Source organism: Pseudomonas sp. UC 17F4, from assembly GCF_900101695.1.
In the GTDB taxonomy this organism is placed as follows: Bacteria; Pseudomonadota; Gammaproteobacteria; order Pseudomonadales; family Pseudomonadaceae; genus Aquipseudomonas.
The window spans coordinates 2,700,312-2,756,461 of sequence record NZ_FNKV01000001.1 but is presented as its reverse complement, the minus strand read 5'-3'; the positions used below and the strand labels follow the sequence as shown (position 1 = coordinate 2,756,461).

General features: G+C 62.1%; 56 protein-coding genes (2 of these 56 cut by a window edge). 27 read left to right on the top strand and 29 right to left on the bottom strand.

The window, feature by feature from the left end:
* Positions 1-379: the beginning of a suppressor of fused domain protein gene (locus BLR26_RS12820; RefSeq protein ID WP_093381047.1), read on the bottom strand. Its footprint begins 410 nt before the window's first position; the window shows 379 of its 789 coding nt (coding positions 1-379); its start codon is at positions 377-379; its stop codon lies off the left edge, out of view.
* A gap of 82 nt (positions 380-461) precedes the next feature.
* Between BLR26_RS12820 and BLR26_RS12815 the strand changes: the two genes are divergently transcribed.
* Positions 462-1,127 (top strand): hypothetical protein, encoded by a 666-nt coding sequence (locus BLR26_RS12815; protein WP_256326713.1) that lies wholly within the window; start codon positions 462-464, stop codon positions 1,125-1,127.
* Positions 1,128-1,275: 148 nt separating this feature from the next.
* Here the strand turns inward: BLR26_RS12815 and BLR26_RS12810 are convergent, their stop codons facing one another.
* The 3 genes from BLR26_RS12810 to BLR26_RS12800 are packed head-to-tail and all read right to left on the bottom strand — an operon-like array spanning position 1,276 to position 3,036.
* Positions 1,276-1,743 carry a GNAT family N-acetyltransferase gene (locus BLR26_RS12810; RefSeq protein WP_093381044.1) on the bottom strand — a complete coding sequence of 156 codons (468 nt, stop codon included), beginning with the start codon at positions 1,741-1,743 and terminating at the stop codon, positions 1,276-1,278.
* A 25-nt stretch (positions 1,744-1,768) separates the two neighbouring features.
* Positions 1,769-2,479: an NrtR DNA-binding winged helix domain-containing protein gene (locus tag BLR26_RS12805; RefSeq protein ID WP_093381042.1), complete on the bottom strand. Its 711-nt coding sequence runs from the start codon at positions 2,477-2,479 to the stop codon at positions 1,769-1,771.
* Entirely contained in the window at positions 2,476-3,036 is a 561-nt protein-coding gene (locus BLR26_RS12800) for an adenylyltransferase/cytidyltransferase family protein (RefSeq protein WP_093381040.1), read from the bottom strand. The genes BLR26_RS12805 and BLR26_RS12800 overlap by 4 nt, the downstream gene beginning before the upstream one ends.
* Before the next feature lie 98 nt (positions 3,037-3,134).
* On the opposite strand from BLR26_RS12800, the gene BLR26_RS12795 reads away from it, so the two are divergent.
* The 13 genes from BLR26_RS12795 (at position 3,135) to BLR26_RS12730 (ending at position 12,322) form a co-directional block, all read left to right on the top strand.
* On the top strand, positions 3,135-3,779 hold the full coding sequence (locus tag BLR26_RS12795) for a nicotinamidase (protein WP_093381037.1): 645 nt from the start codon (positions 3,135-3,137) through the stop codon (positions 3,777-3,779).
* 2 nt (positions 3,780-3,781) lie between these two features.
* Positions 3,782-4,987 carry a nicotinate phosphoribosyltransferase gene (gene pncB, locus BLR26_RS12790; RefSeq protein ID WP_093381035.1) on the top strand — a complete coding sequence of 402 codons (1,206 nt, stop codon included), beginning with the start codon at positions 3,782-3,784 and terminating at the stop codon, positions 4,985-4,987.
* An 11-nt stretch (positions 4,988-4,998) separates the two neighbouring features.
* On the top strand, positions 4,999-5,856 hold the full coding sequence (nadE, locus tag BLR26_RS12785) for an ammonia-dependent NAD(+) synthetase (RefSeq protein ID WP_045194663.1): 858 nt from the start codon (positions 4,999-5,001) through the stop codon (positions 5,854-5,856).
* 21 nt (positions 5,857-5,877) lie between these two features.
* Positions 5,878-7,266: a hypothetical protein gene (locus BLR26_RS12780; RefSeq protein WP_093381032.1), complete on the top strand. Its 1,389-nt coding sequence runs from the start codon at positions 5,878-5,880 to the stop codon at positions 7,264-7,266.
* Positions 7,267-7,384: 118 nt separating this feature from the next.
* The gene (locus BLR26_RS12775; protein ID WP_045194668.1) at positions 7,385-7,864 is read left to right on the top strand and encodes a hypothetical protein; all 480 of its coding nucleotides are present in this window, start codon (positions 7,385-7,387) and stop codon (positions 7,862-7,864) included.
* Between the two features lie 12 nt (positions 7,865-7,876).
* On the top strand, positions 7,877-8,119 hold the full coding sequence (locus tag BLR26_RS12770) for a hypothetical protein (protein WP_093381029.1): 243 nt from the start codon (positions 7,877-7,879) through the stop codon (positions 8,117-8,119).
* Between the two features lie 148 nt (positions 8,120-8,267).
* Positions 8,268-8,759, top strand: a complete 492-nt coding sequence (locus BLR26_RS12765; RefSeq protein WP_093381027.1) for a hypothetical protein — start codon at positions 8,268-8,270, stop codon at positions 8,757-8,759.
* A complete protein-coding gene (locus BLR26_RS12760) occupies positions 8,756-8,995 on the top strand; it encodes a hypothetical protein (protein ID WP_093381024.1) in 240 nt (79 codons plus the stop codon). Before BLR26_RS12765 ends, BLR26_RS12760 begins: the two co-directional genes overlap by 4 nt.
* 69 nt (positions 8,996-9,064) lie before the next feature.
* Positions 9,065-9,310 carry a hypothetical protein gene (locus BLR26_RS12755; RefSeq protein ID WP_093381022.1) on the top strand — a complete coding sequence of 82 codons (246 nt, stop codon included), beginning with the start codon at positions 9,065-9,067 and terminating at the stop codon, positions 9,308-9,310.
* A 14-nt stretch (positions 9,311-9,324) separates the two neighbouring features.
* The gene (locus tag BLR26_RS12750; protein WP_093381020.1) at positions 9,325-9,567 is read left to right on the top strand and encodes a hypothetical protein; all 243 of its coding nucleotides are present in this window, start codon (positions 9,325-9,327) and stop codon (positions 9,565-9,567) included.
* Positions 9,568-9,743: 176 nt separating this feature from the next.
* On the top strand, positions 9,744-9,986 hold the full coding sequence (locus BLR26_RS12745; RefSeq protein WP_093381018.1) for a hypothetical protein: 243 nt from the start codon (positions 9,744-9,746) through the stop codon (positions 9,984-9,986).
* 67 nt (positions 9,987-10,053) lie between these two features.
* Positions 10,054-10,302, top strand: a complete 249-nt coding sequence (locus BLR26_RS12740) for a hypothetical protein (RefSeq protein ID WP_093381016.1) — start codon at positions 10,054-10,056, stop codon at positions 10,300-10,302.
* A 412-nt stretch (positions 10,303-10,714) separates the two neighbouring features.
* Positions 10,715-12,322: an ABC-F family ATP-binding cassette domain-containing protein gene (locus BLR26_RS12730; protein WP_093381012.1), complete on the top strand. Its 1,608-nt coding sequence runs from the start codon at positions 10,715-10,717 to the stop codon at positions 12,320-12,322.
* Here the strand turns inward: BLR26_RS12730 and BLR26_RS12725 are convergent.
* Entirely contained in the window at positions 12,299-12,829 is a 531-nt protein-coding gene (locus tag BLR26_RS12725) for a cysteine hydrolase family protein (RefSeq protein WP_093387444.1), read from the bottom strand. The genes BLR26_RS12730 and BLR26_RS12725 overlap by 24 nt on opposite strands.
* A gap of 194 nt (positions 12,830-13,023) precedes the next feature.
* Complete coding sequence (locus BLR26_RS12720) at positions 13,024-13,524, bottom strand: Lrp/AsnC family transcriptional regulator (RefSeq protein ID WP_045194685.1); 501 nt, start codon at positions 13,522-13,524, stop codon at positions 13,024-13,026.
* Between the two features lie 133 nt (positions 13,525-13,657).
* On the opposite strand from BLR26_RS12720, the gene BLR26_RS12715 reads away from it, so the two are divergent.
* Both BLR26_RS12715 and BLR26_RS12710 read left to right on the top strand, forming a co-directional pair.
* Positions 13,658-14,293, top strand: a complete 636-nt coding sequence (locus BLR26_RS12715) for a LysE family translocator (protein WP_045194687.1) — start codon at positions 13,658-13,660, stop codon at positions 14,291-14,293.
* Positions 14,294-14,424: 131 nt separating this feature from the next.
* Complete coding sequence (locus tag BLR26_RS12710; RefSeq protein ID WP_093381010.1) at positions 14,425-15,444, top strand: branched-chain amino acid aminotransferase; 1,020 nt, start codon at positions 14,425-14,427, stop codon at positions 15,442-15,444.
* Between the two features lie 83 nt (positions 15,445-15,527).
* Here BLR26_RS12710 and BLR26_RS12705 read toward each other — a convergent pair whose 3' ends face one another.
* Both BLR26_RS12705 and BLR26_RS27475 read right to left on the bottom strand, forming a co-directional pair.
* Complete coding sequence (locus BLR26_RS12705) at positions 15,528-16,358, bottom strand: IS3 family transposase (protein WP_256326769.1); 831 nt, start codon at positions 16,356-16,358, stop codon at positions 15,528-15,530.
* A gap of 8 nt (positions 16,359-16,366) precedes the next feature.
* Complete coding sequence (locus tag BLR26_RS27475; protein ID WP_256326695.1) at positions 16,367-16,675, bottom strand: transposase; 309 nt, start codon at positions 16,673-16,675, stop codon at positions 16,367-16,369.
* Positions 16,676-16,898: 223 nt separating this feature from the next.
* On the opposite strand from BLR26_RS27475, the gene BLR26_RS12700 reads away from it, so the two are divergent.
* Positions 16,899-17,579: a response regulator transcription factor gene (locus BLR26_RS12700; protein ID WP_045194691.1), complete on the top strand. Its 681-nt coding sequence runs from the start codon at positions 16,899-16,901 to the stop codon at positions 17,577-17,579.
* Positions 17,557-18,945, top strand: coding sequence for a sensor histidine kinase (locus tag BLR26_RS12695; RefSeq protein ID WP_045194693.1), 1,389 nt, complete (start codon positions 17,557-17,559; stop codon positions 18,943-18,945). Before BLR26_RS12700 ends, BLR26_RS12695 begins: the two co-directional genes overlap by 23 nt.
* 55 nt (positions 18,946-19,000) lie before the next feature.
* On the opposite strand, the gene cysS is transcribed toward BLR26_RS12695, so the two are convergent.
* Together cysS and BLR26_RS12685 are read right to left on the bottom strand one after the other, a co-directional pair.
* Positions 19,001-20,383, bottom strand: coding sequence for a cysteine--tRNA ligase (gene cysS, locus BLR26_RS12690; RefSeq protein WP_093381008.1), 1,383 nt, complete (start codon positions 20,381-20,383; stop codon positions 19,001-19,003).
* A gap of 9 nt (positions 20,384-20,392) precedes the next feature.
* Positions 20,393-22,096: a glutamine--tRNA ligase/YqeY domain fusion protein gene (locus BLR26_RS12685; protein ID WP_045194697.1), complete on the bottom strand. Its 1,704-nt coding sequence runs from the start codon at positions 22,094-22,096 to the stop codon at positions 20,393-20,395.
* Positions 22,097-22,312: 216 nt separating this feature from the next.
* Here BLR26_RS12685 and BLR26_RS12680 point away from each other — a divergent pair, with 216 nt between their 5' ends.
* A complete protein-coding gene (locus BLR26_RS12680; RefSeq protein ID WP_045194699.1) occupies positions 22,313-22,816 on the top strand; it encodes a peptidylprolyl isomerase in 504 nt (167 codons plus the stop codon).
* Positions 22,813-23,535 (top strand): UDP-2,3-diacylglucosamine diphosphatase, encoded by a 723-nt coding sequence (lpxH, locus tag BLR26_RS12675; protein ID WP_045194702.1) that lies wholly within the window; start codon positions 22,813-22,815, stop codon positions 23,533-23,535. Before BLR26_RS12680 ends, lpxH begins: the two co-directional genes overlap by 4 nt.
* Before the next feature lie 63 nt (positions 23,536-23,598).
* On the opposite strand, the gene BLR26_RS12670 is transcribed toward lpxH, so the two are convergent.
* The 4 genes from BLR26_RS12670 to BLR26_RS12655 form a co-directional block, all read right to left on the bottom strand.
* Entirely contained in the window at positions 23,599-25,131 is a 1,533-nt protein-coding gene (locus BLR26_RS12670) for a DHA2 family efflux MFS transporter permease subunit (protein WP_045194704.1), read from the bottom strand.
* Positions 25,128-26,324, bottom strand: coding sequence for an HlyD/EmrA/EmrK family protein (locus BLR26_RS12665; protein WP_093381006.1), 1,197 nt, complete (start codon positions 26,322-26,324; stop codon positions 25,128-25,130). The genes BLR26_RS12670 and BLR26_RS12665 overlap by 4 nt, the downstream gene beginning before the upstream one ends.
* Positions 26,325-26,363: 39 nt before the next feature.
* Positions 26,364-26,837 (bottom strand): MarR family winged helix-turn-helix transcriptional regulator, encoded by a 474-nt coding sequence (locus BLR26_RS12660; RefSeq protein WP_093381004.1) that lies wholly within the window; start codon positions 26,835-26,837, stop codon positions 26,364-26,366.
* 161 nt (positions 26,838-26,998) lie between these two features.
* Positions 26,999-27,604, bottom strand: coding sequence for a MiaE family protein (locus tag BLR26_RS12655; RefSeq protein WP_045194710.1), 606 nt, complete (start codon positions 27,602-27,604; stop codon positions 26,999-27,001).
* Between the two features lie 158 nt (positions 27,605-27,762).
* On the opposite strand from BLR26_RS12655, the gene BLR26_RS12650 reads away from it, so the two are divergent.
* Positions 27,763-28,626: a universal stress protein gene (locus tag BLR26_RS12650; protein WP_045194712.1), complete on the top strand. Its 864-nt coding sequence runs from the start codon at positions 27,763-27,765 to the stop codon at positions 28,624-28,626.
* Positions 28,627-28,675: 49 nt separating this feature from the next.
* Here BLR26_RS12650 and BLR26_RS12645 read toward each other — a convergent pair whose 3' ends face one another.
* Entirely contained in the window at positions 28,676-29,143 is a 468-nt protein-coding gene (locus tag BLR26_RS12645; RefSeq protein WP_093381002.1) for a DUF1289 domain-containing protein, read from the bottom strand.
* A 406-nt stretch (positions 29,144-29,549) separates the two neighbouring features.
* On the opposite strand from BLR26_RS12645, the gene acnB reads away from it, so the two are divergent.
* Positions 29,550-32,159, top strand: coding sequence for a bifunctional aconitate hydratase 2/2-methylisocitrate dehydratase (gene acnB / locus BLR26_RS12640; protein ID WP_045194717.1), 2,610 nt, complete (start codon positions 29,550-29,552; stop codon positions 32,157-32,159).
* An 86-nt stretch (positions 32,160-32,245) separates the two neighbouring features.
* On the opposite strand, the gene prpD is transcribed toward acnB, so the two are convergent.
* The 6 genes from prpD to BLR26_RS12610 form a co-directional block, all read right to left on the bottom strand.
* Positions 32,246-33,730 (bottom strand): 2-methylcitrate dehydratase, encoded by a 1,485-nt coding sequence (prpD, locus tag BLR26_RS12635; RefSeq protein WP_045194719.1) that lies wholly within the window; start codon positions 33,728-33,730, stop codon positions 32,246-32,248.
* A gap of 51 nt (positions 33,731-33,781) precedes the next feature.
* The gene (gene prpF, locus BLR26_RS12630; protein ID WP_093381000.1) at positions 33,782-34,972 is read right to left on the bottom strand and encodes a 2-methylaconitate cis-trans isomerase PrpF; all 1,191 of its coding nucleotides are present in this window, start codon (positions 34,970-34,972) and stop codon (positions 33,782-33,784) included.
* Between the two features lie 99 nt (positions 34,973-35,071).
* Entirely contained in the window at positions 35,072-37,663 is a 2,592-nt protein-coding gene (acnD, locus tag BLR26_RS12625) for a Fe/S-dependent 2-methylisocitrate dehydratase AcnD (protein ID WP_093380998.1), read from the bottom strand.
* 160 nt (positions 37,664-37,823) lie between these two features.
* The gene (gene prpC, locus BLR26_RS12620) at positions 37,824-38,951 is read right to left on the bottom strand and encodes a bifunctional 2-methylcitrate synthase/citrate synthase (RefSeq protein ID WP_093380996.1); all 1,128 of its coding nucleotides are present in this window, start codon (positions 38,949-38,951) and stop codon (positions 37,824-37,826) included.
* A gap of 77 nt (positions 38,952-39,028) precedes the next feature.
* A complete protein-coding gene (gene prpB, locus BLR26_RS12615) occupies positions 39,029-39,919 on the bottom strand; it encodes a methylisocitrate lyase (protein ID WP_045194726.1) in 891 nt (296 codons plus the stop codon).
* Positions 39,916-40,626 (bottom strand): GntR family transcriptional regulator, encoded by a 711-nt coding sequence (locus BLR26_RS12610; protein ID WP_045194728.1) that lies wholly within the window; start codon positions 40,624-40,626, stop codon positions 39,916-39,918. Before BLR26_RS12610 ends, prpB begins: the two co-directional genes overlap by 4 nt.
* 293 nt (positions 40,627-40,919) lie before the next feature.
* On the opposite strand from BLR26_RS12610, the gene BLR26_RS12605 reads away from it, so the two are divergent.
* From BLR26_RS12605 to pabB, 4 genes are all read left to right on the top strand, one after another.
* A complete protein-coding gene (locus BLR26_RS12605) occupies positions 40,920-41,456 on the top strand; it encodes a retropepsin-like aspartic peptidase RloA (protein ID WP_026001282.1) in 537 nt (178 codons plus the stop codon).
* A gap of 5 nt (positions 41,457-41,461) precedes the next feature.
* On the top strand, positions 41,462-42,994 hold the full coding sequence (locus BLR26_RS12600; RefSeq protein WP_045194736.1) for an osmotic stress tolerance membrane protein RloB: 1,533 nt from the start codon (positions 41,462-41,464) through the stop codon (positions 42,992-42,994).
* Entirely contained in the window at positions 42,994-43,971 is a 978-nt protein-coding gene (locus tag BLR26_RS12595) for an alpha-L-glutamate ligase-like protein (RefSeq protein WP_045194737.1), read from the top strand. The genes BLR26_RS12600 and BLR26_RS12595 overlap by 1 nt, the downstream gene beginning before the upstream one ends.
* Positions 43,972-44,098: 127 nt before the next feature.
* On the top strand, positions 44,099-45,442 hold the full coding sequence (gene pabB, locus BLR26_RS12590; protein ID WP_093380994.1) for an aminodeoxychorismate synthase component I: 1,344 nt from the start codon (positions 44,099-44,101) through the stop codon (positions 45,440-45,442).
* Positions 45,443-45,486: 44 nt separating this feature from the next.
* On the opposite strand, the gene thrH is transcribed toward pabB, so the two are convergent.
* Entirely contained in the window at positions 45,487-46,104 is a 618-nt protein-coding gene (thrH, locus tag BLR26_RS12585) for a bifunctional phosphoserine phosphatase/homoserine phosphotransferase ThrH (RefSeq protein ID WP_093380992.1), read from the bottom strand.
* A gap of 129 nt (positions 46,105-46,233) precedes the next feature.
* Here thrH and BLR26_RS12580 point away from each other — a divergent pair, with 129 nt between their 5' ends.
* The gene (locus tag BLR26_RS12580) at positions 46,234-46,968 is read left to right on the top strand and encodes a phosphoadenylyl-sulfate reductase (RefSeq protein WP_093387442.1); all 735 of its coding nucleotides are present in this window, start codon (positions 46,234-46,236) and stop codon (positions 46,966-46,968) included.
* Here BLR26_RS12580 and BLR26_RS12575 read toward each other — a convergent pair.
* The 7 genes from BLR26_RS12575 to cysB form a co-directional block, all read right to left on the bottom strand.
* Complete coding sequence (locus BLR26_RS12575) at positions 46,955-48,841, bottom strand: ATP-binding protein (RefSeq protein ID WP_176794242.1); 1,887 nt, start codon at positions 48,839-48,841, stop codon at positions 46,955-46,957. The two genes, BLR26_RS12580 and BLR26_RS12575, sit on opposite strands and share 14 nt — an antisense overlap.
* 13 nt (positions 48,842-48,854) lie before the next feature.
* Positions 48,855-49,481 (bottom strand): response regulator transcription factor, encoded by a 627-nt coding sequence (locus BLR26_RS12570; protein WP_093380988.1) that lies wholly within the window; start codon positions 49,479-49,481, stop codon positions 48,855-48,857.
* A 36-nt stretch (positions 49,482-49,517) separates the two neighbouring features.
* Positions 49,518-50,252 carry a fimbrial biogenesis chaperone gene (locus tag BLR26_RS12565; RefSeq protein WP_093380986.1) on the bottom strand — a complete coding sequence of 245 codons (735 nt, stop codon included), beginning with the start codon at positions 50,250-50,252 and terminating at the stop codon, positions 49,518-49,520.
* A gap of 134 nt (positions 50,253-50,386) precedes the next feature.
* Positions 50,387-50,995: a hypothetical protein gene (locus tag BLR26_RS12560; protein ID WP_143013271.1), complete on the bottom strand. Its 609-nt coding sequence runs from the start codon at positions 50,993-50,995 to the stop codon at positions 50,387-50,389.
* Positions 50,996-51,597: 602 nt separating this feature from the next.
* Entirely contained in the window at positions 51,598-54,129 is a 2,532-nt protein-coding gene (locus BLR26_RS12555) for a CS1-pili formation C-terminal domain-containing protein (protein WP_093387439.1), read from the bottom strand.
* Positions 54,130-54,224: 95 nt separating this feature from the next.
* Positions 54,225-54,704, bottom strand: a complete 480-nt coding sequence (locus BLR26_RS12550; protein WP_093380981.1) for a CS1 type fimbrial major subunit — start codon at positions 54,702-54,704, stop codon at positions 54,225-54,227.
* Positions 54,705-55,705: 1,001 nt separating this feature from the next.
* A protein-coding gene (gene cysB / locus BLR26_RS12545) for an HTH-type transcriptional regulator CysB (protein WP_010222540.1) crosses the window boundary here: on the bottom strand, positions 55,706-56,150 show its 3' end. It continues 530 nt past the right edge of the window; only the last 445 of its 975 coding nucleotides appear in the window; its start codon lies off the right edge, out of view; the stop codon is at positions 55,706-55,708.

Sequence of the window (56,150 nt, the reverse complement as noted above, 5' to 3'; positions counted from 1 at the left end):
CGCCCAACGGCCCACGGGCATGTTCGGGAATGTCCGGGGTTTCGACGAACAACTCCATCTCGAAACCATTGCCCTGCCCCTGGTCATCGTCGAAGGGGTCGGACAAGCCTTCGGTTGCCAGGATGATCGAGTCGCCACGGCGCACCACGCGGTAGGCCTGGCGGGTCGAGGGCCAGTGCGGGCCACCGGCAAAGCTGGGGCTGATGAGGTAGGCCAGGACATCGCGCTCCACTGTGCCGACACTGCTCCAGTGACGATCCAGGCAGGCTTCGCTGGCAAGCCTGGCGGCCTGGTTGTCGGCTTCAGCTTGCAGGATTGGCGGGGTTTCCTGGGACGCTGGCTGTTTAAATGCGTCGAGCAGTTTTTTGAAGATGTTCATCGGCGATCCTTGCGAAGTGGACAGCAATGCTAACCACTCACTAGCATCCGTACTACCCTTGGCCAACCAGCAAACCGATCTGATGCCTCCTGCGCTGAAAACCTGCTGGCCCTCAAGCTGGCGCAACGTGCCCGGCATTGACTACAGCGCGCTGACCCTCGACCTGCAGGCCCTTGTGCCGAAAGCCGGCGACAAGACCTGGGCGCAGTTCGACCGGCACGATGCTGTGCAGGCTGGCGAGACCGTGCAACTGCTATGGTGCCCGCCGCTGTCCGCCGTCAATGGCTGGAGCGAGCAGCCTTCGGAAATTGCCCAGAGCTACTTGCTCAAGGCAAAGGTGCTCTGCAGCAGGGGCGACAGCCATGAACTCGACATCCTTGGTAGCGAGCAACTACTGCCCATGCTCAGGTCGCTGCCACACGAGCAGAGCGCCTGGTCGCTGGGGCAAATCGCTACTGAACAAGGGCCGATCATTGCCCTGGAGGAAGCCTGCTGGAGTGCCAGCGCGGTGGTCGGGGGGCTGATCTACCTGAGTGCCTGCACGCCGTTTGAAGCGCATATGGAACTGCTGCTCGAGGTGACAGGCGATGAGGTTTTCGGGCTGTTCTCGGCGCATGTCGACCCGGGCGGCGCTTTCTATTCGTTTGGCCGGCGCACGCTGGAAGGTCGGGAGCTCATGGCGGTTGAGCAGGCGCTGAAGGTTGCTCGGCCACTCAAAGACCTACACGACAACTACCTGCGAAGCTAGGGTTTGTACGAAAAGTCGCCGAGCGGCGATCAGGCAAGGCGAAAACAGGCGAGGAAGCGGAGTTTACGAGTTGTAAATGAGCATTCCGAGCCTGTTTTCAACGCAGCATGATCGTCGCGCAGGCACTTTTCGTACAAAGCCTAAGGGCCTACTGGCCAAGCAACTCCCGCGACATCAACCACTGCGCCTTGCCCCACGCCTCGAACTGCTCGCGCACGCTCCAGCCGCGTTTGGCGTAGTACGCGCTCTGGTCATGGGTGTGCAGGTACAGGGTGGCCACGCCGCGCTCCCGGGCCTGCTGGCAGATTCCTTCAATCAGTTTTTCCGCCAGGCCTTGCCCGCGCGCTTGCGGTTCAACCAGCACACACGCAAGCCAGGGCCCAAGCTCCGGGCGCCCGGGCAAGTCGTCGCGAGCCAGCGCGGCACCGCCAAGCAAGCGGCCGTCTTGCAGCGCCACCAGGCATTGCCAGTCGCCATTGCGCTGGCCCTCGGCAAACTCGCGCTGCCATTGCTTGAGCGGGATACCGGCGTATTCGTAGCTGAATTGCCGGTACAGCCGCTCAGCGAAGGTGTCGCAGTGCTGCATGTGCTGTTCAAGCCATTCCAGGTTCGGCATGTGATGTCCTTTTTTGTATTTTGGCTCAGGCGCCAGAGCGCTCGGGCAACAGGCTACGGTCAAACACGAACGGCGTCTCGGCTTTTGGCGTGTGTTCGAACAGTTGCTGCGGCCGGCCCATTTTCGGGAAGTTCTTTTCGCCGGTGTCGCGAATCCAGCCTTCGTCCTTCATGCGCTCCAGGCGCTTGCGCAGGGAGGTGTTGTTGACCGGGTGACCCAGGCAAGCCTGCACCGCGTTCAAGGCATCGAGCACGGTGAATCGCTCCGGCGCCAGGTACAGCGGCAGGTTGGTGTACACCGCCTTGGAGGCCAGGCGCTCGCAGGCCAGTTGCACCAGCAGGTTGTGGTCGAACGGCAGTACCCGCTTGCGGCCGATGACGCTGGCGACGTCGACAAAGCACAGCTGCTCGCTGCCGGCCTCGACCTGCGGGCCCAGCAAGGCCAGGTAGTAGGTGCTCATCGACCAGCCGCGCGGGTCGCGAAAGGCATTGCCTTCGGTGCCCACCTGTTCCAGGTGACGCGGCAAAATCCGCGCTTTTTCGCTCATCGCCCGGTCCGCCGCGGCCGCCAGGGTGTTGTCCGGGGTGCGGCCGTTGACGATCACCCCCGGCAGCGCCCATTCACCTTCGTGGGGCGCGCGCTCGCGCCGGTACAGCAACACTTGCAGCTGTTTGCTTTCGGGATGCAGGCGCAACGCGACGATGTCGACGCTGGCCAGTACTTCTGCAGCACTCACTGTGGACTCCTATACACCTCAAACTCGTCAACGATGTCGGCCAGGCACCAGGCCGCCGGCAGCGCCTGGCCACTGCGCAGGCCGGCGCGGATCGCCGAGCTGTGCACGCCCAGTTGCTCCTCGGCTACCAGCAGGCCGAAGTCCGCCAGCAGTTCCTGGCCTCGGTAAAAGCCCGCGACATTGGCCTGGTTATCCTCGCCGATGACCAGGGCGATATCAGCGCGGGCAATACCGCTGCGCTCGCTCAAGGCACAGAGCAAATCATAGCTGTACACCGCCCCGCCCTCGCCGCCCAGCTCTCGCTCCACCGCCGAGCAACTGACCCGCGGGTTATCCAGGCGCGCGATCAGCCGTTGCAACCAGCGCCAGCGCAGGTCGAAGTCGACCATGCGCTTGCCATGGGCATGCCGGTAACTGGGCACCACGAGCACCTGCTCGGCCCACTGCAGCGCCCGGGTGATCACGCTCAAATGCCCGGGGTGCGGCGGGTCAAAGGCCCCACCGTAGACCGCCAGGCGAAACCGTACCGGAGCCGACTCATATATTTCACTATGCATACTATATCCACCATGATTGCTTGTAAAAAGAAAAAGCGGTTGACATACATATTACACCTAGTGAATTATGTGTCCACACCCAGCGCAGGAGGCACCGCATGAAAATCGCCAGCTTCGATGTCGACGCCCAGAACGGCTTCACCGACAACGCCCCCAATGAGTTACCGGTACCCGGCGGCGCCGAGATCGCCCCGGCCCTCAACGCCATGGCCGAACGCGCCAGCCTGCGCATCGGCAGCAAGGATGCGCACACGCCAAAAGCCGCCTGGGTGGTCGGCAGCCACGCCGAGATGCTGCAGCCGCTGGGCATGGCCAACGCCGACCTGACCTGGGTCAGCCACTGCGTACCGGGCACGCCGGGCTTCGAGCTGCTGGCCGGCCTGCCCGCGCCGATCGACTACGACTTTTTCGTGTGGAAAGGCATCGAGCCCGACCTGCACCCTTACGGCGCCTGCTACCACGACCTGGCCAACCGCCGCTCCACCGGAGTCATCGAATACCTCAAGGTGCATGGCGTGCAGGCGGTGATCGTCGGCGGCCTGGCCCTGGATTTCTGCGTCAAGAACACCGCCCTGCAATTGCAGGCTGCAGGCTTGCAGGTGTTTCTCTATCAACCGGCGTGCCGGGCGATTTGTGCCCAGGGCGGCGCCGAGGCCCTGGCCGAGATGACCGGGCACGGCGTGATCGCCTGCGCCGACCTCGCCAGCCTCGACCAGCAACTGAACGCATTCAAGGGAGCATGAACATGAGCGAGAGCGTCTTCGGCCCAAGCATCATCCAGAACCTGCTGGACACCGACTTCTACAAAATCACCATGATGCAGGCGGTACTGCACAACTACCCCAACGCCGAGGTGGAATGGGAGTTCCGCTGCCGCAACAGCGAAGACCTGACCCCGTACCTGGCCGAGATCCGCTACCAGATCGAGCAACTGGCCGAGGTCTCGATCACTCAGGATCAACTGGCGTACCTGGGGCGCATCCCCTTCATCAAGCCGGACTTCATCCGCTTTCTCAGCCTGTTCCGCTTCAACCTGCGCTACGTGCACGTTGGCATCGATGACGCCGGACAACTGGCAATCCGCCTGCGCGGACCCTGGCTGCACGTGATCCTCTACGAGATCCCGTTGCTGGCAATCGTCTCGGAGGTGCGCAACCGCTACCGCTACCGCGAAGTGGTGATGGAGCAGGTCGGCGAGCGCCTGTACCAGAAACTCGACTGGCTCAAGGCCGAGGCTTCGCCAGCAGAACTGGCCGGCCTGCAACTGGCTGATTTCGGCACCCGCCGGCGCTTTTCCTACCGGGTCCAGGAGCACGTGGTACACACCCTCAAGCAGGACTTCCCGGGGCGTTTTGTCGGCACCAGCAACGTGCACCTGGCCCGCGAGCTGGACATCAAGCCGATCGGCACCATGGCCCACGAATGGTTCATGGCCCACCAGCAACTGGGCCCGCGGCTGATCGACAGCCAGGTCGCCGCGCTGGAATGCTGGGTCAAGGAATACCGCGGGTTGCTGGGCATCGCCCTGACCGATTGCATCGGCATGGACGCCTTCCTCAAGGACTGCGACCTGTACTTTGCCAAGCTGTTCGACGGCCTGCGCCACGACTCCGGCGACCCGTTGCTCTGGGCCAACAAGGCCATCGCCCACTACGAAAAACTCGGTATCGACCCCAAGAGCAAAACCCTGGTGTTTTCCGATGGTCTGAACTTCGCCAAGACCCTGCACCTGTACCGCGAGCTCAGCCCGCGGATCAACGTCAGCTTCGGCATCGGCACCAACCTGACCTGCGACATTTCAGGTGTTGAGCCGATGAACATCGTGATCAAGATGACCGCCTGCAACGGCGCGCCGGTGGCGAAGATCTCCGACAGCCCGGGCAAGACCCAATGCCGCGACGAGAACTTCGTCAGCTACCTCAAGCACGTGTTCAAGGTCGAAGGCCAGTGAAGGAGCAGCACATGAACAGTCGTCAGATCGAGATTGCCCAGGCCCTGGGCGTGGTGGCGCCCTTCGCAGACGGTGCGGCAGTGGCGAGTGAGATCCGCCAGCGCATCGACTTCATCAAGCAGACCCTGCTCGAAGCGCGCCTGAAAGTGCTGGTGCTGGGCATCAGTGGCGGCGTCGACTCGTCCACCGCCGGGCGCCTGGCGCAGTTGGCGGTCGAGCAATTGCGCAGCGAACAGGCCGACAACGGCTACCGCTTCATCGCCATGCGCCTGCCGCACAACACCCAGCATGACGAGCCCGATGCCCAGGCGGCCCTGGCCTTTGTCGGCGCCGATGAGTGCGTGACGGTGAACATTGCCGATGGCGTTCAGGGCCTGGCCGGGCAACTGCCGCAACTGGCCACACTGGCTGACAGCCAGCGGGATTTTGTCCTCGGCAACGTCAAGGCACGCCTGCGCATGCTCGCTCAGTACACCCTGGCCAATGCCCGCCATGGCCTGGTAATCGGCACCGACCATGGCGCCGAAGCGGTGATGGGTTTTTTCACCAAGTTCGGTGACGGCGCCTGCGACCTGGCGCCGCTGAGCGGGCTGGGCAAAGGCCAGGTGCGGGCCATCGCCGCCGCCCTCGGTGCGCCTGAACACCTGGTACACAAGGTGCCGACCGCCGACCTTGAAGAGTTACGCCCGGGCCTGGCCGACGAGCAGGTCTACGGCGTCAGCTACGCGCAGATCGATGCCTTTTTGCACGGCGAAGAGGTCGATGACGCCGTGGCCACAACCATCATCAGTGCCTACGACAAGACCCGGCACAAGCGCGAATTGCCCAAGGCACCCAAGACAAGTTTCGCTACAATGCCGCCACCTTGAATGGACTCACCGGAGCTTGTTGTGCAACGTCTGATCATCACCACACTGGCAGCCGCGACCCTCACGGGCTGCGCGACGCCTTCCAAGGACAGCCTCGACCAGTACATCGGCAACATGCTCGCCCAGCCGCTGTCGGCCAACAGTTTGTATCGCGAAGGCGATGTGCTGAGTTTCCAGATCAAGGTACCGGCCAACAACGGCCTGAGTGATCGCAGTTTCCAGCTCGAAGCCTCGTGCATCGAGCCGAACGTGGCGATCATGTACCTGGACGCCGACCAGCGTGCCTACTTCAAAAGCACCAGCGGCTATGCCCCACCGCAGCCGATGCCGGCTCGCTACCATGCCACCCTGCTGAACAACCCCAGCTTCGCCCAGGCCTGCAAGGCTCAAGCAAAGCCCGACTGGCGCAAGCTTAACGGTGAAGAGGGCGAGCCATGGGTGCTGGTCGAGCGCAACAGCATCGCCAAAATCGGCGACGAGGTCAGCCTGTGGGCCGCCTTCGACCAGCCGAGCATCCTCCTCGACCTGCCGTACAACGCCCCCTACGCGCAAAAGCGTGAGCATCACCGCTTCAACTGCAGCACCGGCACCTACACCCTGCTGGCCGGCTACGATGTCGATGCCGACAACCGGGTCACCGACGGCATGGTCCCGTCACTGCCCAAGCCCGCGCCTGTGGCTGGCAGCAACGCCGATTACCAGGCGCTGTACGATCTGGCCTGCGCAACGCCGGACAAACTCGCGCAACTGGCGCCGTTCAGCCCGCGCTTCAAGGCACCGATCGTCACCGGGGTGATGCCGCCGGTCAGCCCGTCGGTGATGGTCGCCCTCGAGCGCCTGCAACTGCCCACGCCGGTGCAGCCGCTAACCTACCTGGAAACCGTCGGCAGCTCGACCATGAAAGGCAAGACGTCGCCCATGCGCGAAGAGCACTTTCTCTCCGTCGATGCCAACAGCCGCCAGCAAGTGCTGATCCTGCGTGGCAAAGGCTATGAGGCGCAAAAGGTCACCTGGCGCGGATTGATCCCGCTGGTAAGCAAAAGCGACTTTACCGGCATGAGTGAAAGCAGCGCGCTGACCAGCCTGAGCTTCAAGGGTGACTGGAAGACCATGGCGGTGGGCAGCAAACTCAGCTATTCACAGCAAGGTGTGACCAACAACAGCGTGATTGGCCAGTACGACAAGGATCTGAAGATCACCGAGTGCACCGTGCAACAGCAACTGCCGGCCAACACCCTCAACGCCAGCTTGAGTGGCAATGCCAAGGCACTCGACTGCAGCGTAAAGGGTGACGAGTACAAACGCGTGAATCACCTGTTCTACCTGGAAGACTACGGCTACTTCTTCAATGCCAGCACCGACAAGAACGCCTTTTACTACAGCGACCTGCGTCTGCAGACGGTGAAGTGAACCCCTTGGGGCCCTCTCACCTCCAAGGCACGAGTTGATCACAACCCTGGCACAATGATTTGCACCGACGGCGATCCTTGTACAGAATCGCCGCCTTTGCCTCGAAAGGATGCGTGCAATGAAGTTCGAAGGGACTTTCCAATACATGGGCCAACACGGGATCGTCTTCAACGTCTCGCAGATCACCCTCACCGACAGCGAACGCGGGCGCCTGCGTGAGCTGCATTTTGGCGAAGCGAAAAGCGCTCACTATGAAGTGAACAGCAAGGTGGTCGAGGTCTACGACAAGATGCTCGCCAAGAACCTGCCGTGCACCATGATGATCGGCATCTCCAAGCCGTTGACCCGCCAGCAGGGCGACGTGCTCAATGCCCAGCGCACCAAGGTCGCCAACCTCGCCGCCTCGGCCTTCGCCGGCGCCGCCAGTTCCGTCGCCTCGCCCTATGTCGGCGTCCCGGTGGGTGCCGGTGTGCGCATGTACGCCAACGAAATCCTGCCCACCTACCATGCCGGCGACGTGCTGGTCAGCATTGAAGCGCGGGTCAACGGCGGCATCGGCCCGCAAAGCACCATTTCGACCCTGATCATCAAGACCTGAGTGGAGCCGCACATGTCCGAGATTACCCAGCTGGTTCTGGCCCTGGTGCTGTTCTTTTTGCTTGATCGCTTTCTCAAGCCCTACCCGCTGCGCAAGTGGCTGGGCCTGGCGCTGGTGGCCGCTGGCGCGGTCGGCTGCGTAGCGGCAAGCCAGGCCCGCCTGCTGGGGGCCGACCTGGGGCTGCTGTCGATCTTCGCCGTCGCCTTGGGTGTAGGGCTGTTCCTCAAACGTCGTCGGTTTGCGCCGGTTGGCTGAGCGTTTCCTGGGGCTGATCGCTAATTTGGGATCGGTCCTACCTTGATACCGGAGTAGTACGACATACGCCCGAAATTGATTTGGGCATCTTTCCCTGCACGTCGATGAGGTGCGCCTGGCGCGTCTGTATTACACAGGGAAGGTTGTTGTGCAGATCGAAAAAATTTATGAGTACTCCGGTCCTCACGGAATAGTTTTCCATGTTTCCAAGTTCATTGTTACGGAGGGTGATCGCGGACAGCTGCGAGAACTTCACTTTCCCGAAGCGAAAAACGGGAACTATGAAGTTATTCAAAGAACAGTCGCGATTTATGACAGGATGCAAGCACGTAGTCGCGCCTGCACCATGACCATTAGAATTTCAAGACCACTGACTCGCGTGCAGGGCGATATCCTTAACGAACAACGTCACCAAGTTTCCAACGCTTCTAGTTCCAGCGCCAGCAGGATTGCAATGCTTGCCGGACCCGCTTTCACCATTCCGGTGGCAATCTTGACCCGTTTTTTTGTAAGCGGCTCATTACGTACCTATCACACAGGGGACCTGATCATAAGCATTGAGGCTCGTGTCGACGGGGGCATCGGCCCACAATTTTCAACTGATTCGATAATCATACCGACCGCAGGTCTGGCCCCATGAATGAGTATCTTCAGTACACAATCCTCTTGACTCTATTTTACCTGCTGTACTTCTTAGTCAAACCTTATCGTCTACGAAAGCGCTGTGGCATCGTACTGTTTTTCGGCGGCACGATTGCCAGCTACCTGCTCCCTGCCCGGGCAGGTTCATTGGATATCGAATTCATCGCCATCTGCATATCAGGAGCCGGCGGCGCGCTCTTCATGACGCGACGCAAGTATCTCGAACAGGGTTGACTTAATTGACCTCATCGGACCCAACGAACAACTTCCTCAGTGACCATCAAGAATCAAGGCTGAAAACACATGACGGAATTCGGTCAAATTTTTATCGCCTTCGTATTCTTCGCACTGATTGAGCGCCTGCTCAAACCCTCGAAATTACGAAAATGGCTAAGCTTGATATTCTTGATGGGCGGCCTGCTGGGTAGAGTCACGCTGAGCGAAAAAAGTTACTGGGGCGGCTTTGATCTGTATCTGGTTTCGCTTTTTGCAATTGTCGGAGGACTTGAGTTGTTCTTCAGACGCAACCGCCACGAAGACGATGACTGAGCAGAGCACACATCATGTCTGAAGTTACCCAGCTATGTTACGCGTTGATCATCATCGCCTTTCTGGATCACTGCCTGAAGCCCTACCTGATTCGTAAATGGCTAGGGTTGTTCCTATGGGCCGCCGGTATTACTTTACTGTTCAAACCGGGTGGCAGCTCTTGGGAGGCAATGGATCTGTTCCTAGTGCCAATACTCGTATTCTGCGCAGGTACGACGCTGATCATCGGACGCCGCAAGTTTCAACCTGACGAATGAGTGAGTATCTTCAATACACCATCCTTCTGGTTGTGTTTTACCTCCTGTATTTCCTCATCAAGCCTTATCGGCTAAGAAAACGTTGTGGCGTCGTATTGTTTGGCGTCGGCATGATTGCTAGCTTGGAGTTGCTCTTCAGGCGCAACCGATTCGATGAGGACGCTTGAGTGCTGCCCATGTCTGACGTTACCCAGCTGTGCTACGCACTGATCCTGATTGCATTTATGGATCATTGCCTGAAACCCTATTTACTCCGCAAATGGCTGGGCCTGGCACTGATGACAGCCGCCGTTACGTTGCAATTTGTGCCCGGCGGCCTCTATTGGCATGAGTTGAATCTGAAACTGTTCCCTTTGTTCGTATTGTTCACGGGCATGACTCTGGTTAAGGGACGCCGCAAGTTTCAACCCGACGGATGAATGAATATCTTCTAGGCGGGTCTTTTGCCGACGTCGCCATCTGTGAGAGTCAAGGTTAAAAAAGACCATGTCAGAGTCCAATCAATTCTTCCTCGTCCTGGCGTTTTTCATCCTCATAGACCGTCTGATCAAGCCCTACAGGCCACGAAAATGGCTCGGTCTTACCTTCCTGGGTGGCGGCTTGCTTGGCAGGTTAACGCTGACCGAAAGCCATTGGCTTGGCTTTGACTTGCACCTCGTTTCACTCTTTGCCGTTGTCGGTGGGCTGGAGTTGTTCTTCAGGCGCCACCGATTCAATCCCGAACGCTGGGCCTGAGCAGGGTGTAAGCCATGTCTGCAATTACACAAATGTGCTTCGCAATGATCCTGATGTCCGTGGTGGACCACTGCCTGAAACCTTACCCGATCAGAAAGTGGCTGGGGATTTCGCTTTGGGCGGGCGGCACTTATGGTCTGTTCGCATTCCCTGACACATACTGGTACGGACTGGACATCTGGCTGGTGTCATTGCTCATCTCAGGTTCCGGCTCCAGTTTATTCTTCAGGCGTCGCAGGTTTGACCACCTGGACTAAATGGCTCTTTACCCGCACCGCTCTGCGCCCTAAGCTGTCCCCTCCCCCATCTCCCCGAGGTATTCGTCCAATGCGCCATTAATGCCGCCGTCTTTGCGACGGCCAGTCTTCAGCCCCTTTGCGGGGGACGTCGCGGGCATTTCTTGGAGTTTTGCATGACGAATACGTCGATCCTGACGCTGGACAGCGTCACCCTGGCCTTGCCGGATGGCCGGCTTTTGTTTTCCGATCTTGTCGAGACCTTCGACCAGCGCCGCACCGGCCTGGTCGGTCGCAATGGCGTGGGCAAGTCGTTGCTGGCGCAAGTTTTGGCCGGGCGCTTGCCGCCCAGCGAAGGCCGCTGCCTGCGTCGTGGCCGGGTGCACTATGTGGGTCAGCATCTGGCCGATGCCGATGCCACGGTGGCGGACCTGGCTCAGGTACGCGAGGTGATCGATGCCTTGCTGCGCATCGAGGCCGGCAGCACCCAAGACGCGGACTTCGATTGCGTCGGCGAGCGCTGGGACATTCGCGAACGCCTGCAGGCGCAGCTTGATCTGCATGGCCTGGGGCAACTGAACTGGACGCACTGTGCAGCGGCGCTGAGCGGTGGCCAGGCGATGCGCGTGGCGCTGCTCGGGGCCTTTGTCAGTGATGCCGATTACCTGATCCTCGACGAACCCAGCAACCATCTGGACGCCACCAGCCGGGAGGCGCTGATGACCCTGCTCGAGGGCTGGAACAAGGGCCTGCTGGTGATCAGTCATGACCGCGCGCTGCTTGAGCGCATGGAACGCATCGTCGAACTCTCGCCCCTGGGCCTGAGCAGTTACGGCGGCAATTACAGCGTCTACGCCCAGTGCAAAAGCGCGCAGACCGAGCAGGCCGAACGCACCCTGGAACGCCTCAAGCTCGAACGCCAGCGCCAGGCCCGCGAGCTACAGCAACAGCGCGAGCGCCTGCAGCGCCAGCAGTCGCGCGCCAGCAAGGCTGCGCGTTCGGCCAACCAGGCGAAGATCCTTCTCGACCGCCAGCAGCAACGCAGCGAAACCACCGCTGGCAAGCAGCAGCGTGATCATCAGGCGGCGCGCCAGGCGCTTAACGCACAGGTGCGCGATGCGGCGCAGCAGGTTGAATCTGCCAGCCCGATCGTGATCCATGCGCCCGCGCCGCTACAACCGAGCGGCAGTCAGGTAGTCGTATTTCAAGACCTGCAATTACCCTTCGCCCACCAAGGCCTGGTCGATCTCAGCCTGTATAGCGGCGAACGCCTGGGCCTGGTCGGCGCCAATGGCAGCGGTAAATCCACCTTGCTCAAGGTACTGGCCGGGCAATTGGCGCCGGCCGCGGGGACGTGTGAAGTACGCAGCGAAGTCGCCTTGCTCGACCAGCACTGCAGCCTGCTGCCCGCCGGGCAATCGGTGCTCGATTACCTGCGCAGCGCCAGCGCCAACCCGGATGAAAGCCTGCTGCGTACGCGCCTGGCGCAACTGGGCCTGGGCGCCGAGCGCATCAGTTTGCCCAGCGGCGTGCTCAGCGGCGGCGAACGGCTCAAGGCAACCCTGGCCGGGGTGCTGTACCGCGACACCCCGGTGGGCCTGCTGTTGCTTGACGAGCCGAGCAACCACCTCGACCTGCCCTCCCTCGCTGCCCTTGAAGCGATGCTGCGCCAGTATCGTGGGACCTTGCTGGTTGCGTCCCACGACCGGGTGTTCATGCAGCAACTAGAGCTGGACGGCTACCTGCAACTGGGCGAGGGCTCAGAACTGCACATCCGCGCTTGATTGCAGGCGGGCAAAGGCGCCGCCCAGGGTCAGGTTGTGGTGGGCGATGATCGCCTCGGCGGGCAAGCCTGGGGTGTCCATGCAGGTGTGGGCATCACTGACCAGTACGACGTTGAAGCCAAGCTCGCGGGCAACCCGGCAGTTGGTGTCGACGCAGTACTGGGTCTTGAGGCCGACGATGACCAGTTCATCGATAGCGGCTTCACGCAGTTGATCGGCCAGCGTGGTAGCAAAGAAGGCACTGGGCCGGGTTTTATCGAAGACCGTGTCGCGTGCGGGATCAATCGCCAGGGCCGGCAACAACTGCCACGCGGGGCTGCCGGCGGCAATCGGCGAACCTTCGGGCCCGGTGTGGCGAACCGCAAAAACCGCTGCCTGGGCGTTATGCGCAGCGCCGATCAGGCTGTTGATCCGGTTGAGCACCTGCTCACCCTGCCAGGGTTGTTCGGGGCCGTGGAACAAACCCACTTGCATATCCAGGACCAGCAGTGCGCGTTTTGCTTGCATCTTCATCTCCGTGTGATTGGCCAGCCCGGACGGAGAAAAGACAAGGCCCCGTCCATTGCTGGCGGGGCCTTGGATTACCTGCTGCCTAAGGTTATGCAGCCGTACCCGCCCCGCGTATGGCGGTGGTAGTGGTACGCGACGAGGTCAGCAGGCAAATCTTCATAGCTCGATAATGCGCCCGGGCCAGGCAGCGGTCAACGCTTGTTTTCCTCGGCCAGGCCCAGGTGATCCAGCGGCAACGGCCCGTGCGCCTTGACGGTCTGGATGGCGAAGTTGCTGCGGATATCGCTGACGCCGGGCAATTTGAGCAAGGTGTCGATGAGAAAGCGCTCGTAGCTGCGCAGGTCCGGCACCACCACTTGCAAAAGGAAGTCCGACTCGCCGGACACCAGGTGCGCGGCAATTACCTGCGGTAGCGCCAGCACCGCCTGCTGAAAGGCCTGGGCGGCTGGCTCGTGGTGGCGCTCGACCTTGACCCCGACGAACACGGTCAGGCCCAGGCCGACTTCATCGCGGTCCAGTTGCGCGGCGTAGCCCTTGATCAGCCCCGCCTCTTCCAGCAGACGCACCCGGCGCAGGCACGGCGACGGCGACAGGCCAATGGCTTCAGCCAGCTCGACATTGCTCAGGCGGGCATTGCGCTGCAAAGCTTCGAGAATCTTGCGATCAAAAGCGTCGAGGGTGAGTTTTGGCATGATCTTAATTCTGAGCGGTAGATCGTGGCAGTTTATAGCAATACACCTGGGCAAACACGCAACAATCGCAAGCACCTGCCAGGCCTTTCGCGCTTAGAATTTTCTCGTCCCGTTATTTGCGCAGGAGCCCGTCATGTCTCAATACAGCCTGTTTTGCGCCGCCTTGCTGGTGGTCTACCTGGTGCCCGGCCCGGACATGTTCCTGCTGCTTAATACCGGCGCCAGCCAGGGCAAGCGCCAGGCCCTGGTGACCGCCTTGGGCCTGGCCCTGGCCCGCGCGGCGCACGTAAGCCTGGCGGCATTGGGCCTGGCCGCCCTGCTACGCAGCCACCCCTGGGCGTTTGACCTGCTGAGCATTGCCGGCGGTATTTACCTGGCCTGGCTCGGCTGGCAATTGCTCTGCGCCCCGGTTGCGCCGCTGCCGCCGCGTCACAGCGGGGTGCAGCAGCGCGGGCACTGGCAGGCGGCATTGCGCCAGGGCCTGTTGACCAACCTGCTCAACCCCAAGGCGCTGCTGTTCTGCTCGGTGCTGTTGCCGCAGTTCATCGACCCGCACGGCGCTGCGGTCGGCCAGCAGTTTGCCGTGCTCGGCACGGTGCTGGTGGTGGTCGGCCTGGGTTTTGACGGGCTCTATGCCCTGAGTGGCGATCGCCTGGGGCGCTGGCTGGCCGCCAGCCCCTGGAAGCAGAAACTGCAGAACCGCGTGTTCGGCACCCTGCTGATCGGCTTCGGCATGCGTCTGGCACTGCTGCGCCAGCTCGGTGGCTGAAGATTTTCACTGCGACCAAGGTCCAATCTATGACTGGGCGTTCCCGATCTGCACGGGATGTATTATCGTGGCCGAGTGCGCAATAAGAACCGCCTGCCTGAGCAGGCATCTGCAACCGAATCGAGGGTGCCATGAGTAACGAAAGCATTAACTGGGACAAGCTGGGCTTCGACTACATCAAGACCGACAAGCGCTACCTGTCCTATTTCCGTAACGGCGAGTGGGACAAGGGCACCCTGACCGAAGACAACCAGCTGCACATCAGCGAAGGCTCGACCGCGCTGCATTATGGCCAGCAATGCTTCGAGGGGATGAAGGCCTACCGCTGCAAGGACGGCTCGATCAACCTGTTCCGCCCGGACCAGAACGCCCTGCGCATGCAGCGCAGCTGCGACCGCCTGCTGATGCCGCAGGTGCCGACCGAACAGTTCATCGACGCCTGCAAGCAAGTGGTCAAGGCCAACGAGCGTTTCATTCCGCCGTATGGCAAAGGTGCGCTGTACCTGCGTCCGTTCGTCATCGGCGTGGGCGACAACATCGGCGTGCGGACCGCGCCGGAGTTCATCTTCTCGATCTTCGCCATCCCGGTCGGCTCGTACTTCAAGGGCGGCATGACCCCGCACAAGTTCCTGATTTCCGACTACGACCGCGCCGCGCCACAAGGCACCGGCGCTGCCAAGGTCGGCGGCAACTACGCGGCCAGCCTGCAACCGGGCTACAAGGCCAAGCAAGCGGGCTTTGCCGACTGCATCTACCTTGACCCGCTGACCCACACCAAGATCGAGGAAGTCGGCTCGGCCAACTTCTTCGGCATCACCGCCAACAACGAGTTCATCACGCCGAAGTCAGCCTCCGTGCTGCCGGGCATTACCCGCCTGTCGCTGATGGAACTGGCGCAATCGCGCCTGGGCCTGAAGGTCATCGAAGGCGACGTGCTGATCAACAACCTGGACCGCTTCGTCGAAGCCGGCGCTTGCGGCACCGCTGCGGTGATCACCCCGATCGGCGGCATCCAGTATGGCGACAAGCTGCACGTGTTCTACAGCGAAACCGAGGTTGGCCCGGTTACCCAGAAGCTCTACAACGAGCTGACCGGTATCCAGAGCGGCGACATCGAAGGCCCGGCGGGCTGGATCGTCAAGGTCGCCTGATGCGCTGAACCGCCATCGCGGGCCAAAGCGGATCGCGGGTCAAGCTGTTCTGGTCAAGTTTTACCGGACACCGATTACGGTGATCAAGCTGCCAACTGCTCCATTGCTATTGGCGACAGATAGTTGTTGTAGCTATGGAGCCTGATTTGGTTGTAGCGCAAGAAGAAGCTGGTCATATCCTGTCTGGCTTCTTCGATCGTTGCATAGCCCTTGGCGGGCACCCATTCTGATTTGAGCGTGCCAAATAAGCGCTCCGTTGGTGCGTTGTCCCAGCATTGGCCTCTGCGGCTCATGCTTTGGGTTATGCCATGCTCAAGCAGTTCGGATTGGAAGCGTTGGCTGGTGTATTGGCAGCCTTGATCCGAATGAAACATCAAGCCCGCATATTTGCCTCGTACTTCTACCGCCATGCCCAAGGCCTTGCTGACCAGATGGGCATCATTGATCAGAGAAAATGCCCAGCCAATGACCCGACGGGCGAACAGGTCAATGACCACGGCCAAGTGATACCAGCGCTTCCCAATCATCAGGCTGGTTACGTCACCGCACCACACCTGATTGGTTGCCGTGGGCTGGAAGTTACGTTCAAGGACATTCTTGGCCACAAATGCCTCTACACCTCTGGAGCGATACTGGTGGCGACGGCGCTGCCTGCTGGTCAGGTTCGCCTCCGCCATAAGTCTTCCAGCTAGATACCTTCCAACCTTTAGCTGCTGGGCCTTCAAATACTGAGAAATCATTCTCGCACCGGCACTTCCCCTGCTTTCAGCATGTAGTTGCACGACCTTTGCCCTGAGCACATCACGCTCGGTATTGGGTACCGAGCGGCGATCAAGCCAGTCATAAAACGCACTGCGGGAAACGCCCAGAGCGCTGCAAAGCTGGCTGGTCGGATACGAGCCTGACTCTCTCAGCTCCTCGATCAGGAAAAACGATCGGGATCCGACATCAAGAGAGCGGTAGCCTTTTTTAGGATTTCGGCCTCGGTCTCTAAACGCTTGATCTTGGCGCGTAACTGCTGGAGCTCCCGCTGCTCATCGCTAATTGCCTTGGTGCCTGGCACTGGTTGCCCTTTCTGACGCTCTTTACGAACCTGGTCTACCCAGCGGCGCAGAGCTGTGGGGCCGACGTCCATTGATGCGCAGACGTCGGGAACCGAGCAGTTGTCGTCAAGAACCATGCTTGCAGCACGTTGCTTGAACTCGCGGGTATAAGTCTTTCGTTCTTGCATGGAACCTCCTGGTTGGGCGAATCATATCGCCCTTAAGAGGTGTCCGGGATCATTAGGCCAGTTCAAGCCCGCTCCCACAGGTGATCGCAAATCCTGTGGGAGCGGCGGTGCGGCGATCCGACTTGACCCGCGATGCTCTCCCCCCTAGATGAATTTTTCTTTAACCCGGGCACCGCCTATTCTTTGGCACAATCAAGTCTCTACCCGCCGCCCAGGTAAAAGCATGCCCCGCGTACTGACTATCGAAGACGACGCTGTCACCGCCCAGGAGATCGTCGCCGAGCTTTCCAGCCATGGCCTGGAAGTGGATTGGGCCGACAACGGCCGTGAAGGCCTGGCCAAGGCGATTGCCGGTGGCTACGACCTGATCACCCTGGACCGGATGCTGCCGGAAGTCGACGGCCTGACCATCGTCACCACCCTGCGCACCCTGAAGATCGCCACGCCGATCCTGATGATCAGCGCCCTTTCGGATGTCGACGAACGGGTCCGTGGCCTGCGCGCCGGCGGTGATGACTACCTGACCAAGCCGTTCGCCTCCGATGAAATGGCCGCCCGCGTCGAGGTGCTGTTGCGCCGCAACAGCGTGCCGCTGGCGCAGACCCGCCTGCAGGTTGCCGACCTTGAGCTGGATTTGATCAGCCACGAGGCCAAGCGCGGCGAGCAGACCCTCAACCTGCTGCCCACCGAGTACAAGCTGCTGGAATTTCTCATGCGTCACGCTGGCCAGGTGATTACCCGGATGATGATTTTCGAGGAAGTCTGGGGCTATCACTTCGACCCGGGCACCAACCTGATCGACGTGCACATCGGACGCTTGCGCAAGAAGATCGACGCCGCCGGCCAGACACCGCTGATTCGCACCGTGCGGGGCTCGGGCTATGCCATTGCCGAACCCGTCTAAGGGCTGGAGCTCGTCCACCAGCCGCCTGCTGGCGCTGTACAGCTTTCTGTTCGTGGCCTGGAGCAGCATCCTCATGGGGGTGCTGTACTTCGAGGTATCAGGCTACCTGAACAAGCTCACCCGCCACTCCCTGCTGCAGCGCCAGCACCTGTTCGCGCACATGAGCGGCAAGCAGCTCGATGATGCGCTGATTGCCAGCCAGGCCTTCGAAGAGCGCAGTTTTGATGCCTATGGGCTGTTCGACGCGCAGTTCAATGCGCTCGGCGGGCAGGTTCGCCAGATCCCGCCCGAACTCGGCCTGGACGGCAAGATCCACGAACTGAGCCGCTGCCTGGACGCCGACGACCCGCACCTGCCCCGTGACAGCTGCGATGCAGTGGCGATCAAGGTCCGCGATGGCCGCTGGCTGGTGCTGGTGCGCGACAACGGCTCGCTGTTCGTGGTCACCCGGATCATCCTCCACGCCCTGCTCTGGGGCCTGTCGCTGACCATCATTCCCGGCATCGCCGGCTGGTACCTGCTGCGGCGCAGGCCGCTCAAGCGTATCCGCGCGATCCAGGCCAGCGCCGAGCAGATTGTTTCCGGCGACCTGACCCGCCGCCTGCCGTTGTCGGCGCGGCGCGACGAGCTGGACATGCTGGCGGCCATCGTCAACGCCATGCTCGACCGCATCGAGCGCCTGATGCATGAAGTCAAAGGCGTCTGTGACAACATCGCCCACGACCTGCGCACCCCGCTGACCCGCCTGCGCGCCCAGCTCTACCGCATCCGCCAGCAGGCCGGCGATGATTCGCCGCAGGCCGAAGCACTGGAACAGGCGATTGGCGAAACCGACACGCTGATGGCGCGCTTTCGCGGGTTGCTGCGCATCAGCGAGCTGGAAGACCGCCAGCGCCGCGCCGGGTTTGTCGAGCTTGACCCGCACGGGCTGCTGCAGGAGCTGCACGACTTCTACCTGCCGCTGGCCGAAGACGGCGAGATTGGACTAACGCTGGAAATGCCCGAGCAATTGCCGGCGCTGCACGGTGATCGCGAGTTGCTGTTCGAGGCGCTGGCCAACCTGGTCGGCAACGCGATCAAGTTCACCCCGGCCCAGGGCCAGGTACTGATGCGCGCGTTGAGCGATGCCAAGGGCCTGCATATCGAGGTGCACGACAGCGGCCCGGGGATTCCCGTGGACGAGCGTGGGGCGGTGTTGAAGCGCTTTTATCGCAGTGAGGAAGGCCAGCGTCACCCGGGGTTCGGGCTGGGCCTGTCGATTGTGGCGGCGATCGTTGACCTGCATGGCTTTGAACTGGAGGTCGGCGAGAGTGAGCTGGGTGGGGCGAAACTGGTGTTGCACTGCAGGACGGGTGTAGTCAGTTAGGGCCTCATCGCGGGGCAAGCCCGCTCCTACAAGGAGCGGCTTGCCCCGCGATTGCTTAGTCGGCCAGGCGCCAGGTGGTACCGCCCTTGCCGTCTTCCAGCACCACGCCCATGGCGGTCAGCTGGTCGCGGATGCGGTCGGATTCGGCCCAGTTCTTGTCGGCACGCGCTTGCAGGCGTGCCTGGATCAAGGCTTCAACCTCGGCAGCATTGACCTTGCCTTCGGCGCCGGCACGCAGGAAGTCATCGGCGTCCAGTTGCAGCACACCGAGCAGATCACCCAGTTCGCGCAGGCGACCGGCCAGGCCGGCAGCGGCCTGTGGATCGTTCTCGCGCAAGCGGTTGATCTCGCGCACCAGGTCGAACAGCACGGCGCAGGCTTCAGGGGTGCCGAAGTCGTCGTTCATCGCCGCGGTGAAGCGCTCGACGTACTCCTCGCCACCTGCAGCCGCCACCCGTGGCAAGCCGCGCAGGGCGTGGTAGAAGCGCTCGAGGGCACCCTTGGACTCGCGCAGGCTGTCTTCGGAGTAGTTGATCGAGCTGCGGTAGTGGCTCGACACCAGCAGGTAGCGCACCACCTCCGGGTGATACTTGTCGAGCACGTCGCGAATGGTGAAGAAGTTGTTCAAGGACTTGGACATCTTCTCGCCATTGATGCGAATCATGCCGCAGTGCATCCACGAATTGGCGTATTGCTTGCCGGTGGCGGCCTCGCTCTGGGCGATTTCGTTCTCGTGGTGCGGGAACTCCAGGTCGTTGCCACCACCGTGGATGTCGAAGCTCTCGCCCAGGCAGCAGGTGGACATCACCGAGCACTCGATGTGCCAGCCCGGACGGCCCGCGCCCCAGGGCGATTCCCAGCTCGGCTCGCCGGGCTTGACGCCCTTCCAGAGGACGAAGTCGAGCGGGTCCTGCTTGGCTTCGTCGACCTCGATGCGGGCGCCGATGCGCAGGTCTTCGATCTTCTTGCGCGACAGCTTGCCGTAGCCGACGAACTTGCCGACCCGGTAGTACACGTCGCCGTTGCCCGGCGCGTAGGCATAGCCCTTGTCGATCAGGGTCTGGATCATCGCGTGCATGCCGGCGATATGGTCGGTGGCACGCGGCTCCTGGTCCGGCGGCAGGATGTTCAGGCGGCGCTCGTCTTCGTGCATCGCGTCGATCATGCGGGCGGTCAGGGCGTCGAAGCTTTCGCCGTTTTCGTTGGCCCGGTTGATGATCTTGTCATCGATGTCGGTAATGTTGCGCACATAGGTCAGGTCGTAGCCGCTGTAACGCAGCCAGCGGGTCACCAGGTCGAAGGCGACCATGCTGCGCCCGTGGCCCAGGTGGCAGAAGTCGTAGACGGTCATGCCGCAGACGTACATCCGCACCTTGTTGCCTTCAAGCGGTTTGAAGACTTCCTTGGTCTTGCTGAGCGTGTTGTAGATGGTAAGCACGAGAGTTCCTTAGCTGCCCCACGAATCGCGCAGGGTCACGGTGCGGTTGAACACCGGGCGACCCGGCTGGGAGTCTTTCAGGTCGGCGCAGAAGTAGCCTTCGCGCTCGAACTGGAAGCGGTCTTCTGGCTGGGCCTGGCCCAGGGAAGGTTCCGCACGACAACCCGTCAGCACCTGCAGCGAATCAGGATTGATGTTGTCAAGGAAGTTGCCGCCATCTTCGGTCTTCTCGGGGTTGGCCGAGCGGAACAGGCGGTCGTACAGGCGTACTTCGCATTCGACGCTGGCCGCGGCCGGCACCCAGTGGATCACGCCCTTGACCTTGCGGCCTTCAGGGTTTTTGCCCAGGGTGTCGGGGTCGTACGAGCAGCGCAGCTCGACGATGTTGCCGTCAGCGTCCTTGATCGCCTCGTCGGCGCGGATCACGTAGCTGCCGCGCAGGCGCACTTCACCGGCCGGCTCCAGGCGCTTGTAGCCCTTGGGCGGCTCTTCCATGAAGTCGTCGCGGTCGATGTAGATTTCGCGGGCGAATGGCAGTGCGCGCACGCCCATGTCTTCTTTGGGGTGGCGCGGCAGTTCGAGGTTCTCGACCTGGCCTTCCGGGTAATTGGTAATGACCACTTTCAGCGGGCGCAGCACGCACATGGCGCGTGGCGCGGTGCGGTCAAGGTCGTCACGGATGCTGAATTCGAGCATCGACATGTCGACCACGCCGTCGGAGCGGTTGGTACCGACCATTTCGCAGAAGTTGCGGATCGACGCCGGGGTGTAGCCGCGACGGCGGAAACCCGACAGGGTCGACATGCGCGGGTCGTCCCAGCCGTTGACGTGCTGCTCATCGACCAGTTGCTTGAGCTTGCGCTTGCTGGTGATGGTGTAGTTCAGGTTCAGGCGGCTGAACTCGTACTGGCGCGGCTTGGCCGGTACCGGCAGGTTGTCGAGGAACCACTCGTAGAGCGGGCGATGGCCTTCGAACTCGAGGGTGCAGATCGAGTGGGTGATGCCTTCGATGGCATCCGACTGACCGTGGGTGAAGTCGTAGTTGGGGTAGATGCACCAGGCATCACCGGTCTGGTGGTGATGGGCATGACGAATGCGGTAGAGGATCGGGTCGCGCAGGTTCATGTTCGGCGAGGCCATGTCGATCTTGGCCCGCAGCACGCGCTCGCCATCCTTGAACTCACCGGCTTTCATGCGCGCGAACAGGTCGAGGTTGTCTGCAACCGAGCGCTCGCGGAACGGGCTGTTCTGGCCAGGGGTGGTCAGGTTGCCACGGTATTCCTTGGCCTGCTCCGGGGTCAGGTCGCAGACGTAGGCCTTGCCGGCCTTGATCAGCTCGACCGCCCAGTCGTGCAACTGGTCGAAATATTGCGAAGCGTAGCGCACCGGGCCGGTCCACTCGAAGCCCAGCCACTTGATGTCGCTCTGGATCGCGTCGATGTACTCCTGGTCCTCTTTGGCCGGGTTGGTGTCATCGAAACGCAGGTGACAGGCCCCACCGAATTCCTGGGCCAGACCGAAGTTCACGCAGATCGACTTGGCATGGCCGATGTGCAGGTAACCGTTGGGCTCTGGCGGGAAACGGGTGACGATGCTGCTGTGCTTGCCCGAGTCCAGGTCTGCCTGCACGATCGGACGCAGGAAGTTCGCAGGGATGGCGGGAGCGCCTTTGGCAGCGGCGTTGGGAGCGGTGTCGGCAGTGGGCTTGCTCATAGGATCCTTGAATACGGGGTGCACGGCCTGGGTAGGCCGACTGAATCAAAGCGCTTATCATAGCCGAAGCGGTCGAGCTGCCGACAGGTCAAATAGCAGCTTCAAGCTACAAGCAACACGCTCCAAGACGAACGCAGTGCGCTTTTTCTTGCAGCTTGCCACTTGAAGCTTGAAGCTACACCACCGCAAAACCCCCGAACAGAGCGAGTTTCAAGCATGTCCAAAGTCAAACTGACTACCAACCACGGTGACATCGTCATCGAGCTGAACGCCGAGAAAGCCCCGATCACCGTGGCCAACTTCATCGAATACGTTAACGCTGGCCACTACAGCAACACCGTATTCCACCGTGTGATCAAGGGTTTCATGATCCAGGGCGGCGGTTTTGAGCCAGGCATGAACGAGAAGCGTGACAAGCGTGCCAGCATCCAGAACGAAGCTGACAACGGCCTGAAGAACGACAAGTACACCATCGCCATGGCTCGCACCATGGAGCCGCATTCGGCCTCGGCGCAGTTCTTCATCAACGCCTCGAACAACGACTTCCTCAACCACAGCGGCAAGAACGTGCAGGGCTGGGGTTACGCGGTATTCGGCAAAGTGACCGAAGGTACCGAGGTTGTCGACGCCATCGAGAAAGTCGCCACCGGTTCCAAGTCCGGTCACCAGGACGTGCCGAAGGACGACGTGATCATCGAGAAAGCCGAGATCATTGAGTGATACTGCTGATCTCTGATCTGCACCTGCAAGAAGAACGCCCGGACATTACCCGGGCGTTTGTTGATCTGCTCGACGGTCGTGCGCGGCACGCCGAGGCGCTGTACATCCTTGGCGATTTTTTCGAGGCATGGATCGGCGACGACGCCATGACGCCCTTCCAGACCTCGATCTGCCAGGCCCTGCGCGCCTTGAGCGACAGCGGCACGCAGGTCTTTGTGATGCACGGCAACCGCGACTTCCTGCTCGGCCAGGCCTTTTGCAAGGCCGCTGGCTGCACCCTGCTGGCCGACCCGAGCGTGGTCGAGATGGGCGGCGAGCCGGTGTTGCTGATGCACGGCGACAGCCTGTGCACCCGCGACCTGGCCTACATGAAGATGCGCCGTTACCTGCGCAACCCGTTGAGCCTGTGGATTCTTCGGCATCTGCCGCTGAGCACCCGGCAGAAGCTTGCACGCAAGCTGCGTAGCGAAAGCCGGGCACAGACGCGGATGAAGGCCAACGACATTGTCGACGTGACCGCCGAGGAAGTGCCGCGGATCATGCAGCAATACGGTGTGCGCACCCTGGTGCATGGCCACACCCATCGGCCGGCGATTCACAAGCTGGTGGTCGGCGATCAACCGGCGCGGCGTATCGTGCTGGGCGATTGGGACCGCCAAGGCTGGGCGCTGGAGGTGGACGAGCAAGGGTTTCAACTGCAGCCTTTTGCTTTTCCCTGAAGACTGATTGCGGGGCAAGCCCGCTCCTACATTCCTGGTAGGAGCGGGCTTGCCCCGCGATTATCAGTGCCCCGCCGACGCCGGCCCGGCCTTGGCCGCAAACGGCGGCTTGGCCAGCCACACCAGCAATATCAAGCCTGCGAAAATCCAGCCCATCAGGGTGAAGTAATCCACCGTCGACATCATGTACGCCTGACTGCTGAGCATCCGCTCCAGCTGCGCATACGACTGCCCGCTCGCCCCGCCCAGCTGGTTCAACGCCTCGCGGGTCGCAGGCTCGTAGTTGCTGATGCTCTCGCTCAGGTAGGCATGGTGCTGGTCTGCCCGGCGAATCCAGATCCAGGTGGTCAGCGACGCGGCAAAACTGCCGCCCAGGGTCCGCAGGAAGGTCGCCAGCCCCGAGCCGTCGGCGATCTGGTGCGGCGGCAGGTCGGAGAGCAGGATGCTCAAGGTCGGCATGAAGAACAGCGCCACGCCGATCCCCATGAACAATTGCACCAGGGCGATGTGCTGGAAGTCGACTTCGTTGGTAAAGCCGGCACGCATGAAGCAACTGGCGCCAATCGCCAGGAACGCCAGCCCCGCCAGCACCCGCAGGTCAAACTTGTGCGCGTACTTGCCGACAAACGGCGACATCAGCACCGGCAACAGGCCGATCGGCGCCACCGCCAGGCCTGCCCAGGTGGCGGTGTAGCCCATCTGCGTCTGCAGCCACTGCGGCAGGATCAGGTTGATGCCGAAGAAGCCGGCATAGCCGCCGACCAGCACGATGGTGCCGATGCGAAAGTTGCGGTGCACGAACAGCCGCAGGTTGACCACCGGGTGCTTGTCGGTCAGTTCCCAGATGATGAAAACCGCCAGGAACACCACCGAGATCAGGCTGCCAATGACGATGAAATTCGACTCGAACCAATCCAGGTCATTGCCCTTGTCGAGCACGATCTGCAAGGCGCCGACGCCGATGATCAGGCTCAGCAGGCCAATGTAGTCCATCGGCTGGCGGCTGGTGCTGACCGGGCGCGTGCGCATCTGCTGGCGCACCACGGCGGCGGCGAACAGGCCGATCGGCACGTTGATGAAGAAGATCCACGGCCAGCTGTAGCTGTCGGTGATCCAGCCGCCGAGAATCGGCCCGGCAATCGGCGCCACCACCGTGACCATGGCCAATAACGCCAGGGCCATGCCGCGCTTGGCCGGCGGATAGACTGCGATCAGCAGGGTCTGGGTCATCGGATACAGCGGCCCGGCAACGATGCCCTGGAGCACGCGAAAGCCGACCAGCTCGGGCATCGACTGGGCAATGCCGCAGAGAAACGAAGCCAGCACGAACAGCAGCGTGGCCCAGATGAACAGCTTGACCTCACCGAAGCGCCGGCTCAGCCAGCCGGTCAGCGGCAAGGCAATGGCGTTGCTCACCGCAAACGAGGTAATGACCCAGGTGCCCTGCTCCGAACTGACGCCGAGGTTGCCGGAAATAGTCGGCAATGCCACGTTGGCGATGGTGGTGTCGAGCACCTGCATGAAGGTCGCCAGTGACAGGCCGATGGTGGTCAGCAACAGGCTTGGCGGGGTAAAGGAAGCCTGATTGGCGCTCATCGCTGCGCCGTCTTGCTGGAACCGGCACTGTTGTCATGGATCAGCCTGGTGATCAGGCGATCAGCCTCGACCAGTTGACGGTCGTACACCTGGGTGGCGAACGAGGCCTTCTGCGGCGGCTGCTGGGCCAGCACCGGGCCGCTCTGGTCATGCAGATCGACCTCGACCTGGGTCGACAGGCCGATCCGCAGCGGATGTTTGGCCAGTTGCTCGGCATTGATATGAATACGCACCGGCACCCGCTGGACGATCTTGATCCAGTTGCCGGTGGCGTTCTGCGCCGGCAACAGGGCAAAGGCGCTGCCAGTGCCGGCGCCGAGGCTGTCGATGGTGCCGCTGTACTTGACGTCGCTGCCGTACAGGTCGGCAACGATGTCGACCGGCTGGCCAATGCGCATGTTGCGCAGTTGGGTTTCCTTGAAGTTGGCGTCGATCCACAGCTGGTCGAGTGGGATCACCGCCATGGTCGCAGTGCCCGGTTGCAGGCGCTGGCCAAGCTGCACGGTGCGCTTGGCAACGTAGCCGGTGACCGGCGCCACCAGGGTGGTGCGGGCGTTGTTGAGGTAGGCCTGGCGCAGCTCGGCGGCCGCGGCCATCACCTCGGGGTGCGACGACACTACGGTGTCATCGACCAGCGCCGCTGTGGTGTTGAGCTGCTGTTTTGCATCATTCAAGGCGCTTTGCGCCGAAGACAGGTCGTCGCGGGCATGGGACAGCTCTTCTTTGGAGATCGCCCCACCGGCGGCCAGGGTTTGTCGCCGGTTGAAGTTCTCCTGCGCTTTTTTCAGCTCGGCCTGGCGCGAAGCCACCTGGGCCTTCTTGCCATCGACGTTGCTGTACAGGCCACGCACCTGGCGCACCGCACGCGCCAGCTTGGCCTCGGCGGCCTGCAGGCCGACCTCGGCATCGCTGGGGTCGAATTCGAGCAGCATCTGGCCTTCGTGGACCAGGTCGCCATCGTCCGCGCCGATGCTGACCACAGTGCCGGTGACCAGCGGGGTGATCTCCACTACGTTGCCGTTGACATAGGCATCGTCGGTCTCTTCGCTCCAGCGCCCGTAAAGCTCGTGCCAGGCCCAGACGCCAGCGCCGGCGACGACGATCAGCAACGCCAGGGCCAACAGCCAGGTCTTGCGCTTGCGCTGGTTGTTGAGGTCCTGCGTGGTGTCGTGCGCAGAAGAAGTAGTGGCCATTGCTAATACCTTGGCTGAGTGAATGGGTGAAATGGGCGCTTACTTGGCGCCCAGGCGCATGGCCGTCAGGGTGTCGCCGGCGGCCAGCAGCACCTTGCTCAGGATCGCTTCGAGGGTGGCCAGCTCACTGGGCTCGAGCACACCGACCAGCTCGTTCATCGCCGCAGCGCCGATCTGTGGCAGCAGGTCGGCGAGCTTCTGGCCTTCTTCGCTCAGACCCAGGCGAATCTGCCGACGGTCGTCCGGGCAACGGCGGCGGATGATCAGGTCTTTCTGTTCGAGGCGGTCGAGCATGCGCGTCATCGAACCGCTGTCAACCGACAGGTAGCGGCACAGCTCGGCCGGGGTGTCGACGCCGTATTGGGCGACGATGATCAGCACCTTGAACTGCGCGGCAGTCACGCCGTAAGGCTGCATGTGGCTGTCGATGATGCGGTCCTTGACCAGCGCGGTGCGGCCCAGAAGCATGCCGAGGGTGCAGTTCTGGAAGTTTTCCGGGGTGTAGTGCTGCATGGACACAGATACCTGCTTAGGCAGTAAGTTACATAATGTTACTGCTTAGGCAGCTAACGTCAAGGCATTAATTAGCTAGCTTATTATTTTGTCGATAGAAGGCAATCGCGGGGCAAGTCGGGTCGCCGCACCGCGATCAGGCATTCAAAAGAAGTGATTAATCAGGCCGGCACGCCGCTATGAAAACGGAACTCTTCATCCGGGCTGCTGATCAGGTCGGCCTCGACCGCCCTGACCTTCTCCACCACCCGCTCGATATCTGCGCCATCGCCGTACTGATGGGCAAGCTTGAGGTAACCCTGATAATGCCGCGCTTCGCTGTTGAGCAGGCCGTGATAGAACTTGCCCAGCTCTTCATCCAGGTGCGGCACCAGGGCGGCAAAGCGCTCGCAACTGCGCGCCTCGATAAAGGCGCCGACCACCAGGGTGTCGACCAGCTTCACCGGCTCGTGGGTGCGCACCACCCGGCGCAGGCCGGAGGCATAGCGCCCGGCCGACAACGGCCGCAGGGCGATCTTGCGCCGCTTCATCAGGCGCAGTACCTGCTCATGGTGCACCAGCTCTTCGCGGGCCAGGCGCGACATCATGTTGATCAGGTCCAGGTGCGTGTTGTACTTGGCCATCAGGCTCAGGGCGGTGCTGGCAGCCTTGAACTCGCAGTTCTTGTGATCGATCAGCAGGGTTTCCTGGTCGGCGAGCGCCGCCTGGACCCAGGCATCAGGGGTACGGCAACCAAGGAAGGCTTCGATTTCAGGGATAAGGGACATAGGCTCACAAACAGGCAGGGCAAACGGCAAGACCGGCGATTATACCGGCAGCAGCGCCGATCACCAGTGAACTATGCTTGATACATATCAACGCCCGGTGCAGTTGGCGCCGACTATAGTCAGGCATTGGCCGCCATTTATGAAGGGAGTTCACGCTCATGCAAGAAGTACGCAGCATCCTGGTGGTACTGGATCCCGATCACGCTCACAGCCGGGCGCTGACCCGGGCCAAACTGATCGCCGGGGTCACCGGCGCGCGCCTGCACTTGCTGATGTGCGACAAGAAACACGACCACAGCGCCCTGCTCAGCCTGCTGGCCAGCCAGCTGCATGATGACGGCTACAACAACGTAACCCATGAGCAGGCCTGGCACGACACCTTGCACGAGTCGATCGTCAGTGTGCAGCAGGCCGAAGGCTGCGAGCTGGTGATCAAGGAGCATCGCCCGGATAACCCACTCAAGCGCGCCCTGCTCACCCCCAGCGACTGGAAGCTGCTGCGCCAGTGCCCGTGCGCGGTATTGATGGTCAAGAGCGAGCGCCCGTGGACCGGCGGGGTGATTCTTGCCGCAGTCGACGTCGGCAACCACGACGAGGCCCATCGCCTGCTGCACACCAGCATCATCGACCATGGCTACGCGATCGCAAGCCTGGCCAAGGGCGAGCTGCATGTGATCAGCGCCCATCCGTCGCCGATGCTGTCAGCGGCAGACCCGGTGTATCAGCTCAAAGACACCATCGAGCGCAAGTACCGCGAGGAATGCGCAGCGTTCCAGGCCGAGTTCGATATCAGCAATGAGCGCCTGCATGTTGCCGAAGGGCCGGCGGATGTGCTGATTCCCTATACGGCGAAAAAGTACGAAGCGGCGGTGACGGTGATTGGCACCGTGGCCCGTACCGGGATTTCCGGGGCGCTGATCGGCAACACCGCGGAAGTGGTGCTCGATGCGCTGGAGTGTGATGTGCTGGTGCTCAAGACCGAGGAGGTGAAGGTGCAGCTGACGGAACTGGCCAGGGGCTGAGGGCCTCATCGCGGGTCAAGCCCGCTCCTACAGGAGCAGGCTTGACCACCTACCCCAAGGCATCCTTGAGAAAGCCTGGCGCGATATAGCGCTGGTAATGCGCTTCAGACAGCAGGAAGAATTCCCGATCAATGGCATCGCGCAGCTCGGGCAATTCCCAGTCGCGAAACTCCGGCAGCAGCACCATGCCGTAAGCCTCCAGCTCACGGATCACCCGTGCGCCGCGGGCAATCAGTTGATAAGCCCAGCAATATTCAGACTGATGCGCTACGAAGCGGACCTTGCGCAGCTCCAGTTGCTGGCGCAGGCGCGTGGCATCAAAGACTTCAAGTTTGGCCACCATGACCTGCACCAGCAATTGCTCCAGGCGCAGCCACACCGCACGCTTCTCATCTTCGTTGTAGCCGTTCCAGTTGATCACTTCATGGTGAAAACGCTTGCAGCCACGGCACACCAAGTCCCCGTAAACCGTGGAACAGAGGCCGACGCAAGGCGTTTTAATTGACTGATTGGACATGAAAAAACCGACAGCTTGGCGGTGGAACAGGCTGCCATGTTAGCCCTTTGTCTAACGAGGGTCACCCGCTAAAGTCATCCAGCGCGCCTTACCTTTATCGACTTTTTACCGTAGAATCATCCGGCCTTTTTAAGGCAGCAATGTCCGTTAGAAGCTGTTTTCAAAGCGTCACGAGCACAGTTCATCCGGTAGAACGGCGTTGGCCCGGGATATTCGCTTCGCGCATGTCCCGCGCCAGCCCTCATCAGCCTCCGTTCTACAGGCGTAAAACTTTGAAAGCAGCTTCTGTAAGGATTTCCTGCAACCCTGGCTACGCGGCCCAAGAAGCCGTATTGCGCATGGCTGCCGGAATTTCTGGATGAGCGTCCCGGACACCCATTTGGGACCACTGATGAGGGTAATAACTGTGCTTGAAGCCTACCGCAAACACATCGAAGAGCGTGCCGCCCAGGGTATCGTGCCCCAGCCGCTTAACGCCGAACAAACCGCAGGCCTGGTCGAGCTGCTGAAGAATCCCCCTGCTGGCGAAGAAGCAGTCCTCGTCGACCTGATCACCAATCGCGTTCCACCAGGAGTGGACGAAGCCGCCTACGTCAAGGCCGGTTTCCTTTCCGCCATCGCCAAAGGCGAAGCCACCTCGCCGCTGATCGACAAGAAGCGCGCCGTTGAGCTGCTGGGCACCATGCAGGGCGGCTACAACATCGCCACCATGGTCGAGCTGCTGGACAACGCCGAACTGGCCCCTGTGGCCGCCGAACAGCTCAAGCACACCCTGCTGATGTTCGATGCCTTCCACGACGTCGCCGAAAAAGCCAAGGCGGGCAATGCCCACGCCAAGGCCGTGCTGGAATCCTGGGCCGCCGGTGAGTGGTTCACCAGCAAGCCAGCCATCGCTGACAAGTACAGCCTGACCGTGTTCAAGGTCCCTGGCGAAACCAACACCGACGACCTGTCCCCTGCCCCGGATGCCTGGTCGCGCCCTGACATCCCGCTGCACGCCCTGGCCATGCTGAAAATGGCCCGTGACGGCATCGTGCCTGAGCAACAAGGCGCCATCGGCCCGCTCAAGCAGATCGAAGAAGTCAAAGCCAAAGGCTTCCCGGTTGCCTACGTCGGTGACGTGGTCGGTACCGGTTCCTCGCGTAAATCCGCCACCAACTCGGTGCTGTGGTTCTTCGGCGACGACATCCCGTACGTACCGAACAAACGCGCTGGCGGCTTCTGCTTCGGTTCGAAAATCGCCCCGATCTTCTACAACACCATGGAAGACGCCGGCGCCCTGCCGATCGAGTTCGACGTGTCGAACCTGAACATGGGCGACGTCATCGACGTTTACCCGCACGCTGGCAAAGTCTGCAAGCACGGCACCGAAGACGTCATCACCACCTTCGAACTGAAGACCCCGGTGCTGCTCGACGAAGTCCGCGCTGGCGGCCGTATCCCGCTGATCGTCGGCCGTGGCCTGACCGAGAAAGCCCGCGCCGAGCTGGGCCTGGGCCCAACCGACCTGTTCAAGCTGCCTGAAGCACCTGTCGACACCGGCAAGGGCTACACCCTGGCACAGAAGATGGTCGGTAAAGCCTGCGGCCTGCCGGAAGGCAAAGGCGTGCGTCCAGGCACCTACTGCGAACCGAAGATGACCACCGTCGGCTCCCAGGACACCACTGGCCCGATGACCCGTGACGAACTGAAAGACCTGGCGTGCCTGGGCTTCTCCGCCGACCTGGTCATGCAGTCGTTCTGCCACACCGCGGCCTATCCAAAGCCGATCGACGTCACCACCCACCACACCCTGCCGGATTTCATCCGCACCCGTGGCGGCGTGTCCCTGCGTCCAGGCGACGGCATCATCCACAGCTGGCTGAACCGCATGCTGCTGCCGGACACCGTCGGTACCGGTGGTGACTCGCACACCCGCTTCCCGATCGGCATCTCGTTCCCTGCAGGTTCCGGCCTGGTCGCCTTCGCCGCTGCCACCGGCGTCATGCCGCTGGACATGCCGGAGTCGGTACTGGTGCGCTTCAAGGGCAAGCTGCAGCCAGGCATCACCCTGCGTGACCTGGTCCATGCCATCCCTTACTACGGCATCCAGAAAGGCCTGCTGACCGTCGAGAAGAAAGGCAAGATCAACGCCTTCTCCGGCCGCATCCTGGAAATCGAAGGCCTGGACGAGCTGACCGTCGAGCAAGCGTTCGAACTGTCCGACGCCTCGGCCGAACGTTCGGCTGCCGGTTGCACCATCAAGCTGCCAGAAAAAGCCGTTGCCGAGTACCTGAAGTCGAACATCACCCTGCTGCGCTGGATGATCAGCGAAGGCTACGGCGATGCCCGCACCATGGAACGCCGCGCGCAAGCGATGGAAGCCTGGCTGGCCAACCCGCAACTGCTGGCTGCCGACAAGGACGCCGAATACGCCGAGATCATCGAGATTGACCTGGCCGACGTCAAAGAGCCTGTGCTCTGCGCCCCGAACGACCCGGACGACGCCCGTCTGCTGTCCTCGGTACAGGGCGAGAAGATCGACGAAGTATTCATCGGTTCGTGCATGACCAACATCGGTCACTTCCGCGCTGCCGGCAAGCTGCTGGACAAGGTCAAAGGCTCGATCCCGACCCGTCTGTGGCTGTCGCCGCCCACCAAGATGGACGCTCACCAGCTGACCGAAGAAGGCTACTACGGCATCTACGGCAAGGCTGGCGCGCGCATGGAAATGCCGGGCTGCTCGCTGTGCATGGGTAACCAGGCACGCGTTGCGGCGAACTCGACCGTAGTGTCGACTTCGACCCGTAACTTCCCGAACCGTCTGGGTGATGGCGCCAACGTCTACCTGGCCTCTGCCGAGCTGGCCGCTGTTGCCTCGATCCTGGGCAAGCTGCCAACCGTCGAAGAGTACATGGAGTACGCGAAGAACATCGACAGCATGGCTGCCGACGTTTACCGCTACCTGAGCTTCGACCAGATCGCCGAGTTCCGTGAAGCCGCTGCGAACGCCAAGATCCCGGTTGTTCAAGCCTAAGCTGACTTAGCGTTAAAAAAACCCCGCCAATTGGCGGGGTTTTTTATGGGGCCCTGTAGGAGCGGGCTTGCCCCGCGATGAGGCCCTCAGATCACAAACAAATCCACAAACCGCTGCACTGCCGTCGCTTCAAGCGCCTGCTGGTCTTTGCACAGGGCAAATATCTGCGCCGAACGCTGCCCGGTAAACCGCGTCGCCAGGTTGGCCTTGAACTTCTCTTCCAGTAGCGGAATGCCCTCGGCCCGGCGCCGGCGATGGCCGATCGGATACTCCACCACCACCTGCTCGGTACTCGAACCATCGTTGAAGAACACCTGCACGGCATTGGCGATCGAACGCTTGTCGGCCTCCAGGTACTCGCGGGTGAATCGCGGCTCTTCGACGATCTCCATCTTCTCGCGCAGACGGTCAATGATCGGGTGCGCAGCATGGAAATCATCTTCGTACTGCTCGGCCACCAGGTTACCGAAAATCAGCGGCACGGCGGTCATGTACTGGATGCAGTGATCACGGTCAGCGGCATTGGCCAGGGTGCCAACCTTGGAGATGATGCGGATCGCCGACTCATGGGTGGTAATGACGATACGCTCGATTTCATGCAGGCGGTTGCGCACCTGCGGGTGCAAGGTCACTGCCGCTTCGCAGGCAGTCTGGGCATGGAATTCGGCCGGGAAGCTGATCTTGAACAGCACGTTTTCCATCACGTAGCTTGCGTACTTCTGACTCAGGCTGAAAGCACGTTTGCCTTCGGGTTTGAGCGCCAGGTCCTTGTTGGTGTGGCTGAACAGCACGTCATAAAAGCCCCACTGCGGCGCCGTCAGTACCCCGGGGATGCCCATCTCGCCACGCAGGGCGATATCGGCCAGGCGCACGCCACGGCTGGAGGCATCGCCCGCCGCCCAGGACTTGCGCGAGCCGGCGTTCGGCGCATGGCGATAAGTACGCAACGCCTGCCCATCGACAAAGGCGTGGGACAACGCCGCCAGCAGCTGTTCGCGATTGGCGCCCATAAGCTTGGCGCACACCGCGGTCGAGGCGACCTTGACCAGCAGCACATGATCGAGGCCAACGCGGTTGAAGGAGTTTTCCAGGGCAATCACACCCTGGATCTCATGAGCCATGACCATCGCCTCAAGCACTACGCGCATGCTCAGCGGCGCTTCGCCATTGGCCACGCGTTTTTGCGAGAGGTGATCGGCGACGGCCAGGATACCGCCGAGGTTGTCCGAGGGGTGGCCCCATTCGGCAGCCAGCCAGGTGTCGTTGTAATCGAGCCAACGGACGATGCAACCGATGTCCCAGGCGGCCTTGACCGGGTCCAGGCGGTAGCGGGTACCTGGCACCCGCGCGCCGAACGGCACCACCGTGCCCTCCACCAGCGGCCCCAGGTGCTTGGTGCATTCCGGGAAGCGCAGGGCCAGCAGGCCGCAGCCCAGGGTGTCCATCAGGCAGTTGCGCGCGGTGTCCAGCGCCTCCTGCGACTCGACCTTGTAGCCGAGGACGTAATCGGCGATGTCCTGCAGCACCCGGTCGTAGTCGGGACGGTTATTCAGATCAACGTTGGCACTCATTTCACATCTCTCTGTTGACGTAGGTAACAGGGAGCCAAGCGCCGCTACTGGTTAGAAGGCATCACCGGGTACCCGTACCCAGCCCTCCATCAGTACGCGAGCGCTACGGCTCATGATTGCTTTGGTGACAGTCCACTCACCGTTCACCTGGCGGGCTTCAGCACCCACGCGCAGGGTGCCCGAGGGGTGACCGAAACGTACGGCCGTGCGCTCGCCACCACCGGCGGCGAGGTTGACCAGGGTGCCAGGCACTGCCGCGGCAGTACCAATGGCAACCGCAGCGGTGCCCATCATGGCGTGGTGCAACTTGCCCATGGACAGCGCCCGTACCAATAGATCAACGTCGCCGGCGGCCACGGCTTTACCACTGGATGACTGATAAGCCGCCGCTGGCGCGACAAAGGCGACTTTCGGTGTGTGCTGGCGCTTGGCGGCCTCGTCGATATGCTCGATCAGGCCCATGCGCACCGCGCCATAGGCACGGATGGCTTCGAAACGGGCCAGGGCCTGCGAGTCGCCGTTGATCGCATCCTGCAGCTCGGTACCGGTGTAGCCGAGGGCCTCGGCCTGGATGAAGATGGTCGGGATGCCGGCATTGATCAGCGTGGCTTTCAGGGTGCCGACGCCGGGCACCACCAGGTCATCGACCAGGTTGCCGGTGGGGAACATCGAGCCGCCCTCGCCATCTTCATCGGCGGCCGGGTCCATGAATTCGAGCTGCACTTCGGCGGCCGGGAAGGTCACGCCGTCCAGTTCGAAGTCGCCGGTTTCCTGCACTTCACCGTCAGTGATCGGCACGTGGGCAACGATGGTCTTGCCGATATTGGCCTGCCAGATGCGCACCACGGCCACGCCGTTGTGCGGGATGCGGCTGCTGTCGACCAGGCCGGCGCTGATGGCGAACGAACCAACGGCTGCCGAGAGGTTGCCGCAGTTGCCGCTCCAGTCGACGAACGCGGTGTCGATCGAGACCTGGCCGAACAGGTAGTCGACATCATGCCCGGGCTTGATGCTGCGCGAGAGGATCACGGTCTTGCTGGTGCTCGACGTCGCGCCGCCCATGCCGTCGATCTGCTTGCCGTAGGGGTCGGGGCTGCCGATTACCCGCAGCAGCAGCGCGTCGCGGGCCGGGCCCGGGATCTGCGCACTTTGCGGCAGGTCGTCGAGGCGAAAGAATACGCCCTTGCTGGTGCCGCCACGAATGTAGGTGGCGGGGATTTTGATCTGGGGTACGTGAGCCATGGCTGAGTTGTCCTGTGAGTGCTTTGGGGGAGCTATCGCGGGTCAAGCCCGCTCCCACAGTTCAGTGGGAGCGGGCTTGACCCGCGATGAGGCCCTACCTCAAACCGCGACCGCCGATTCGAGGAAGTCCTGGGCAAAGCGCTGCAGCACCCCGCCCGCTTCGTAGATCGAGACTTCTTCGGCGGTATCCAGGCGGCAGGTCACCGGCACTTCGACACGCTCACCGTTGGCCCGGGTGATGACCAGGGTCAGGGTCGCCCGCGGGGTGCGCTCACCGAGCACGTCGAAGGTTTCAGTGCCGTCGATGCCCAGGGTCTTGCGGTTGACGCCCGCCTTGAACTCCAGCGGCAACACGCCCATGCCCACCAGGTTGGTACGGTGGATACGCTCGAAGCCTTCGGCGACGATGGCTTCGACACCGGCCAGGCGCACGCCCTTGGCCGCCCAGTCACGGGACGAGCCCTGGCCGTAGTCGGCACCGGCAACGATGATCAGCGGCTGTTTGCGCTGCATGTAGGTTTCGATCGCCTCCCACATGCGCGTGACCTTGCCTTCCGGCTCGAGGCGCGCCAGCGAACCCTGCTTGACCTTGCCGTTTTCCTGGACCATTTCGTTGAACAGTTTCGGGTTGGCAAAGGTTGCGCGCTGAGCGGTCAGGTGGTCACCACGGTGGGTGGCGTAGGAGTTGAAGTCTTCCTCCGGCAGGCCCATTTTCGCCAGGTATTCACCGGCGGCGCTGTCGAGCATGATGGCGTTGGACGGCGACAGGTGGTCGGTGGTGATGTTGTCCGGCAGCACCGCCAGCGGGCGCATGCCCTTGAGCGTGCGCTCGCCGGCCAGGGCGCCTTCCCAGTACGGCGGGCGGCGGATGTAGGTGCTCATCGGGCGCCAGTCGTACAGCGGGGTGACCTTGGGCCCGGTGTCTTCCTGCACTGCGAACATCGGGATGTACACCTGGCGGAACTGCTCGGGCTTGACCGCGGCCTTGACCACCGCGTCGATCTCTTCGTCGCTTGGCCAGATGTCTTTCAGGCGGATTTCCTTGCCGTCGACCACGCCCAGCACGTCCTTCTCGATGTCGAAACGGATGGTGCCGGCAATCGCGTAGGCCACCACCAGCGGCGGCGACGCCAGGAACGCCTGCTTGGCGTATGGGTGAATCCGTCCGTCGAAGTTGCGGTTGCCCGAGAGCACGGCGGTGGCGTATAGGTCGCGGTCGATGATTTCCTGCTGTATCAGCGGATCCAGCGCGCCAGACATACCGTTACAGGTGGTGCAGGCAAAGGCGACGATGCCAAAACCGAGCTGCTCCAGCTCGTCATCCAGGCCCGCCTCTTTCAGGTACAGGGCGACGGTTTTGGAACCCGGTGCCAGCGAAGACTTGACCCACGGCTTGCGCACCAGGCCCAGCTTGTTGGCGTTGCGCGCAAGCAAACCGGCGGCAATCACGTTGCGCGGGTTGCTGGTGTTGGTGCAACTGGTGATGGCAGCGATGATCACCGCGCCATCGGGCATTTGCCCCGGTACTTCCTCCCACTGGCCGGCGATGCCCTTGCTCGCCAGGTCGCTGGTGGCGACCCGGGCGTGCGGGTTGGACGGCCCGGCCATGTTGCGCACCACGCTGGACAGGTCAAAACGCAGCACTCGCTCGTACTCGGCGCTGGCCAGGCTGTCGGACCAGAGGCCTGCGACCTTGGCGTAGGTTTCTACCAACTTGACCTGCTGGTCTTCACGACCCGTGAGCTTGAGGTAGTCGATGGTCTGCTGGTCGATGGAGAACATCGCCGCGGTGGCGCCGTATTCCGGGGCCATGTTGGAGATGGTCGCGCGGTCGCCCAGGGTCAGGGCGCGAGCGCCTTCGCCGTAGAATTCAAGGTAGGCGCCAACGACCTTTTCCTTGCGCAGGAATTCGGTCAGGGCCAGTACCACGTCGGTGGCGGTGATGCCCGCTTGCGGCTTGCCCGAAAGCTCGACGCCGACGATCTCCGGCAGGCGCATCCACGAGGCACGGCCGAGCATGACGTTTTCGGCCTCAAGGCCGCCGACGCCGATGGCGATCACGCCCAGGGCATCGACGTGCGGGGTGTGGCTGTCGGTGCCGACGCAGGTGTCCGGGTAGGCCACGCCGCGCTCGGCATGGATCACCGGCGACATTTTCTCCAGGTTGATCTGGTGCATGATGCCGTTGCCTGGCTGAATCACGTCGACGTTCTTGAACGCCTTTTTGGTCCAGTTGATGAAGTGGAAACGGTCTTCGTTGCGGCGGTCTTCAATGGCGCGGTTCTTCTCGAACGCCTGCGGGTCGAAACCACCGCATTCCACTGCCAGGGAGTGGTCGACGATCAGTTGCACCGGCACCACCGGGTTGACCTGGGCCGGGTCACCGCCGCCTTCGGCGATGGCGTCGCGCAGGCCGGCGAGGTCGACCAGCGCGGTCTGGCCAAGAATGTCGTGGCACACCACACGGGCCGGGAACCAGGGGAAGTCGAGGTCGCGCTTGCGCTCGATCAGCTGGCCCAGCGAAGCATTGAGGCTGGCCGGGTCGCAGCGGCGCACAAGGTTTTCCGCCAGCACCCGCGAGGTATAGGGAAGACGGTCATAGGCGCCGGGCTTGATCGCATCGACAGCCGCGCGGGCGTCGAAATAATCCAGGCCAGTGCCCGGCAGGTTCTTGCGAAATTCACTATTCATGGCACAGGGACTCAATCACGGTAGGGTCGAAAGCCAGCTACAAGCCCCAAGCCACTAGCGGCAAGCAAAGCAGATGAGTGGTGCGTCAGCATTTACTGCCGGGGCACATCCCTGCTGTTACTTGCAGCTTGGCGCTTCAAGCTTGCAGCTCGGCCTAGTCTCAGCGTTGTTCGATTGGCACGAACTTGCGCTGTTCGACGCCGGTGTACTCGGCGCTCGGGCGGATGATGCGGTTGTTGGCACGCTGTTCGAACACATGCGCCGCCCAGCCGGTCAGGCGCGAGCAGACGAAGATCGGGGTGAACAGCTTGGTCGGGATGCCCATGAAGTGGTACGCCGAGGCATGGTAGAAGTCGGCATTGGGGAACAGTTTCTTCTGCTCCCACATGGTCTTGTCGATGGCTTCGGACACCGGGTACAGCACGGTATCGCCCACCTCGTCCGCCAGCTTCTTCGACCAGCCCTTGATCACTTCGTTACGCGGGTCGGACTCTTTGTAGATGGCATGGCCAAAGCCCATGATCTTGTCCTTGCGCGCGAGCATCTGCAGCAGCTCGGTGACCGCTTCCTGCGGGCTCTGGAAGCGCTCGATCAGCTCCATCGCCGCTTCGTTGGCGCCGCCATGCAACGGGCCGCGCAGCGAGCCGATGGCGGCGGTGACGCAGGAGTACAGGTCGGACAGGGTCGAGGCACAAACCCGCGCGGTGAAGGTCGAGGCGTTGAATTCGTGCTCGGCGTAAAGAATCAGCGAGACGTTCATCACCTTGACGTGCAGCTCGCTCGGCTTCTTGCCGTGCAGCAGGTGCAGGAAGTGGCCGCCGAGGGTGTCTTCGTCGCTGGTGCAGTCGATGCGCACGCCATGGTGGCTGAAGCGGTACCAATAGCACATCACCGCCGGGAACAGCGCCAGCAAGCGGTCGGTCTTGTCGTGCTGCTGCGCAAAGGTCAGCTCCTGCTCCAGGGTGCCGAGCACCGAGCAACCGGTACGCATGACATCCATCGGGTGGGCGTTGGCCGGAATGCGCTCAAGCACTTCCTTGAGGGCCTGCGGCAGGTCGCGCAGGGTTTTCAGCTTTTGCTGGTACTCGGCCAGCTGCGCCTTGCTTGGCAGCTCGCCGTACAGCAGCAGGTAGGCGACTTCTTCAAACAGCGCGTGCTCGGCCAGGTCGCGCACGTCGTAACCACGGTAGGTCAGGCCGGCACCGGCCTGGCCCACGGTCGACAGTGCGGTTTGCCCGGCCACTTGACCACGCAGGCCGGCACCGCTGAGTACTTTTGCTTCGGCCATTGTCTTTCTCCACTTTTGAAATTGTTATGGAATCTTGGCTAATCGCGGGGCAATCCCGCTCCTACAGGTTCGAGCATTCAGCCCTTTTTCTGGGCGAACAGGGCGTCGAGCTTCTGCTCGAACACGTGGTAGTTGATGGCGTCGTACAGTTCCATGCGAGTCTGCATGGTGTCGATGACGTTTTTCTGCGTGCCGTCGCGGCGCAGCGCGGTGTAGACGTTTTCCGCGGCCTTGTTCATGGCACGGAAGGCCGACAGCGGGTACAGCACCAGCGAGACATCGACCGAGGCCAGCTCTTCGGTGGTGTACAAAGGCGTCGCGCCGAACTCGGTGATGTTGGCGAGGATCGGGGCTTTGACCCGGTCGGCAAAGGTCTTGTACATCGAAAGCTCGGTGATGGCTTCCGGGAAGACCATGTCGGCGCCGGCTTCGATGCAGGCGGCAGCGCGGTCCAGGGCCGCTTCCAGGCCTTCGACGGCCAGGGCGTCGGTACGCGCCATGATCACGAAGCTGTCGTCGGTACGGGCATCAACAGCGGCCTTGATGCGGTCGACCATCTCCTGCTGGGTGACGATCTCCTTGTTCGGGCGGTGGCCGCAGCGCTTGGCGCCGACCTGGTCTTCGATATGAATGGCGGCAGCGCCGAACTTGATCATCGACTTGACCGTACGGGCGACGTTGAACGCCGAGGAGCCAAAACCGGTATCGACGTCGACCAGCAGCGGCAGGTCGCAGACGTCGGTGATGCGCCGTACGTCGGTCAGCACGTCGTCCAGGCCACTGATGCCCAGGTCAGGCAGGCCCAGGGAGCCTGCGGCAACACCGCCACCAGACAGGTAGATGGCCTTGAAACCGGCACGCTGGGCCAGCAGCGCGTGGTTGGCGTTGATCGCACCGACCACCTGCAACGGGTGTTCGGCGGCAACTGCATCGCGAAAGCGCTGGCCGGGACTGCTTTTCTGACTCATGACTCACCTCGTGGGCTGGTAGCGTCCAGATAGTGACGCTCGATGTTGCGTTTGGAGGCGCCGATGTGCCGGCGCATCAAGAGCTCGGCCAGTTCACCGTCACGGTCGGCGATGGCATCGAGAATCCGGTGGTGTTCGGCGAACGCCTGGCGTGGCCGGTTGGGCGTGGCGGAGAACTGGATGCGGTACATGCGCACCAGTTGATACAGCTCGCCGCAGAGCATCTGCACCAGGGTGCGGTTGCCGCTGCCCTGGATGATCCGGTAATGGAAGTCGAAATCGCCTTCCTGCTGGTAATAGCCCAGGCCGGCCTGGAAGGTGGCGTCGCGCTCGTGGGTGTCGAGCACCCGGCGCAGCTCGTCGATCTCGGCTACGCTCATACGCTCGGCGGCCAGGCGGCAGGCCATGCCTTCGAGGGACTCGCGGATCTCGTACAGCTCGATCAGCTCGGCATGGCTGAGCGACACCACCCGCGCCCCGACATGCGGTACGCGCACCAGCAGGCGCTGGCCTTCCAGGCGGTGGATGGCCTCGCGCAGCGGCCCGCGGCTGATGCCGTAGGTGCGTGCCAGCTCAGGCTCGGAGATCTTGCTGCCGGGGGCGATCTCGCCTTTGACGATGGCCGCCTGGATACGCCGAAAGACGTTTTCCGAGAGGGTTTCGCTGTCGTCTGCCACTGTGCCGGGGGCTTGGGCTGTGTCCAGCATATTGTCGACACCTCATAAATCAATGAGGGCAAAACTAGCTAAATCGGCATGCGGAGTCAAAGACAAAATGAATATTGTCGACAATCGTCTAAGAACGAACTTCAAGGTGTCCGCTGTTGTCTGAGTCCAGCCGCTGGCGCCAGCACACCAGCGTGATAGAATGCCGCGCCTCCCGACGGGGCACGAATAGTGTGTCTGTCATCTGTTTATGCAGGTGCCAGGTAAACGAGGAAGCTTGCGCAGTACTGCCAGTGGCCTTGACCCGAACATCGCACAGCACCGCGCCAGGATTTATGAGACTTACGCCCCTCCCCCTGTTGTTCAGCCTCTGTCTGTTGCCGGCCCTGGGCCAGGCTGCGGAAAAGACCGTGTACGGCCTTAATGAATACGCCCGCCTGGCCGATATCGACCTGGAAGTGGCGGCTAAACTCGACACCGGGGCCAAGACCGCCTCGCTCAGTGCCCGCGACATCAAGCGCTTCAAGCGCAATGGTGAGTCATGGGTGCGCTTCTACCTGGCAATTGACGCTGCCCACTCGCATCCGATAGAACGACCACTGGCCCGCGTCAGCAAGATCAAGCGACGCGCCGGAGATTACGACCCGGACGAAGGCAAGGCCTATACCGCCCGCCCGGTGATTGCCATGAACATCTGCATGGGTACGGCCCTGCGCAGCATCGAAGTGAACCTGACCGACCGCAGCGCGTTCCAGTATCCGCTGCTGATCGGCTCCGAGGCCCTCAAGCACTTCGACGCGCTGGTCGATCCAAGCCTTAAATACGCTGCCGGCAAACCCGCCTGCGCCACTGACGCTCACACCGCAGAGTAATCCTGATGCGCTCTCTTACCCTCCATCTGAAAGTCCTGATTACCGTCCTGGTGCTACTGGGCATCCTGGTCACGGCCTATCAGATCTTCTTTCTCGGCATTCCGGTGACCGAGGACGAAACCGATGACCTGTGGAACATCGACGCCAAGGTCGAGTTCGTCGCCAGCCCCAAGGACCCGGTCAAGGTCCAGATGTTCGTGCCGCCGCTGAGCCGCGACTATGTGAGCCTCAACGAGAGTTTCATCTCCAACAACTACGGCGTCAGCGTCAACCGCGTCGACGGCAACCGCAAGGTGACCTGGTCGGCCCGTCGCGCCAGCGGCAACCAGACCCTCTACTACCGTCTGGTGCTGACCAAGCGCTACAGCACCGAAAAAGCCAAGATCAAAGGCCCGACTTTCCGCGACAGCCTGGCGGTAGAAGGCCCCGAGAAGATCGCCGCCGAAGCCCTGATGGCGCCTATTCGCCAGCACTCGGCCGACGTCGAAACCTTCGTTGGCGAGACCATCAAGCGGGTCAACAACCTCAACGACGACAACGTCAAGCTGCTGCTGGCCGGCGATACCTCGTCGCTGAACAAGGCCAAGGTCATCGACCTGCTGCTGTCGATTGCCCACGTGCCGGTGGAGAAGGTCCACACCATCCGCCTGGTCGCCGACCAGCCGCAAACCCCTGAACTGTGGCTGCGCAGCTTCAACGGCAGCGACTGGCTGTACTTCAACCCGGACACCGGCGAGCAAGGCCTGCCGGCCGACCGCCTGCTGTGGTGGACCGGTGACGACAACCTGATCACCGTCGATGGCGGCAAGAAAGCCAACGTCAGCTTCAGCCTCAACAACAGCGAAATGAACGCCATTCGCCTGGCCAAGCTGACCGACGAGAACACCGACGCCGACTTCCTCGAGTACTCGCTGTACGGCCTGCCGCTGCAGACCCAGCAGACCTTCATGATCATGGTGATGATCCCGATCGGCGTGCTGGTGATCCTGGTGCTGCGCAACCTGATCGGCATCCAGACCCTGGGTACCTTCACCCCGGTGCTGATCGCCCTGGCCTTCCGCGAAACCCAGCTGGGCTTCGGCATCATCCTGTTCACGGTGATTACCGCGCTCGGGCTGTCGCTACGCTCCTACCTTGAACACCTCAAGTTGCAGATGCTGCCGCGCCTGTCGGTGGTGCTGACCTTCGTCGTGGTATTGATCGCCGCCATCAGCCTGTTCAGCCACAAGCTGGGCCTGGAACGCGGCCTGTCGGTCGCGCTGTTCCCGATGGTGATCCTGACCATGACCATCGAACGCCTGTCGATCACCTGGGAAGAACGCGGCGGCGGCCATGCCATGAAAGTGGCGATCGGCACCCTGTTCGCTGCCTCCCTGGCGCATCTGCTGATGAGCGTGCCGGAGCTGGTGTACTTCGTCTTCACCTTCCCGGCGGTACTGCTGATTCTGGTGGGCTTCATGCTGGCGATGGGTCGCTACCGCGGCTACCGCCTGACGGAGCTGGTGCGTTTCAAGGCTTTCGTGAAGGCTGACGCCTGATGTTCGGTCTCTGGAAAACCTGGAAAGCCCTGGAGGCCCGGGGCATCATGGGTATCAACCGGCGCAATGCGGACTACGTCCTCAAGTACAACAAGCGCCATTTGTACCCGATCGTCGACGACAAGATCATCACCAAGGAGCGTGCGATCCAGGCCGGCATCCATGTGCCGGAAATGTACGGGATCATCTCCACCGAGAAAGAGATCGACAAGCTCGGCGAGATCATCGGCGGGCGCAGCGACTTCGTCGTCAAGCCTGCCCAGGGTGCCGGCGGCGACGGCATCCTGGTGGTTGCCGATCGCTTCGAAGACCGTTACCGCACGGTCTCGGGCAAGATCATCAGCCACGAGGAAATCGAGCACCAGATCTCCAGCATCCTCACCGGCCTGTACTCACTGGGCGGTCACCGCGACCGCGCCTTGATCGAGTACCGCGTTACCCCCGACCAGATCTTCAAGAGCATCAGCTACGAAGGCGTGCCGGACATCCGCATCATCGTGCTGATGGGCTACCCGGTGATGGCCATGCTGCGTTTGCCCACCCGCCAGTCCGGCGGCAAGGCCAACCTGCACCAGGGCGCCATCGGCGTCGGCGTCGACCTGGCCACCGGCGTGACCCTGCGCGGTACCTGGCTGAACAACATCATCAGCAAGCACCCGGACACCACCAACGCGGTGGACGGCGTGCAACTGCCGAACTGGGACGGCTTCATGAAGCTTGCCGCCGGCTGTTACGAGCTGTGCGGCCTGGGCTACATCGGTGTCGACATGGTGCTGGACCAGGACAAGGGCCCGTTGATCCTCGAACTCAACGCCCGCCCCGGCCTGAACATCCAGATCGCCAACGACTGCGGCCTGACCCTGCGTACCCACGCGGTGGAAGCGCACCTGGAGCAACTGGCCAAAGACGGCCGCCAGGAAAGCCCCGAAGAACGCGTACGCTTCGCCCAGGAGCTGTTCGGCCACGTGCCGAGCTGAGTCCACATCCTGTGCGCGCCAGCCTGCCCGGCTGGCGCGCCCTGGAGCCTCTATGTCGTAGTCAGCGCTAGGAGCATTTCCTACAGAGGACTACAATCGCCTCCCCGCATTCATAGCTGTTACTTGCATGCCGACCTGTACGCTCCACCCCCTGCCCTACCAGGCCGACCCTGCGGCCTACTTCGCGCGTATTCGCCAGGCGCCCGGCGCCGTGTTGCTCGACAGCGCCCGGCCTAGCGCCGAACGCGGCCGCTTTGACCTGCTCAGCGCCTGGCCGCTGCAAACCCTCGCGCCCGCGATGGATGAACGTGGTAGCGCCTACCTGCAACGGCTGCGTGAAAGCCTGGCGCAACTGGGCCAGGCGCAGGTACCGGATGGCATCGAGTTGCCGTTTGCCGGCGGCCTGATCGGTTACCTGAGCTACGACTTTGGCCGGCGCCTGGAGCAACTGCCAAGCATCGCTGTCGATGACCTGGGCCTGGCCGATGCCAGCCTTGGCCTGTATGCCTGGGCACTGATCAGCGATCACCAGCAAAAGTGCAGCCAGCTGCTGTTTCACCCAAGCCTGGCAGCGGCCGAACGCCAGCGCCTGATTGAACTGTTCGAGGCGCCACCTGCTATCGATGCCGCCAGCTTCGCCCTGCAAGCACCGATGCGCGGCGATATCAGCGCACACAGCTACCGCCAGGCCTTCGACCGCGTGCAGCAGTACATCCATGCCGGCGACTGCTACCAGATCAACCTCACCCAACGCTTTCGCGCGCCCTGCCAGGGCGACCCCTGGCACGCCTACCAGGCCCTGCGCCAGGCCTGCCCGACGCCGTATTCGGGGTTCCAGTTGCTGGCCGACGGCAGCGTGCTGCTGAGCTTCTCGCCGGAGCGTTTCATCCAGGTCAGCAATGGCCAGGTCGAAACCCGGCCGATCAAGGGCACCCGCCCGCGCAGCAGCGATGCCGACGAAGATGCGCGCAACGCCGCCGAACTGCTGGGCAGCAGCAAGGATCGCGCAGAAAACCTGATGATCGTCGACCTGCTGCGCAACGACCTGGGGCGCACCTGCGAGATCGGTTCGGTGAAGGTCCCGGAGCTGTTCAGCCTGGAGAGCTACCCCAACGTCCATCACCTGGTCAGCAGCGTCACCGGGCGCCTGGCGGCCGGCAAGGATGCCCTGGACCTGATCGCTGACAGCTTCCCCGGCGGCTCGATCACCGGCGCACCGAAAATCCGCGCCATGCAGATCATCGACGAGCTGGAACCCAGCCGTCGGGCGCTGTACTGCGGGTCGTTGCTGTATGTGGATGTGCGCGGCGAGATGGACAGCTCGATCGCCATCCGCAGCCTGCTGGTCAAGGACGGTCAGGTGTGCTGCTGGGGGGGTGGCGCAGTGGTGGCGGATTCGGACTGGCAGGCGGAGTACGAAGAGTCGATCACCAAGGTCAAGGTGTTGCTCGAGACCTTGCAAGGCCTCTGAAAAGCATCGCGGGGCAAGTCGAGGCGTCGCCCCGCGATGAGGCCCTACAGGCTCAACGAGCGGTTCGAAGCCTTGATGAACTCTTTCTTCAGCGCCGCAAAATCATGCACCGCCGGGAACTGCGGAAACTCGCGGATCACGTTCTCCGGCGCATGGAACAGAATCCCTGCATCTGCCTCGCCGAGCATGGTGGTGTCATTGTACGAATCCCCCGCGGCAATCACCCGGTAGTACAGGCTCTTGAAGGCCAGCACCGACTGGCGCTTGGGGTCTTTCTGGCGCAGCTGGTAGCCGGTCACCCGGTCGTTTTCGTCGGTGATCAATCGATGGCAGAGCAGCGTCGGGAAGCCCAGCTGGCGCATCAGAGGCTGGGAGAACTCGTAGAAAGTGTCGGAAAGAATCACCACCTGGAAACGCTCACGCAGCCAGTCGACGAACTCGATGGCGCCGTCCAGTGGCTTGAGCGTGGCGATCACCGCCTGGATATCGGAAAGCTTCAGGCCGTGCTCATCGAGGATGCGCAGGCGCTGTTTCATCAGCACGTCGTAATCGGGAATGTCACGGGTGGTGGCCCGCAGCGATTCGATTCCGGTTTTTTCCGCGAAGGCGATCCAGATTTCCGGGACCAATACGCCTTCCAGGTCGAGACAGGCAATTTCCACAGCACACTCCTCGAACAACGCCAAAAATGGGAAGCCGCACTCTACATGCGCGGCGTCTACCCGGGCAATTTTTGTTAAGATCAGGGCATTACGAGCGCCAAGCGCCATTCAATGACCGGAAGCCGCCTGATGAGCCAACCCTTCGACGTCGCCGCCCTGGCCGCGACCTACGCCAACAAGTCGCCGCAAGACATCCTCAAGCTGGCCTTCGAGCACTTCGGCGATGACCTGTGGATTTCCTTCAGCGGCGCCGAGGACGTGGTGCTGGTGGACATGGCCTGGAAGCTCAACAAGAACCTCAAGGTGTTCAGCCTGGATACCGGCCGCCTGCACCCGGAAACCTACCGTTTCATCGACCAGGTGCGCGAACAGTACCAGCTGCCGATCGAGATCCTCTCCCCCGATCACAGCAAGCTCGAGCCCTTCGTCAAGGAAAAAGGCCTGTTCAGCTTCTACAAGGACGGCCATGGCGAGTGCTGCGGCATCCGCAAGATCGAGCCGCTGCGGCGCAAGCTGAGCACTGTCAGCGCCTGGGCCACCGGCCAGCGCCGCGACCAGAGCCCGGGCACCCGCAGCCAGGTGGCGGCGCTGGAAATCGACAGCGCCTTCTCGAGCCCCGAGCACACCCTGTACAAGTTCAACCCGCTGGCACAGATGAGCAGCGAGGAAGTCTGGGGTTACATCCGCATGCTCGAGCTGCCGTACAACAGCCTGCACGAGCGCGGCTTCATCAGTATCGGCTGCGAGCCCTGCACCCGCCCGGTGCTGCCGAACCAGCACGAGCGCGAAGGCCGCTGGTGGTGGGAAGAGTCGACCCAGAAGGAATGCGGGCTGCACGCCGGCAACCTGATCACCAAGGGTTGACTTCCTCGCGCTGGCAATAGCGCTCCAGGTGCTGCTCAAGGTCGATAATCGCCTGGCGCAGCATCTGCACCAGCTGGCTGATGCGGTGGGCCGGCGCCTGTGTACTGCAGGCCTGTTCCAGCTGTACACAAACTGCCAACACCTCATGAGCACGGATCATCCGCGCCCCGCCCTTGAGCCGATGCACCAGGTCGGCCAACGCCACCCGATCCTTACCATCGTGCAACCGGTCCAGACCGCGCAGGTCCTGGCGATTGCTGCTGACCAGATCGCCGAGCAGGGCCCGGACCTTGTCCTGATCACCGGCGGCCAGCACCAGCAGGCTGGAGATGTCCATGCCCGGTAGCACCGGCGCTGCCTGGGCCACCACCGGCACCGCGATACGGCCCGTCAGGCCCTCCAGCGCCTGCTGCAGATCGTCGATGCTCAAGGGCTTGAACAGGCAGGCATTCATTCCCGCCGCCAGGCAGCGGGCACGTTCCGACGCCTGGGCATTGGCGGTCACCGCCAGCACCCGGCAAGCCTCGCGGCCGGCGCGCCGCTCATGCTCGCGGATCGCCCTGGCCAGCCGATAGCCATCGAAGATCGGCATGTTGCAGTCGGCGATGACCACATCGAACGACTCGCGCAGCCAGCAGCGCAAGCCCTCGCCGCCGTGTTCGCAGACCCGCACGCGATGGCCCAGGTAACCGAGCTGGTGCATGAGCAGGATGCGATTGGCCGGGTAGTCATCCACCACCAGCACCTTCAGCGGCTTGCTCAGGCCTGCGCTCTCCCGGCGCCGGCCCGGAGCGTCGCTGGACGCCGCCGGTGGCAGGCAGGCCAGGTTCAACTGCACCTCGACACGGGTACCGACACCGATACTGCTGTCCAGCTGCATACGCCCGCCCATCAGCTCGCACAGCATCCGGCAGATGCTCAGCCCCAGCCCGGCACCATTGCGCCCGGCCTGGCGGTTGTTGCTGGCCTGGCAATAGGGCGTACCCAGGCGTGACAAATCGGCCATGGGAATGCCGACGCCGGTATCTTCCACCACCAGGCTCACCTCCACGCGGCGCAGCCGGCGCTGGGTGTGCAGGCGCACACGCACCGAGCCTTCACGGGTGAACTTGATGGCATTGCTGATCAGGTTGGAGAGAACCTGCTTGAAGCGCAGGGCGTCGAGCAGCACGTCGCTGTCCAGGGCGCCGGTAACCTCCAGGTGCAGGCGCAGGCCCTTGCCCAGGGCCTGCTGTTCAAACATGCGCACCACCCCTTCGACCTGCTGGCGCAGCTGGGTGCGGCGCGGTTCAAGGAGCAAATGGCCGGATTCGATGCGGGTGACATCCAGCACATCGCCGAGCAGTTCAAGCAGGCCACGCGCCGAGCTTGAGGCCACCTCGATAGCCAGCCGGTCGAGCACACCCTGATCGGCCTTTTCCTGGGCCAGTTCGAGCATGCCCAACAGGGCGTTCATCGGCGTGCGGATCTCGTGGCTCATGGTCGCCAGAAACGTCGTCTTGGCCTGGTTAGCCGCCTCTGCCTGTTCCTTGGCCGCTTGCAGTTCAGCATACATCTCGGTCAGGGCACGCTCGGCCCGTTCGCACTTGCGGATTGACTGGCGCAGGTAGTGAATCCACACCAGCGCCAGCGCCAGCAAGCTGCCGACCACGGCACAAGCCTGGGCAATCAGGCGCCCGTTTTCGTGCCAGAAACTGTCGACAATCGCCAGCGTGGGGTGTTGCGCCACCACCGCATGCGCTTGCGCCTCAAAGGCGTGCAGGCCGCGGATGGCATCCGGCCAGATGCCTGGCGCTACCTCTTCGGCCCCGGCCACTGTGGCCAGGCACTGCAGTACCAGCAACACCAGCGCCTGCAGCAAGCGAGCATGCACACAATTGGGCAACCTAAATGAGCAGGTTGCGCTTGGCGACATCCGCCAGGTCCACCAATGATTTGACCCTCAATTTCTCGATCAGACGGGTTTTGTACGTGCTGATGGTCTTGTTGCTCAACAGCATCGCATCGCCGATGGCCTTGTTGCTCAGGCCGCGGGCCAGTTGCTGCAGCACCAGCAGTTCACGGTTGGTCAGGCTGGCGATGCACTCGGCTTCCGAGGCGCGCACATCGACCCTGCTCACCGAGCTCAAGGCGACTTCAGGGAAGTAGGTGTAGCCGGACATGACCGCATGCACGGCCTTGCTCAGCTCGCATAAATCGTCGGTTTTCGATACATAGCCGACCGCGCCGGCCTTCATGCAGCGCAGGGAAAAATAATCAGCCTGCTGAGAGGTCAGGATCAGAATTTTCAGCGCAAGCTTCATTGCTTTGACCCGGGCAATCACCTCCAGGCCGTCCAGGCCCGGAATGCTGATATCGAGGATCATCAGGTCCGGGCTCAGCTCACGAGCCAGGCGCACGGCATCGATGCCGTTGTCGGTCTGGCCGACCACTTCGAAGCGCTCGCTGACCAGCAGCAGGTTGACGCATGAGCGAATAAACGGGTGATCGTCCACGATCAGAACACTACTCATACCTTCCCTCATACCACGACGGTGACTCGGTCCGATTCACCCCTTGAAGGCAATTTCGCGACGTTGCTCGCCCTCGACCAGCTCAAAGCGATAGTGGCGCCCGGCCTGTTTCTCGAATGCACGGACCTTGCCCGGCAGCACATGGTGCTTGGTCGCCGGGGCGCAGTCCTTGTTGCCGGCGGCGCAATCATTGAAATGATCGAGGACGATGGTGGTGTTGCCCCGGTTGGGGACCAGGAAGCGCCCGGCCTCATGCTCGACCTCGACCTGGTAGCGGCTGGCCTGGGGCCGCACGAACAGGATCGAGCCGTAGCCGGCCAAAATGTTGACCCCGACCTTGAGGGCGTTTTCATAGCGCTCGGCTTCATCTTCGGTCACGGCAAAACCGTCGTTGACCTCAGGCAGCACCGGGATGAAACGCAGCCTGAAATAGCGCTCGTGCTCACGCTCGCCGCGATACAGCAGGCGCACCGCCTGCATGCCATTGGCGGGGATGATCAACCGCGCCGGGCTGACCACCAGGCCACGCTGCAACGCCTCGCGGCCGTCCATTTCAACCTCGCGGGCCTGGCCCTGCTCATCGTAGACCAGCTCGGCGACGCTGACCTTGACGAAGGCGGTGGTGTCGCCGGCATTGCGCACGCGCTTGAGCAACGTGCTCTTTTCACCGTCGAGGTAATCGTAGAAGGTCCCGATGTTGAGCTCGGGCCCGGCGAGCGCAGCGCTCGCCACCAGTATCCATAGCAGCGGTACCGCCAGTATTCCTTTCATGTCGTTTAGCTCCCAGCTCAACTGGCCAATTAATATCATTCTCATCCACCCTGCCTGTCCGGGCAACCGGCAGGAGCTGTAGGAAACTTCCTTAACTGACAGCGAAACTTCCAATTGCCCCGTTCGGGGGTTGTTTAAAGCGCAGCATCCAGTACCAGCGTCACATCGCCCTGGAAGGTTTCGCCCGGGTACCCGAGCATCGAGGCGGTATCGGCCTGGGACACTTCGAACAGCAAGCGCGCCTGACGGTCGAGCGTGGCCTCGACGGTATCGATGGTCAGCGCGGCCGGCGCTCCGACCGGCAATACCAGGTTATCCACCGGCGCCCCTTGGTGCTTCATGCTGGACGGCAGGGTCAGGGCGACTTTCAACGGAACCTGGTGGCCGTCGCGGCCGCGAATGCCGCAGCGCCCACCCAGGTCGTATTCGCAGCGGGTGTACACGCTGATCGCACCGGTGGTCCAGATCTGGAATGGCAGCACCCGGTACAGGCGCTGAGGTGGCGTGCCGCGATTGATCCAGCTTGCCCAGCCACCGGGCGGTTCGAGTACTGCGCGTTCGGAGCCAGGCGGAAACTCGAGCTTCAAGGGGTGTTTGACGGTAAATACGAAATTAAGCGTCAACATATCGGTGCTGACATTAGTGACGCGGTCGCCCAGGTCGAAGTCCGCCCCGTTGCCACCGACGCTCAACTGTAGCTGGGCTCGGTAGACGCCATTTTTCAACGAAAGAGGCGACGGCAACAGCAGCTCAAATCCCAGGCCCGTTACGGAGCTGTCAACTTTTACAACAGACCCGGCACTGCCGCTGCGTCCGGACATGTAGCAACCGCTTGGCACCAGCATATCGACCCGGCCCAGGTACTGGGTAACAGCTTGATGTTCAGTAAAAGCTGCAGGTACGCAAGCGCCCTGACTTGGCCCGACCAGGACCGCGAAGCCCGGCTGAATCCGCAAACCTAAATGCGTAGGCCTGAACCGGACTGAAAAAGACTCTCCGTTCTCACTGACCAGATTCAGGGTTCTGGTAGCTGGCAGCCGGAAGTAGTAGGTATCACGAACATTCGGTGCACGATGGATGAACGCCGTAGAGAATCTCAACGGCAAACCGACCGTGTATCGATACTCGCTGGCGCTGCAAGTCACAAGCCCCGAACAGAACTCTGCCCGCGGCGTGGTATTGACGAAACCACTGGGTGGCCTGCCTGAAAGACCTGGTATGTATTCGGCAGTAATGTCCACCACGCTGGCCTGGGCAACACCCGTGAAAGGTTCCGGACAGAACGCTGCGAACACCGAAAAGAGTGCCCCAAGGGTTGTGCACCGTGGTTGTTTCAGCCATCGCATCAAGCGTCCTCCTTCGATTGTTTCAGCTCAGCCCTGGCCACATTGGCCCCGGCGCAGGTCAGGTCGCCGACCAGCAGAATGTCGTTCTCGCGGGTGTACGTGCCCTGATCGAAGCTGAACAGGCACAAGGCATCAGCGCCCCGGCGAATCTCCAGGGTCGGCGTCGATTCGCTCATCTCGATGGCGAAGAAACCATCCGCCTCGCTCACGCTGCGGCTGGCGTGGTTGATTACCAGCGCGCCCCGCAGCGGCTGGCCTTTGCCATCGACCAGACGGCCGATCACGGTGACGGTCTGCATCACGCGAATCTGGTGATAATCGACCCCGCCGCGGTTGAGGTGATACTCCACCGTAGCGGGCTGGATGACCGCAGCATGGGCGTCCCTGCCTTCGAAATCGAAATGCACCTGGCCGGCCTTGTAGGCGCTGACCGGAATGACATTGCGCCCCGGGCGCAGCACGGCGCTGTGGCCGTGATGGTCGTCGGCGCGCATGCGCAGGCCCTGCAGGTCCGACTCGACATCGACAATCAGGCCGGCCTCGTGGGGCAGGTACTGCCCGGACATCGCCACCTGGCCGGCGCCGATCGCCAGCACGCTGTCGAGGTTCAAACCGGCGGTCAGTTCGCCGTTGTACGACGAGCTCTGGGCATAGGCATCGCCATGCAGCAGCGGGCTCTCGAACAGGGCGCTGCCGCCAAAGCCGGTGCCGTAGCGGTCCAGCGAAACCGTGCCGGCCAGGCTCTGCAACGCGCCGTAGTCGACATCTTGCTGATAGGTCAGCGAAGCGTTCTGATCGCGCCCGCCGTCGCGGGACGTGCGGCTGCCCAGGGTTGCCGAAATCCTGCGTCCCGGCCCGCCGAGGCTCATGCTCATGCTCAAGGTGACGCCGCGGTTGCGCGCATCACCCGAGCTGCTGGTGCCAGGGCGATCGAACACTGACAGCCGCCAGTGGGTATCGGAGTCCAGCAGCTTGCCAAAATAACCCCAGCCGACATCGAAGCCGGTGCCGTTTGCGCCAGTACCACTGCTATGGGAAACCCGTACGGTAGCGGTACTGTGGCGATCGACCCGGTGGTTCAGCGACAGTGCGCTCTGGCGCACCTCGCGCACGCTGAAGTCGCGCTGCGCGCCAGGCTGATCGTCTTCGAACCTGCGGCTGTCCAGCCATGAGCGGCTCTGGCTGAACACCAGCGAGCCCGATGCATAGTTGTAGATGCCTTGCAGGTCGTAGCCGTTACCCTGATCTTCGGTGTGAAAAACACTGCCATAGAGCTTGAACGGATCGAGCACATCCCAGTCCAGCGAGCTGCCGTACTGCATGAGTTCATCGATGCGCTGGGCCGAGAGCCCGAGCACTGCCCGCGGGTGCAACAGGTAATTGGTAAAGACCCCGGCGCTCAGGCTGTTGTCATAGTCCTTGTCCCAATTGCTCCACAAGGTGCTCTGCTGCCCGACATAAACGTTGTAGCGCCAGGGCGACTCGGCGTTGTTCCAGTTCGAGGGTTTGTAGATGAAGGCCTCGCTGCGCGAGGTTTCCTGGTTGTCTTCAATCAGGCGAACTTCTACTTCATAAATGCCTCCCGGCAGCACCCGGGTATCCAGCGCCTGCAAACCGGCCTGCACCGACTGGCTGTTGATCAGCACACCATCACGGTAGATTTCGGCGATAGCCGAGCGGTTCGGGGTGACATAGATGGGCGTGGCGCTGGCCTGGCCATTATTGACCGCCAGGCTGTCGCTGCTGCCGAGCATCAGGCCGCGGGTGGTATCGGGCAGGTTGCCGAGCAGGCGCGGCTGACGGGTCAGGCCTTGGGCGCCCGGGGTAAAGTAGCCCAGGCGAAAGAAATGCTGGTCGTGCACACGCTCGGCATAGAGCTGGTCGACACGGTGCCGGGTTTGCTCGGCGTAGTCGCTGTTGCGGTCGAACTGCGCCTCGCCAACGGCAGTCCAGTTGCCGACACTGCCCCGCCCCTGCACGGCATAACGCCCGGTGGTTTCCAGGTCGCCCCCGACCAGGTTCAACTGGTTGCGCAACAGCAAGCCGTGGCTGCCGCGTTCCGGCAAGGTGTGGTAAAGCGCCGGCTGGTCGCTGCGCTCCGCCGCCGTGGTGAGGATCGACAACTGTGAATTGACCAGGCTGTAGTGCAAGGCCACCAGCCCCAGCGGGCAACTGGACAGGCAGTTGCCCAGCAACCTCGGCTCCTGCAACTGTTCGCGCCAGCGTGAACGCTCGCTGTCGGCGGCCTGACTCTCGAAGGTGTCGGTAAAGTCGAGCAGTTGCACCTGCTCATCGCGCGACAGCACCACCAGCGCATCGCCCAGGTAGCGACCATCAAGGTCGACGCGAACCGCCAGGGGCACATCAAAGAAGTGCTCGCCGAATTCTTGCGGCAAGCCTTGCGCCTGGCTCAACACCCCCAAGGGCCCGGCCGCTCCCCGGGCATCGGCCCAGGCACAGGCAGAACTGCAGAGCACAACCCAACCCAGGGCCAGTCGAACGGATGCAGCGAGAGACAAGTAATTGGCCATGTCCATTTTTTCACAGGCAATATTCACCCCGTACTCATCCAAACGAAGGAGCAACGGGGTGAATAGAAGGGGACAAAAAAACGCCGGCTGGCGACTTACGGCGAAACGGTCTCGAACAGCATGTTGACGATGCCCTGGTAGTTGCCTGGCACGTAGCCGCCAGCACCGGCCGACTGCGCGGCCACATCGAAGGCCACCAGGGTGCCCGCCGCCGCTGCGGCTGCCGGCACTACCGGCACCGAGGTGGTGGTCAGGTCGGTGCCGTTGACCGCGACGTCCAGACCGATGCTGTTGGCGCCGCTGTTGATCACTGCCGGGCTGAGCAGACGGGCGGAAATCGCCCCGGTGGTGCTCTTGACCTGCAATTGCTTGCGGATCGGCTCAAGCGATTCGCGCAGGGCGTTCCAGGCCATGTTCTGCGGTTCGTTCATCCAGTTGCCGCCCACCGGCTCGACATAAAAGTTCTCGGTCGGAACGGTGGCGGTTACGGTGACTTGTTTCTCCAGTGGGTCGGCGGCAAATACATTACCAACGGCCAGCAAGGCGAGCGGCAGGGCCAGAAAAGTGCGCTTCATGAATTGATCTCCTCGAATTGACCTGTGCAATCGTCACAGGCGACGTGCCAACGGCGAATGCCGCACCGCACAGGGCGGTTGGCGAGGAGGATTATTCGGCAGATATCCGACGCAAAAAGTCGGACCACTCCCAGCAGAGTTGGGAAATTTCCCAAAGAGCATTAGCGTTCAATCGCACAAAAAAAAGGTTCTTCACGGAATCCCGGGGGCTATGATTCTTGGGTTGGGTTGCGGACTTATCCATTCGGTGTGGCGCCGCTGTTGGCCCCTTCCGCCCTTACGGCGGGTCCCTTTTGTTCTTGGCAAAAGGAACCAAAACCGCTCGCTCCAGCATTCGGCCCTACGCTGCGCTCCGGGTTCCTTCGCTACGGTGCCCTCCAGGGGCATCGCGGCCTACGACTTGCTTCGCCAAGTCTACGTCTTGCGACTTCGGCCTCGGCCGAAGGGTGCTACGCACCAGCCCCCTCCAGACACCTACGCTCAGCCTCCTGAAGTCGCGAAGTTACGGGCGGCGCCTGCACTGACGTATCTGCGAAAGCAGATGTTGGCGAAGCCATGCTGACGCAGGAGCGGGACAGCCCGCTGATAAAGCGAGCACCAACTTGATCTTGATATTCATGCACGCACTTCCAGACGCCGCGAAAAGCGACTTCAGGAGGCCGAGCGTAGGTGCCTGTAGGGGCAGTGCGCAGCACCTTCGGCGGCAGCCGAAGACGCGAGATGTAGACTTGCGAAGCAAGTCGTAGGCCGCGATGCCCCGGAAGGTGCCGTAGCGAGGGGACCCGAAGCGCAGCGTAGGGCCGTATGCAGGAGCAAGCGGTTTTGCCTACTTCTTCCCAAGAGAAAAGTAGGCCGCCGTAAAGGCGGAAGGGGCCAGCAGCAGCCCCACACTGAATGGATAAACTCGCAGCCTCAACATCCCAACCCGGGATTCCGTGAAGAGCCAAAAAAAAGCGCCCCTTGAAGGGCGCTTTCTGCACATCAGCTATTGAAGACGCAAATCAGTGCACTGGCAACTCGACGCCTTCAAACAGCTCTTCAAGCTCCTGCTTGTTGTGGCAGGCGATCGCCTTGGCCATCACTTCGCGGGTCAGGTGCGGGGCGAACTTCTCGATGAAGTCGCACATGAAACCGCGCAGGAAGGTGCCACGGCGAAATCCGATCTTGGTCACGCTGGACTCGAACAGCTCGCTGGCATCGAGCACCACCAGGTCATTGTCGAGCTTGGTGTCGACCGCCATCTTGGCGACGATACCGACGCCCAGGCCCAGGCGCACGTAAGTCTTGATCACGTCGGCGTCAGCGGCGGTGAACACCACTTTCGGGGTCAGGCCGCGGTGGCTGAAGGCTTCGTCGAGCTTGGAGCGGCCGGTGAAACCAAACACGTAGGTAACGATCGGGTATTCGGCCAGGGCTTCGAGGGTGAGCTTTGGCAGTTTGGTCAGC

Excerpts from the sequence above, each read along its gene's own strand:
- BLR26_RS12815 (WP_256326713.1), top strand. The coding sequence starts at position 462 with ATGCCTCCTGCGCTGAAAACCTGCTGGCCCTCAAGCTGGCGCAACGTG.
- BLR26_RS12810 (WP_093381044.1), bottom strand. The coding sequence starts at position 1,743 with ATGCCGAACCTGGAATGGCTTGAACAGCACATGCAGCACTGCGACACC.
- BLR26_RS12800 (WP_093381040.1), bottom strand. The coding sequence starts at position 3,036 with ATGCATAGTGAAATATATGAGTCGGCTCCGGTACGGTTTCGCCTGGCG.
- BLR26_RS12795 (WP_093381037.1), top strand. The coding sequence starts at position 3,135 with ATGAAAATCGCCAGCTTCGATGTCGACGCCCAGAACGGCTTCACCGAC.
- pncB (WP_093381035.1), top strand. The coding sequence starts at position 3,782 with ATGAGCGAGAGCGTCTTCGGCCCAAGCATCATCCAGAACCTGCTGGAC.
- nadE (WP_045194663.1), top strand. The coding sequence starts at position 4,999 with ATGAACAGTCGTCAGATCGAGATTGCCCAGGCCCTGGGCGTGGTGGCG.
- BLR26_RS12775 (WP_045194668.1), top strand. The coding sequence starts at position 7,385 with ATGAAGTTCGAAGGGACTTTCCAATACATGGGCCAACACGGGATCGTC.
- BLR26_RS12770 (WP_093381029.1), top strand. The coding sequence starts at position 7,877 with ATGTCCGAGATTACCCAGCTGGTTCTGGCCCTGGTGCTGTTCTTTTTG.
- BLR26_RS12760 (WP_093381024.1), top strand. The coding sequence starts at position 8,756 with ATGAATGAGTATCTTCAGTACACAATCCTCTTGACTCTATTTTACCTG.
- BLR26_RS12755 (WP_093381022.1), top strand. The coding sequence starts at position 9,065 with ATGACGGAATTCGGTCAAATTTTTATCGCCTTCGTATTCTTCGCACTG.
- BLR26_RS12750 (WP_093381020.1), top strand. The coding sequence starts at position 9,325 with ATGTCTGAAGTTACCCAGCTATGTTACGCGTTGATCATCATCGCCTTT.
- BLR26_RS12745 (WP_093381018.1), top strand. The coding sequence starts at position 9,744 with ATGTCTGACGTTACCCAGCTGTGCTACGCACTGATCCTGATTGCATTT.
- BLR26_RS12740 (WP_093381016.1), top strand. The coding sequence starts at position 10,054 with ATGTCAGAGTCCAATCAATTCTTCCTCGTCCTGGCGTTTTTCATCCTC.
- BLR26_RS12730 (WP_093381012.1), top strand. The coding sequence starts at position 10,715 with ATGACGAATACGTCGATCCTGACGCTGGACAGCGTCACCCTGGCCTTG.
- BLR26_RS12725 (WP_093387444.1), bottom strand. The coding sequence starts at position 12,829 with ATGCAAGCAAAACGCGCACTGCTGGTCCTGGATATGCAAGTGGGTTTG.
- BLR26_RS12720 (WP_045194685.1), bottom strand. The coding sequence starts at position 13,524 with ATGCCAAAACTCACCCTCGACGCTTTTGATCGCAAGATTCTCGAAGCT.
- BLR26_RS12715 (WP_045194687.1), top strand. The coding sequence starts at position 13,658 with ATGTCTCAATACAGCCTGTTTTGCGCCGCCTTGCTGGTGGTCTACCTG.
- BLR26_RS12710 (WP_093381010.1), top strand. The coding sequence starts at position 14,425 with ATGAGTAACGAAAGCATTAACTGGGACAAGCTGGGCTTCGACTACATC.
- BLR26_RS27475 (WP_256326695.1), bottom strand. The coding sequence starts at position 16,675 with ATGCAAGAACGAAAGACTTATACCCGCGAGTTCAAGCAACGTGCTGCA.
- BLR26_RS12700 (WP_045194691.1), top strand. The coding sequence starts at position 16,899 with ATGCCCCGCGTACTGACTATCGAAGACGACGCTGTCACCGCCCAGGAG.
- BLR26_RS12695 (WP_045194693.1), top strand. The coding sequence starts at position 17,557 with ATGCCATTGCCGAACCCGTCTAAGGGCTGGAGCTCGTCCACCAGCCGC.
- BLR26_RS12685 (WP_045194697.1), bottom strand. The coding sequence starts at position 22,096 with ATGAGCAAGCCCACTGCCGACACCGCTCCCAACGCCGCTGCCAAAGGC.
- BLR26_RS12680 (WP_045194699.1), top strand. The coding sequence starts at position 22,313 with ATGTCCAAAGTCAAACTGACTACCAACCACGGTGACATCGTCATCGAG.
- BLR26_RS12670 (WP_045194704.1), bottom strand. The coding sequence starts at position 25,131 with ATGAGCGCCAATCAGGCTTCCTTTACCCCGCCAAGCCTGTTGCTGACC.
- BLR26_RS12665 (WP_093381006.1), bottom strand. The coding sequence starts at position 26,324 with ATGGCCACTACTTCTTCTGCGCACGACACCACGCAGGACCTCAACAAC.
- BLR26_RS12660 (WP_093381004.1), bottom strand. The coding sequence starts at position 26,837 with ATGCAGCACTACACCCCGGAAAACTTCCAGAACTGCACCCTCGGCATG.
- BLR26_RS12655 (WP_045194710.1), bottom strand. The coding sequence starts at position 27,604 with ATGTCCCTTATCCCTGAAATCGAAGCCTTCCTTGGTTGCCGTACCCCT.
- BLR26_RS12650 (WP_045194712.1), top strand. The coding sequence starts at position 27,763 with ATGCAAGAAGTACGCAGCATCCTGGTGGTACTGGATCCCGATCACGCT.
- BLR26_RS12645 (WP_093381002.1), bottom strand. The coding sequence starts at position 29,143 with ATGTCCAATCAGTCAATTAAAACGCCTTGCGTCGGCCTCTGTTCCACG.
- prpD (WP_045194719.1), bottom strand. The coding sequence starts at position 33,730 with ATGAGTGCCAACGTTGATCTGAATAACCGTCCCGACTACGACCGGGTG.
- prpF (WP_093381000.1), bottom strand. The coding sequence starts at position 34,972 with ATGGCTCACGTACCCCAGATCAAAATCCCCGCCACCTACATTCGTGGC.
- acnD (WP_093380998.1), bottom strand. The coding sequence starts at position 37,663 with ATGAATAGTGAATTTCGCAAGAACCTGCCGGGCACTGGCCTGGATTAT.
- prpC (WP_093380996.1), bottom strand. The coding sequence starts at position 38,951 with ATGGCCGAAGCAAAAGTACTCAGCGGTGCCGGCCTGCGTGGTCAAGTG.
- prpB (WP_045194726.1), bottom strand. The coding sequence starts at position 39,919 with ATGAGTCAGAAAAGCAGTCCCGGCCAGCGCTTTCGCGATGCAGTTGCC.
- BLR26_RS12610 (WP_045194728.1), bottom strand. The coding sequence starts at position 40,626 with ATGCTGGACACAGCCCAAGCCCCCGGCACAGTGGCAGACGACAGCGAA.
- BLR26_RS12605 (WP_026001282.1), top strand. The coding sequence starts at position 40,920 with ATGAGACTTACGCCCCTCCCCCTGTTGTTCAGCCTCTGTCTGTTGCCG.
- BLR26_RS12600 (WP_045194736.1), top strand. The coding sequence starts at position 41,462 with ATGCGCTCTCTTACCCTCCATCTGAAAGTCCTGATTACCGTCCTGGTG.
- BLR26_RS12595 (WP_045194737.1), top strand. The coding sequence starts at position 42,994 with ATGTTCGGTCTCTGGAAAACCTGGAAAGCCCTGGAGGCCCGGGGCATC.
- pabB (WP_093380994.1), top strand. The coding sequence starts at position 44,099 with ATGCCGACCTGTACGCTCCACCCCCTGCCCTACCAGGCCGACCCTGCG.
- BLR26_RS12580 (WP_093387442.1), top strand. The coding sequence starts at position 46,234 with ATGAGCCAACCCTTCGACGTCGCCGCCCTGGCCGCGACCTACGCCAAC.
- BLR26_RS12570 (WP_093380988.1), bottom strand. The coding sequence starts at position 49,481 with ATGAGTAGTGTTCTGATCGTGGACGATCACCCGTTTATTCGCTCATGC.
- BLR26_RS12565 (WP_093380986.1), bottom strand. The coding sequence starts at position 50,252 with ATGAAAGGAATACTGGCGGTACCGCTGCTATGGATACTGGTGGCGAGC.
- BLR26_RS12555 (WP_093387439.1), bottom strand. The coding sequence starts at position 54,129 with ATGGCCAATTACTTGTCTCTCGCTGCATCCGTTCGACTGGCCCTGGGT.
- BLR26_RS12550 (WP_093380981.1), bottom strand. The coding sequence starts at position 54,704 with ATGAAGCGCACTTTTCTGGCCCTGCCGCTCGCCTTGCTGGCCGTTGGT.